At 44.8% G+C, this 41,147-nt stretch carries 41 protein-coding genes; 3 read left to right on the top strand and 38 right to left on the bottom strand.

The window, feature by feature from the left end:
- Positions 1-25: 25 nt before the first annotated feature.
- The 8 genes from IV64_RS11970 to IV64_RS11935 are packed head-to-tail and all read right to left on the bottom strand — an operon-like array spanning position 26 to position 6,753.
- The gene (locus tag IV64_RS11970; RefSeq protein ID WP_057707469.1) at positions 26-820 is read right to left on the bottom strand and encodes a glycosyltransferase family 2 protein; all 795 of its coding nucleotides are present in this window, start codon (positions 818-820) and stop codon (positions 26-28) included.
- A gap of 16 nt (positions 821-836) precedes the next feature.
- Complete coding sequence (locus IV64_RS11965; protein ID WP_057707468.1) at positions 837-2,003, bottom strand: hypothetical protein; 1,167 nt, start codon at positions 2,001-2,003, stop codon at positions 837-839.
- 43 nt (positions 2,004-2,046) lie between these two features.
- Positions 2,047-2,862: a glycosyltransferase gene (locus IV64_RS11960; protein WP_057707467.1), complete on the bottom strand. Its 816-nt coding sequence runs from the start codon at positions 2,860-2,862 to the stop codon at positions 2,047-2,049.
- 31 nt (positions 2,863-2,893) lie between these two features.
- On the bottom strand, positions 2,894-3,571 hold the full coding sequence (locus IV64_RS11955; RefSeq protein ID WP_057707466.1) for a sugar transferase: 678 nt from the start codon (positions 3,569-3,571) through the stop codon (positions 2,894-2,896).
- A complete protein-coding gene (locus IV64_RS11950) occupies positions 3,552-4,496 on the bottom strand; it encodes an NAD-dependent epimerase/dehydratase family protein (RefSeq protein ID WP_057707465.1) in 945 nt (314 codons plus the stop codon). Before IV64_RS11950 ends, IV64_RS11955 begins: the two co-directional genes overlap by 20 nt.
- Before the next feature lie 22 nt (positions 4,497-4,518).
- The gene (locus IV64_RS11945) at positions 4,519-5,292 is read right to left on the bottom strand and encodes a tyrosine-protein phosphatase (RefSeq protein ID WP_057707464.1); all 774 of its coding nucleotides are present in this window, start codon (positions 5,290-5,292) and stop codon (positions 4,519-4,521) included.
- Entirely contained in the window at positions 5,279-6,004 is a 726-nt protein-coding gene (locus tag IV64_RS11940) for a CpsD/CapB family tyrosine-protein kinase (protein ID WP_057707463.1), read from the bottom strand. Before IV64_RS11940 ends, IV64_RS11945 begins: the two co-directional genes overlap by 14 nt.
- A gap of 11 nt (positions 6,005-6,015) precedes the next feature.
- Positions 6,016-6,753 carry a YveK family protein gene (locus IV64_RS11935; RefSeq protein WP_057707462.1) on the bottom strand — a complete coding sequence of 246 codons (738 nt, stop codon included), beginning with the start codon at positions 6,751-6,753 and terminating at the stop codon, positions 6,016-6,018.
- A gap of 355 nt (positions 6,754-7,108) precedes the next feature.
- Here IV64_RS11935 and IV64_RS11930 point away from each other — a divergent pair, with 355 nt between their 5' ends.
- Entirely contained in the window at positions 7,109-7,699 is a 591-nt protein-coding gene (locus IV64_RS11930; protein ID WP_157061158.1) for a tyrosine-type recombinase/integrase, read from the top strand.
- A 564-nt stretch (positions 7,700-8,263) separates the two neighbouring features.
- Here the strand turns inward: IV64_RS11930 and IV64_RS11925 are convergent.
- The 4 genes from IV64_RS11925 to IV64_RS11910 form a co-directional block, all read right to left on the bottom strand.
- On the bottom strand, positions 8,264-9,442 hold the full coding sequence (locus tag IV64_RS11925) for an O-antigen ligase family protein (protein WP_237757340.1): 1,179 nt from the start codon (positions 9,440-9,442) through the stop codon (positions 8,264-8,266).
- A gap of 232 nt (positions 9,443-9,674) precedes the next feature.
- Positions 9,675-11,489 (bottom strand): excinuclease ABC subunit UvrC, encoded by a 1,815-nt coding sequence (gene uvrC, locus IV64_RS11920; protein ID WP_057707460.1) that lies wholly within the window; start codon positions 11,487-11,489, stop codon positions 9,675-9,677.
- Positions 11,490-11,680: 191 nt separating this feature from the next.
- Positions 11,681-12,421, bottom strand: coding sequence for an amino acid ABC transporter ATP-binding protein (locus IV64_RS11915; protein ID WP_057707459.1), 741 nt, complete (start codon positions 12,419-12,421; stop codon positions 11,681-11,683).
- Entirely contained in the window at positions 12,414-13,889 is a 1,476-nt protein-coding gene (locus tag IV64_RS11910; RefSeq protein ID WP_057707458.1) for an ABC transporter substrate-binding protein/permease, read from the bottom strand. Before IV64_RS11910 ends, IV64_RS11915 begins: the two co-directional genes overlap by 8 nt.
- Before the next feature lie 204 nt (positions 13,890-14,093).
- Here IV64_RS11910 and IV64_RS14570 point away from each other — a divergent pair, with 204 nt between their 5' ends.
- Positions 14,094-14,267, top strand: a complete 174-nt coding sequence (locus IV64_RS14570) for an SPJ_0845 family protein (protein ID WP_191982895.1) — start codon at positions 14,094-14,096, stop codon at positions 14,265-14,267.
- A gap of 241 nt (positions 14,268-14,508) precedes the next feature.
- On the opposite strand, the gene IV64_RS11905 is transcribed toward IV64_RS14570, so the two are convergent.
- From IV64_RS11905 to rpsO, 18 genes are all read right to left on the bottom strand, one after another.
- Complete coding sequence (locus IV64_RS11905; RefSeq protein WP_057707470.1) at positions 14,509-14,916, bottom strand: iron-sulfur cluster biosynthesis family protein; 408 nt, start codon at positions 14,914-14,916, stop codon at positions 14,509-14,511.
- Positions 14,917-15,022: 106 nt separating this feature from the next.
- Positions 15,023-16,162, bottom strand: a complete 1,140-nt coding sequence (locus tag IV64_RS11900; RefSeq protein WP_057707457.1) for an ABC transporter permease — start codon at positions 16,160-16,162, stop codon at positions 15,023-15,025.
- A complete protein-coding gene (locus IV64_RS11895) occupies positions 16,162-17,241 on the bottom strand; it encodes an ABC transporter permease (protein ID WP_057707456.1) in 1,080 nt (359 codons plus the stop codon). Before IV64_RS11895 ends, IV64_RS11900 begins: the two co-directional genes overlap by 1 nt.
- An 11-nt stretch (positions 17,242-17,252) precedes the next feature.
- Positions 17,253-18,203, bottom strand: coding sequence for an ABC transporter ATP-binding protein (locus IV64_RS11890; RefSeq protein WP_057707455.1), 951 nt, complete (start codon positions 18,201-18,203; stop codon positions 17,253-17,255).
- Positions 18,204-18,274: 71 nt separating this feature from the next.
- On the bottom strand, positions 18,275-19,408 hold the full coding sequence (locus tag IV64_RS11885) for a sensor histidine kinase (protein ID WP_057707454.1): 1,134 nt from the start codon (positions 19,406-19,408) through the stop codon (positions 18,275-18,277).
- The gene (locus IV64_RS11880; RefSeq protein ID WP_057707453.1) at positions 19,409-20,035 is read right to left on the bottom strand and encodes a response regulator transcription factor; all 627 of its coding nucleotides are present in this window, start codon (positions 20,033-20,035) and stop codon (positions 19,409-19,411) included.
- A gap of 119 nt (positions 20,036-20,154) precedes the next feature.
- Positions 20,155-20,565, bottom strand: coding sequence for a MerR family transcriptional regulator (locus IV64_RS11875; RefSeq protein ID WP_057707452.1), 411 nt, complete (start codon positions 20,563-20,565; stop codon positions 20,155-20,157).
- Positions 20,566-20,756: 191 nt separating this feature from the next.
- Positions 20,757-21,053, bottom strand: a complete 297-nt coding sequence (locus tag IV64_RS11870) for a nucleoside triphosphate pyrophosphohydrolase family protein (RefSeq protein ID WP_057707451.1) — start codon at positions 21,051-21,053, stop codon at positions 20,757-20,759.
- A 1-nt stretch (position 21,054) separates the two neighbouring features.
- Positions 21,055-21,648: a ribosome biogenesis GTP-binding protein YihA/YsxC gene (gene yihA / locus IV64_RS11865; protein WP_057707450.1), complete on the bottom strand. Its 594-nt coding sequence runs from the start codon at positions 21,646-21,648 to the stop codon at positions 21,055-21,057.
- A gap of 182 nt (positions 21,649-21,830) precedes the next feature.
- On the bottom strand, positions 21,831-23,096 hold the full coding sequence (clpX, locus tag IV64_RS11860) for an ATP-dependent Clp protease ATP-binding subunit ClpX (RefSeq protein WP_057707449.1): 1,266 nt from the start codon (positions 23,094-23,096) through the stop codon (positions 21,831-21,833).
- 200 nt (positions 23,097-23,296) lie between these two features.
- Positions 23,297-24,352, bottom strand: a complete 1,056-nt coding sequence (locus IV64_RS11855) for an acyltransferase family protein (protein WP_057707448.1) — start codon at positions 24,350-24,352, stop codon at positions 23,297-23,299.
- A gap of 98 nt (positions 24,353-24,450) precedes the next feature.
- Complete coding sequence (gene tig / locus IV64_RS11850) at positions 24,451-25,770, bottom strand: trigger factor (RefSeq protein ID WP_057707447.1); 1,320 nt, start codon at positions 25,768-25,770, stop codon at positions 24,451-24,453.
- Positions 25,771-25,974: 204 nt separating this feature from the next.
- The gene (gene tuf / locus IV64_RS11845) at positions 25,975-27,162 is read right to left on the bottom strand and encodes an elongation factor Tu (protein ID WP_057707446.1); all 1,188 of its coding nucleotides are present in this window, start codon (positions 27,160-27,162) and stop codon (positions 25,975-25,977) included.
- A 214-nt stretch (positions 27,163-27,376) separates the two neighbouring features.
- Positions 27,377-28,288, bottom strand: coding sequence for a hypothetical protein (locus IV64_RS11840; protein ID WP_057707445.1), 912 nt, complete (start codon positions 28,286-28,288; stop codon positions 27,377-27,379).
- Between the two features lie 61 nt (positions 28,289-28,349).
- A complete protein-coding gene (locus IV64_RS11835) occupies positions 28,350-30,071 on the bottom strand; it encodes a ribonuclease J (RefSeq protein WP_057707444.1) in 1,722 nt (573 codons plus the stop codon).
- Positions 30,072-30,089: 18 nt separating this feature from the next.
- Positions 30,090-30,962, bottom strand: coding sequence for a 4-hydroxy-tetrahydrodipicolinate synthase (gene dapA / locus IV64_RS11830; protein WP_057707443.1), 873 nt, complete (start codon positions 30,960-30,962; stop codon positions 30,090-30,092).
- A gap of 129 nt (positions 30,963-31,091) precedes the next feature.
- Positions 31,092-32,291, bottom strand: a complete 1,200-nt coding sequence (locus IV64_RS11825; RefSeq protein WP_057707442.1) for an MFS transporter — start codon at positions 32,289-32,291, stop codon at positions 31,092-31,094.
- Positions 32,292-32,432: 141 nt separating this feature from the next.
- Positions 32,433-32,702: a 30S ribosomal protein S15 gene (gene rpsO / locus IV64_RS11820; protein ID WP_057707441.1), complete on the bottom strand. Its 270-nt coding sequence runs from the start codon at positions 32,700-32,702 to the stop codon at positions 32,433-32,435.
- Positions 32,703-32,929: 227 nt separating this feature from the next.
- Between rpsO and rpsT the strand changes: the two genes are divergently transcribed.
- Positions 32,930-33,184 carry a 30S ribosomal protein S20 gene (rpsT, locus tag IV64_RS11815; protein WP_057707440.1) on the top strand — a complete coding sequence of 85 codons (255 nt, stop codon included), beginning with the start codon at positions 32,930-32,932 and terminating at the stop codon, positions 33,182-33,184.
- A gap of 120 nt (positions 33,185-33,304) precedes the next feature.
- Here the strand turns inward: rpsT and holA are convergent, their stop codons facing one another.
- From holA to IV64_RS11775, 8 genes are all read right to left on the bottom strand, one after another.
- Positions 33,305-34,345 (bottom strand): DNA polymerase III subunit delta, encoded by a 1,041-nt coding sequence (gene holA / locus IV64_RS11810; RefSeq protein ID WP_057707439.1) that lies wholly within the window; start codon positions 34,343-34,345, stop codon positions 33,305-33,307.
- A complete protein-coding gene (locus IV64_RS11805) occupies positions 34,311-36,599 on the bottom strand; it encodes a DNA internalization-related competence protein ComEC/Rec2 (protein ID WP_057707438.1) in 2,289 nt (762 codons plus the stop codon). Before IV64_RS11805 ends, holA begins: the two co-directional genes overlap by 35 nt.
- A 2-nt stretch (positions 36,600-36,601) precedes the next feature.
- The gene (locus tag IV64_RS11800; RefSeq protein WP_057707437.1) at positions 36,602-37,087 is read right to left on the bottom strand and encodes a ComE operon protein 2; all 486 of its coding nucleotides are present in this window, start codon (positions 37,085-37,087) and stop codon (positions 36,602-36,604) included.
- Positions 37,088-37,140: 53 nt separating this feature from the next.
- On the bottom strand, positions 37,141-37,854 hold the full coding sequence (locus IV64_RS11795) for a ComEA family DNA-binding protein (protein WP_057707436.1): 714 nt from the start codon (positions 37,852-37,854) through the stop codon (positions 37,141-37,143).
- Positions 37,855-37,937: 83 nt separating this feature from the next.
- Positions 37,938-38,972 (bottom strand): SepM family pheromone-processing serine protease, encoded by a 1,035-nt coding sequence (locus IV64_RS11790; RefSeq protein ID WP_057707435.1) that lies wholly within the window; start codon positions 38,970-38,972, stop codon positions 37,938-37,940.
- Between the two features lie 3 nt (positions 38,973-38,975).
- On the bottom strand, positions 38,976-39,455 hold the full coding sequence (gene coaD, locus IV64_RS11785; protein WP_057707434.1) for a pantetheine-phosphate adenylyltransferase: 480 nt from the start codon (positions 39,453-39,455) through the stop codon (positions 38,976-38,978).
- Positions 39,456-39,457: 2 nt separating this feature from the next.
- Positions 39,458-40,021 carry a 16S rRNA (guanine(966)-N(2))-methyltransferase RsmD gene (gene rsmD, locus IV64_RS11780; protein ID WP_057707433.1) on the bottom strand — a complete coding sequence of 188 codons (564 nt, stop codon included), beginning with the start codon at positions 40,019-40,021 and terminating at the stop codon, positions 39,458-39,460.
- A 15-nt stretch (positions 40,022-40,036) separates the two neighbouring features.
- Positions 40,037-40,336 (bottom strand): YlbG family protein, encoded by a 300-nt coding sequence (locus tag IV64_RS11775; protein WP_057707432.1) that lies wholly within the window; start codon positions 40,334-40,336, stop codon positions 40,037-40,039.
- Between the last annotated feature and the right edge of the window lie 811 nt (positions 40,337-41,147).

Below are 41,147 nucleotides of genomic sequence, written 5' to 3'. Positions count from 1 at the left end.
TTCATGGCCTTTTTGGTCCAATTATTTAAGTGGTGCACTTGAATTGTAAATCAGGCCTTTGTTTTACGAGCAATAACAACTCTGGATGACGCACCTGCATGTATTCCATAATCTGGTCATGAACAACAAATGAATCAAATCTTTTGGTTGTAAACGTACGTTTCATAATCCCGGTTGTCCTCATAAAATAATGATATTTTTCCAAAGTTGAAACAATCACACCATGTTTAGCTTGATCAATCAATTTGTAAGTTGTCGCCTTGTCTTCCATCAACATTCCAACCGGAAAAAGAATGCCATTATCTAAAAAAAGACTAGTACGATACATTTTACTAGTGGCACAGTAACCAATCTGGTTATCAGTAAATAATTGCTTTAGTGCTTGTCGGCTAGAATAAAATTGCCAATCATTTTGCGTGACAGGAACGACCTTTGGACTGTACCCACTTTTCTTTTCCTTTTTGACATGAAAAGTACTAATATCAGCCTGGTTTTTCGTAATCGCCAAAACAAGCTGTTCAACAAAGTCCGTTTCAATCCAGTCATCACTATCTATAAATGTTACCAATTGTCCGTTAGCATGCGCTAAGCCGACATTTCTTGCACTTGATAAGCCACCGTTCTTTTTATCAATGAGTGTAATTCTGGATTCTGTTCTAGAGATTCGTTCACAGATCATTCTTGAACGGTCCGTTGAACCATCGTTGATAAGTAATATCTCCATGTTAACGTAAGTTTGCTTCAAAACACTTCGAATACACCGCTCAACATATTGCTCAACGTTATATACAGGTATAATAACTGTCACTAGTTCCGACATCGGTATCCTCCTCATATTATGAAATAAAAGTGAAAGTAAATACATTTTGTAAAGCTGTAATCAGCGGTGAATACTGATTAAATGTGATAACATTAGCCACTAAGGCGATTATGGCTAGTCCCAATATTCCACTTCTCCATACAGCTGACTGTAACGTACCTGGTTGAGTCGTCAAACACAGGATTTGCAAAAATTGCGTACTCCCAATGATCAGTAATACGCAGAGCAAACGAAAATATACTGGCAACGTAATGGCAAAAGAAATCAACGTCAATGCACAAAGTAACAGCGAAAATAGGTTCCAATCGTTTCTATGAACTCTTGTGTTGACAATTGTGGCTATCGTCACGAGTATAGTAATCAAAAAGTAAAGTAATTTTGTAAGTCGCATAAACAAGCTCTGTGTGACGTAAGTAGCATAAGTTGAAAGCTGTCCGTCCGCATTTACATACTCATTTCCTTTAACCACAATTCGCATGAATTCAAATCGCACGTTTGGAATTAAGAATAGCAACCCCAACACGATTACAAGTGCTATTTTGATACTAAAATGTTTTTTCGTTTGCAAAAACAGCAATAATCTTAATCCAATAATGACCATCGTCGCCATGTGCAACGAAGCCCCTATGATATACAACATGATCGTTAATGGTGTCCTTTTCCCCTTCACCACATCACGATAAATCGCAATCGCAACTATTGCCCCACCCATCACATTGCGAACATTACTATAGGCAGAAGCGAATGGGAACATCCCTAAAACAACAGCTAGAATAAAGCAGCGTGTTGTGCTAGGAACATCGTAGCGTCTGAAAGTGTCCATAATAATATCAAACATTGCAAACGCAACGACAAAGCCAACCAATGCTGGGAGAAGTTGCTGGTTTTTGAATACCGATAGCCATTTAAAAATGAAATACGCGCCACTGAAAATACCATTCTGAGCAACAATATCTCGATAGCTGGGTTGCATATATTCAAACTGTTGCATAATTGTGTAGTACCTAGTCAAATCAACTTCATGTGTTGGAACAAAAAAATAACCAAGTAACGCAAAAAAAGCAGCGGCACCAGCAGCAAACCCCAAGTAGTGCGTTTTTACTGTAGCCATCCCACAGAAAGCGACAATGGCTCCACCAACCGGATAAATGATTAATAGGAGTAACATAAATACTAAAACCACCTACAGTACCTCCACTCTAGCAATCTGAAATTTCATTTGCAGTTCAATTTTTTTGTCGGACAAAGTTAGCATAAATATGCTGTAACAACTTACTAGGTAAAATTCGAACCCCGCATCTTAAGACTAGATTCCTCAGTAAAATAAATTTGCCAATAAAACGACTATCATATAGGAATCGCTGAAAACGGTATTCACATAAAATGTAGTTAAGTCCTTTTCGCCGCGTTACCATCGCATTTCCTATCCGTACACGAACAAGCACATCGGGTAGATTTGTAAAAGTTGCACCATTTTGTAGCATTCGCACCCACAAGTTATAGTCTTCAAAACCTGGAAAGGACCGATAATTGCCTGCCTTTAATACGGACTGCTTACGGAACATCACTGTCATATGGTTCATTGGATTACGTAACTGTGCAAACTGTGTGATTGTTGACATTGTCAGGGGAACCTGCCGTAAACGCTGGTTGGATTCATTTGGATCCATTTGAAATTCTGTGATGGCACCCCCAACTACATCGATATGGGGGTGGTCCTTCATAAACGCAACTTGGGTTTCCATTCGTTGTGATACTGCCAAGTCATCCGTATCCATTCGGGCAACTAATTCATTTGTGCAATAGTCTAGCCCCACGCGTAGGGCCGTTCCCAAGCCATGGTTTTTAGGCAAAGGTACTATTGTCAATAGATCCCGATACTGTTGAACCACCTGTTTTAACTTGGTGGAAATCGGCCCATCCAAGACTAAAACAATTTGGTCAGGGCAAACGGTTTGATTGCGTAAACTCTCAATACTCTGCCTAAAAAAGTCAGCGTTCTCCTTAGCATATAGTGACATCAAAACTGAATAAGCTGCCAATTAATCCGTTCCTCCTCCGTACGTTCAATCACTAACGCGCCCCATCACCCGTAAATACGATGCGGACAGTGCCGAACAACATCTTAATATCAAACCAGAGCGAATAGTGTTCAATATAATAGTTATCCAACTGACACTTGGCATCGGGGGTAATGTCGTAACCGCCATTAATCTGAGCATAACCCGTAATTCCAGGAATAATCCGCAAGCGTTTGGGAAATTCTGGGAATTCTTGGCTGAAACGTTCCGTCAAAGCCGGTCGTTCTGGCCGTGGCCCTACTAAGCTCATCTCACCCTTCAACACGTTCCAAAATTGTGGTAATTCATCCACGCGGGTTTTACGCATGAAGCGGCCAAGCGGCGTTATGCGAGGATCATTCTTTTGCGCCCAGACTGCGCCAGTCCGCGCTTCCGCATTCTGATACATTGACCGTAACTTAATAACCTCAAAGGGCTGCCCCATTAAACCGACCCGTTCTTGCTGATAAAATACTGGTCCCCGGGAAGTTAACTTCACAAGAATTGCGAAGACCAGAACGATTGGCGCACTCAGCACCGTACCCAGTAGTCCGACTACTAAATCAAACATCCGTTTTACCACCAACTTCCATCCCGTTACCGGTTGACCGATGGCCCGTAAAAATTGGTAATTTTCTTCTGACGACGTTCGTTCCAAGGCTTCTGACGGTTTAATTTCGACTTGCCGCATGACTAACTCCTTCCCAGTAAGCGGCTAATCCAGCTTTCAACGACCAATGGGTGGTATAACCAAGGTCAACTAACCGACTGATACTGGCAACCGAACGCTTAACTTCTCCACCCCGTCCCGGAGCTTCTTTAAGCTTTAATGACTGATCCGCAACCGCCTCGTAAATCTGAATAACTTTGTTTAAGCTGTTTTCATTACCATTAGCAATGTTGATGACCTCACGCCGAACATGGTGTGTCGTAATCAACCACAACGCTTCAATGACGTCCTCTACAAAGACAAAGTCACGGGTTTGCGTCCCGTCCCCATATCGAGTAAAGGTCTTATTATTTTTTAAACAATCCGTTAAGATGGATAGCACACCGGAATAGGGTGATTTCGGGTTCTGGCCGGGTCCATAGACGTTAAAGAAACGCACACAAACCGTCGGCAGGTCATATAACGCGCCATAGGCTAAAACAAAGCGTTCCGTTGCATACTTATCAATGGCATATGGTGACACCGGGTCAACTCGAGAATCCTCATGCTTAGGTAACTCCGGTAAATTGCCGTAAACTGCGGCTGACGACGTAAATAAGAACTGTTTGATTGGTAAGTTAGTTTTCCGAATATACTCCAGCATATTAAAGACCGCCGTATGATTGACCGCATGCGTTTCCGCTGGCCGTTCGATTGAATCAGCGACACTAGCAACCGCAGCTAGGTAATAAATGTAGTCGGGTTGTTCTTCTTGTAACAGTTGTTGCATAAATTTTTCGTTACGCACATCCTGTATGTAAATGGTGACCTGATCACGATGGTGAATATTATATATGGCTCCCATCGACAAATTATCAACGACCACCACATCAAATCCCTGGGTGACTAAAAAATCAACGAGATGGGAACCGATAAATCCCGCTCCTCCTGTTACTAAAGCTTTCATAATTAAAATACACTCCTCTTTATTAAAAACGCCAAAACCGATGCCACTTATGTGGTTTACGAATCAATGGTTTTTCCAACGGCTCGCCATTCAATAGTCGACGCGCGTTTGCTTGAAATACAACGGGATAAGTTGCATCTAATTTGGCCAAAACATCATAAGCTGCGGTCATAGCAAATTGCCGATTTGGTAAACTGTGCGCGTCTGACGCCACAACCTGCACTAATCCACTCTTCACTAATTCCACTGCCATTCGTTGGACTCGTTCCCCAAAAGTACCAACTAAACTAGTTGCAATTACCTGTGCTAATCCCCCTTGTTTCACTAACTCATAAAGTTTTTCTGGCGTTGCTAATAATTGAGCATTCCGTTCAGGATGAGCAATTACCGGTGTAATTCCCTCACATGCCAACTGAAAAATGACTTCTTTCAAATAACTAGGAACCGTTTCGTGCGGTAGTTCTAGCAATAAATAGTTACTAGAGGTATCTATACCTAACAAATCATCCAAATGCACCATGAGGTCACCATTTAGATGGACTTCTTGTCCTGCAAAAACCGTCAGCGGAATATGTTGTCGATCCAGTTGAACTTGGAACGCCTTTACTGCTTGTTGGACATCCGCCGCGTGATTCACGTAGTGGCGATCCAAATGATGGGGCGTTGCAAGAATGTAACCAATCCCATCGTTAACTGCCTGTTGCGCTAATTCAAGTGACGTCGCTACATCCGGTGAACCATCATCAATTCCAGGTAAAATATGACAATGTAAATCAACCAAACTATTTGTCTTCATCACTGTAATACCCATAACCACTTTCATAACCATAGTAACCATGATGCGACCCATCACGGACGTCATTAAAAACCGCACCCAATAAATGTGCATGCGATTTCTTTAACGTCACTACAGCATCACGAACCGCTACCTTTTGGGCAACATTTTGTCGAACCACCAGAACGGTTCCATCAACCTTGTGAGCTAACAACTGCGCATCCGTAACGGGCAGGATTGGCGGAGCATCTACGATAACTAGATCCAATTTACGTGTCGTTGTCTTCAAAAAATCCGCCATGAGTTGTCCATCCAATAGTTCCGCTGGATTCGGTGGCTTGGGACCACTCGTCATGACAAACAAATTATCCAAAACAGGATGGATTGCCTTATTCACATCGTCTAGCTGGCGACCCAACCATGAACTCAGTCCCTGATGATTGCTGAGATTAAACGTTTTGTGTACCGTTGGGCGACGCATATCAGCATCAACTAATAGGACCCGCACGCCCTCTTTAGCATACTCAACGGCCAAATTAGCACTAACCGTTGACTTACCCTCACCAAGCATGGCTGACGTGACCATCATCGTACGCAGTGGCCGATCAGACGCAGCAAAATTAATATTAGTACGGATTGTTTTGATTTGCTCAGTCACGACCGCCATCGGTTCATTAATCGTGGTTAGGTTAATCGCCGCCGTCGTCGTGTTATTAACCTGACGTTTAAACATATAATTCCTCCTCAAACACGCTTAGCTGACCGCCGTAACCCATCTTCTGCCACCGCCTGGTTTGTTGTCGTATGTCGTTGATGACTAACCATCCCTAAGTTGGTCAAACCAAGATCATCCGTTAAGAATGTCAGTTCATGAACTCGCCGGTCAGTTAATGTCCGTAGTAGCGCATAAAGTAGCCCTAATAAGACTCCTGCTAACAAACCAATCATCACATCCAGCGCCTTTTTAGGTGCAACCGGATGTTTAGGCATTTCTGCGGGTGCAACTAACGTCACGTTATTAACCCGAATAATTTTCTTAACCTGACGCTTAAAGCTACGGGCAACTTGGTTGGCAATAATGGCACTAGCTAACGCATCGGTATCCCGAACACTAATGGAAAAGACCTGCGAATTGGCAGTTGTAACCACATTGACCTCCCGTTTCAGTGTCGCGAGTGAGCGCTTAATGTGATAGTTCTTCTTTAATTGTTTACGCGCAGGACTTAAAACCACTTGATTCGTAATCAAATCCTTATACGTCGTAATCATCTGTACATCCGCCTGTTGCCCAGCGTATTCCGTTGCTGCATTGGTATTTTTACGGTTAACAAGAATCTGCACATCAGATTCATATTTAGGTGTCACAATTAAAAAAACGACCCCCGCAGCAATAATGACCCCCGCAAGGGTAAAACCGACGATGGCCCGCCAATATTTACGCAACAACCGCAAAAGAAAATCAAAGTTCACTGCTTGATCCACCGTTCACCCTCCTTTTAATTAAATTTAAAACTTATGCCAGTGTAACGTCACGATTTTGAAAAGAAAAAGGCCATTATATTTTCGTGCAATCGAGTTTTATACATAATCCTTTATAGTTTGAATAATTCATGCGTAAATATGCGCATTTTATACAAATATTTTTATATTATGTTGACAATTATTGACATAATGCTATATTTGATTACAGATTACGTCAAAAACGGCACTATTTTTTTCAAAATAATGCCGTTTATTTTGTTTCCAGGATTATACATAATAAAACTTTATATTTATTAATTAATGTCGTTTATAATTGGGGAATAATCAACATGATTAGCATTTACTCTAAAGGAGCGTGGCACTAATTTACTATAATGTGGAACCCCTACGAACAACTACGGAAATTAATGAATTTTTACATTGGGCACAAACCGGCACCCATAGCGAAAGAAACACCCTACTTATTCTAATCGGGTTAAATACCGGTTTACGCATGAGTGACATTTTAAATCTCAAAATCAGCCAAGTACGGCGTCACAACGTCGTCAGATTAACCGAAAAGAAAACTCAAAAAAGACGTGTCATCCTATTGACCAACCTGCGCCTTAGAATTGATAACTATATTGAAGGTTTACCTGATGATGAATATCTATTTACTAACCGCCGGCATCAACAACTGAGTGTAAACGCGGTTTATAAATTCTTTCAGACCATTGCTCGTAAAATGCACCGCAATGACATTGGTACCCATACCCTTCGAAAAACCTTTGGCTACCACTACTACCAACGTACACACGATATCGGTACCCTCATGATGATCTTCAATCATTCCAGCGAAGCCATTACCAAGCGCTACATTGGCCTCAATCAAGATATTATCTTGCAACAAATGGCAACTTTTTCCTTGGGACTAGATATTTTAGTAGATACTAGCCAACCCCACTGATTCTGTCCGGCGGGCGCTGAAGAACAACCATTTTCCATCGATAATTGCTAGTAGGACAGCGATTGAACCTAATTCAAAACCTTTAGTCCAAAATAAAGCACTCGCAAATAACTAGCCATCAAGCAGTTATTCACGAGTGTTTTTTGTTACCTAAATTTAGGGATGGATTACTGTTGTGTCAATATTTAGACTAATACAAATTGACTACCTGTGAGTTAGTCAGGTCGTCCGAATCACAATAGTAAGTCTGTTTTTAGCGCAGTCGGGTAATCTTAGGGTGCTGTGTCGGCAAGATTGGCAGGCGTTTCTTATCTGCCAATCTTGCGGGGCAATTCAAAGACGTGGGTTATCGGCTTTGAATTGAGGTCGCAGACCGCACTGTGGCTGCGACCGTCCCTCATAGCACCCTAGGACTACCCGACGGAGCGGATAATTTAGGCATAACTACCACTACTGTTACGGTGTTAATAGCAGTTTTAGATTTTTCAACCTTTAATTAATACAAATTAGCTACGTTTAAGCTGGTCCGGTTATCCGGAAATAATATCAATTGATACTTTTAGTTTATGGGTCAACGTTAACCGCAATTGCCTGCTGGACATACCAATAATGGGCCATGACAAGTAAGACGATCATTAACACTTGTGGCGATGATAGCACGAAATCACTAACACCATACGCTAAAACAACGGCTAAGATTAATGCAAAGTAACGGCGGTCTGGTAACGTGGACTTCCAATGCCGGGTCAGCCGCCAACCATTCGCAACAATTAAGCTAATCAGGCCGAGTCCACCTAACAAACCAAAGGAAGCTAAAACCATAATAAAAATATCATGTGCGTGGGGCACGTAATGACCGGTTAAATTTAAATACTGGGGCGCAAAACCAAAGTATGAAACGCCCAGCCAAGGCGCTTTTGCAAAAACTTGCAGGCTATCATGCCAAATCGTTAATCGTGATGTCCAGCCGGTCGCCCAAGAATAACTACGTGGCAGCCACGCGAGTACAAACCAGCTAATACTGCCGATCAATCCAGTTAGCCATAAGCTACGGCGCCAATTCAGATAAAAGCTAGTTCCTAAAACCATTAGTAGCATTAATAGTAAACCAGTCCGTGATTGTGTCTGATAAATTCCAAGCATGAGTAACGCGATAACGCCCCGGCTGCGCCAAGTACTTGAGCTAGGCCGTAAACTCATTTGGACTAATACAACGGCTAAAGCAATCAATAGTAGGCAACAGGCATCGTTCGGATTGTCGGCCGATCCGAATAACCGGTCGGCGTTAGCCCGATACCCCCACAGCAGATCACCAGTTAAAAATTTTAACCACAGCGGTAACAGTTGCCAGTGATTAAGCCAGTGAAAGATATTCCCGCTGACCGTCAAATAGCCCCCAAAGCAAACCAAGTAATGGCAAATTTGCGGCCAGGATAAAAGCTGGGCAGATTGCCGGCACAGTAACCATAGATTTAATAAAACAATTAGCAGTAAGCCTGATAAAGCGGCTGGTTGCCGCCAAGGTGCTCGTAAAAGGTTCACGCTAGTAATCCCGATTAGCCATAAAATAAACAGTAAGACGTGGTCGTGGCGAATTGCCCTTGGTTGCCTAAATAAGGTTAGCCACTGCCAACGGCTTAAATAAATAAACCAGGCAATTCCAATCGGCGGCAAAATCGCCAGTAACGTTAGACCGATTGAAAATTGCCGGGATGTGAGGGACTTAGTCATGGTGATACGCAAGCTTTCTCTTAAGGTTTACTGGCTAAGAGCGCCAGTTATAAAACTTTATCAGTTATTATGCCACGCCTCGTTGTCGTACGTGCACCGCGCTTCAAAGATTTAGGACTTCTTACTAAAGTTAAGTGAATCATTACCAATTGCAAAAGATTCCCATTAAAAAGAGCATTACCAAACAGCCCGACAAGGCCGCTTGGTAATGCTCAATGCGTCTATTAATCCTAATTTTATTCGTTTATGTGGCACCTTTCTGATAATGTTTCGGTGTCACGCCAGCCCCTGCCAGCGAAAACTTGATGGTTTGCGCCACGTTTTTCGCAATGCCGAGTTTTTGAATATCTTCAATTGGTGCAGCAGCAATCTTCGTCATCGAACCAAATTTACGCAATAACTTATTCCGCGTTTTTGGTCCAACCCCCGGAATCTCATCCAAGCGCGAACTGAGCGAATGCTTCGTATGGACCTGCCGGTGGAACGTAATCGCAAAGCGGTGAACTTCATCTTGAATCCGTTGCAACAAGTAAAAACCTTGGCTCTTCGGGTCGAGGTTCAGATGCGCATCCCCGGCAGACTTCAATAAGTCGGCCGTTTTATGGTGCTCATTTTTGACCATCGCCGCAACCGGCGTATCAATTCCCAACTCATTTTCCAGCACGTCCTTCGCAGCATCCAGCTGAATATCGCCCCCATCCATTAAGATCAGGTCGGGTAAGTTTGCGTGTTCCTTTAACAACCGGGTATACCGTCGCCGAATTACTTCACGCGTTGACGCCGCTTCATCAGCGTGGTCGACCGTCCGCAACTTATACTTCCGGTACAGCTTTTTATTAGGCTGCCCGTCCGTAAAGACAACCATGGCGGAGACTAAGTCGGCCCCCTGAATATGTGAGTGGTCAAATGCTTCGATCTTGTGGCCTTCCGGAATACCAAGCGCATCAGTAATTTCCTTCATGGCACCCGTCGTTTTTCGTTCATCCAATTCCAATAGCCGGAACTTTTCTTCTAAAATAATCCGGGCATTTTTATGTGCCATGTCTAATAAATCGCGCTTTTGCCCCCGTTGTGGCGTGCGGACGGGAATGCCTAAAATATCACTTAACACGTCCTTATCCAAGCCACTTGGCACTAAAACTTCGCGTGGCAAAACGTTATTCTTACGATTATAAAACTGCAAAATAAAACTGGTCATTTCTTCCGGCGCCGTTGAAACAACTGGGAATAGGCGCTTTTCACGCTTCATTAACCGAGCTTGCCGGATAAAGAAGACCTGAATCGATAACCAACCCTTATCCATGTAAAAGTTGAATAGGTCCCGCGGCGTGTTGTCATTTGAAATGATTTTTTGCTTTTCAACGGTCATTTCAATATACGTCAACTGGTCGCGTAATTCTCCGGCCCGTTCAAACTCTAATTCCGCCGATGCCTTTTCCATGCGCTTCGTCAGTTGCTTTTTAACCCGTTCAACGTGACCATTTAAAAATGACTTGATTCGCTGAACTTGCGCATCGTACTGTTCTTCGGGAACCGTCTTGAAGCACGCCCCCAAACACTGGCCCATATGGTAGTACAAGCATGGCCGTCCTTGGTAGCCGTTGCAGCGTCGTAACGGGTAAACCTTTTGAATAAAGTTAACCGTCTCCTGAGCAGCGTAAACGTTAGGATAGGGACCAAAGTAATAGCCCCCGTCTTTACGAACATCGCTCACGATCAAAATTTGGGGATCACGTTCATTAGTAATCTTAATGTACGGATACCCGGTCCCCTTTTTAAGCTTGATGTTGAAATACGGCTGATGCTTTTGAATCAGCGTAATTTCTAACAAGAAGGCTTCCTTATCGGTCGACGTCACGATAAATTCAAAATCCGCAATTTCTGAAACTAAGCGCGCGGTCTTCCCAGTGTGGCTACTCTTAAAGTATGACCGCACCCGGTTTTTTAAATTCTTAGCTTTACCCACGTAAATAATCTGACTATTTAGATTTTTCATCAGGTAACAGCCAGGTAAATCTGGCAGTAGTGCTAGCTTATGTTCAATGTGTGCTGAAGCCATAACGCGCCGTCCTCTCACTTTAATTTAGCATTACTAGTATACCGCCTGAACATAGACGGCTCAAACAATCCGCCCGTTTTTATAAAAATGTTGATTTTTAATAAGCATAAAAAAACGCGGCCGCACCACACGAATATCTCCGTGAAATGCAACCGCGTAAACACCTATAGAAATAGGCTTGGGTTGTTAAATTACATTAAAATCTTTGATAAGAAGTCCTTAGCACGGTCCGTTTCTGGATGTGCAAAGAATTGATCTGGAGTGTTGTTTTCTTGGATGTAACCGTCCGCCATAAACCAGATGCGGTCAGCAACTTCCTTGGCAAAGCCCATTTCGTGGGTCACAACGACCATCGTCATCCCATCTTTAGCCAGTTCCTGCATAATGTTCAGCACTTCGCCAACCATTTCAGGGTCTAACGCCGACGTTGGTTCGTCAAACAACATCACTTTAGGGTCCATTGCTAACGCACGGGCAATGGCAACCCGTTGTGCTTGCCCACCGGACAAACTACTTGGAAATGAGTCGGCATGATCATCTAAACCGACCCGTTTTAATAATTCATGAGCCCGCTTGGTGGCAGCCGCATCGTCGACACTCTTAACTTTCATTGGTGCCAACTTGATATTTTCCAAGACCGTCATATTCGGGAATAAATTAAAGCCTTGGAACACCATGCCCATTTTTTCCCGTAACTTGTTCACACTTTTTTGATCCAAAGTCGTTAAGTCTTGGCCTTCAAAAGCGACTTTCCCAGCTGTAGGCGTTTCAAGCAAGTTCAAGCACCGAATAAAGGTACTCTTCCCACCACCGGAAGGCCCAATCACAACGATCACCTGTCCGGGTTCAACTTTTTCCGTAATATCTTTTAAAACTTTATTGTCACCAAAGCTTTTGGCGAGCGATTCAACTTCAATCACTGGTTTAGTCATGCTGCATCTTCCTTTCGAAGTAGTTCAAGATCCGTGATGCCGTGAAGGTTAAGATGAAGTATAACACCATAATCACAACGATTGGCGCTACCCCACGGTAAGTATCAGACCGGACAATGTTACTTTGATAAATCAATTCAGTAACCCCGATGATTGACACGATTGAACTGTCCTTAATCAAGGTAATAAATTCGTTACCCAGTGACGGCCAAATATTCTTCAATGCTTGTGGTAAGACCACGTAGCGCATCGTCGCGCCATTTGACATCCCTAAACTCCGGGCTGCTTCGGTTTGACCAATATTAACGGAATTGATCCCACCACGAATGTATTCAGCCACGTACGCCCCTGAGTTCAATGAAATCGCAATGATCCCAGAAGTTAACGCTGGTAAGTTGACGAAGAGTCCTAAGCCAAAGTAAACGAACATTACTTGAACCATCATTGGCGTCCCACGGATGAATTCAACGTAGGCCGTTGATACCCACCGCAATGCTGTCTTGAAGATGTTTCCTTTGGCGGTCCGTGCAAGGGCTAATAAAATCCCAATGATGAAACCAAAGAAGACGGAACATACGGTAATAATCAAGGTGTATTCAACCCCGGTTGCGAATGCTTGCCAGTAGTGACCCATTGACGTGTTAACCGTGTTGGTCTTCAGATACTTCCCGGCTGCCGGTAAGTATTGCTTTTTAACGAGGTTTTCCTTCTTAATCTGATCAACCGTCTTGTTGACCTTGTTTACTAAGCTAGTTGAACCCTTCCGGAACGCAATTGCAGAACTCGTTGCGTCGGAACTCATATCGAAATCACTTGGAATTGCAGCTAAGTTTTTATTGTTAGAAGTATAGGCTTCAGCGGATGGCTTTTCCATCGCAACCCCGTCTAACTTGTGGCTTTGTAAAGCTAAAATCAAGTCAGATTGGGAGGTCATCCCTTTACTTGCCGTATTCTTAGTTTGCTTCTTAACGGCGTTATATTGGGTCGTCCCGGTTTGGGCGCCTAACGTACCACCTTTGAAAGAATCCTTGTTCTTGTACTTGGCTTTGTCGGCCTTATTGATAACAATGTCATAACCACCCTGATAATAAACGTGGGTGAAAGCGACGTTCTTCCGACGTGCAGGCGTTGGGTTCATCCCGGAAATAATCATATCGATCTTCCCAGTCTGAAGGGCAACTAATAAGGAATCAAAGGACATGGACTTAATCTTTAACTTAACCCCTAAATCCTTGGCAACCTTTTTCCCAATCTGAACATCCATCCCGACAACGGTACTCTTACCGTTAACCGTCGCTTGAAATTCATACGGCGGGTAATCGGGCGAAGTCCCCATAACGAGGACCCCCTTCTTTTGAATCTTCTCTAATGAATTATCCGCCGCCTGGGCATGTTGGGTGGACAGAGGAACCACCGTCATGAACAGGGCAACAATAATAGCTAGTAACAACCCAAATCTTTTTTTCATAAGCGTTCTCCTTTGCTTTAATTTACAAGAGTAAAGTATAGACGCATATGATTATTTATGCAAGTATTTTTGATAAATTCTTTATTTTATACATAAATTAACCATTTATACAGCTTTTAGGGGCCTTTTTATGCACAAAAGACGAATAACTGACAAACAAACCAAAATTTGCTATGATTAGCGGTAAGCGAAAGGAATGATTGTATGAGTTTAAAAGTACAACGTCAAGATAACCTCGACAAACTGTTCGACAAGTTTGCGATTGGTCCCGATGACAAAGACAAATTAACGACTAAAGCCGTTCAAGAAACCATCGACGAACACGCCAAGCGTACGACTACTAAGCCCAACGCCAAAAAAGACGCCGACAACAAATAAATTGATCGTAACGAGCTGAAGACCTGACTAGGTCTTGGGCTCGTTTTTCATTAACACCCACACGACCGCATGTCATCAGTGGCAACCGGATTAACTCACAAGTAGTTAATTTGTATTAGTCTAAATACTGATACAACAGTAATCGATCCCTAAATTTAACTTTCACTCTTTAGTTATCGATATAAAAACAACCTTCAGAAATTTTCTCTGAAGGTTGTTTTATTGATTGATTTAATTGTTATTAGCAGATTTTAGTTCCGAGTGTTTCCATCTTTTCACGCCGTTCAGCTTCCGTCTCTGGGGTAACGTTCCGCCAGTCGACAACGGATAATGCACCGTCTAACATGCCACTATCATCTTTCAGCGCTAAAGCGTTGTGCCAACGTGAGATGTTCAAACCGTTACCTAAAAAGTCTTCGTCTGCGGGCGCCGTTGCCATATCATAGCCCGCGTTGTTTTCAAGGACTGTCGTATAAGCGGGATCAGCATCTTTCAAGATAACCAACTGAAACTTATTGCCAATCGCACAGCTTCCACCCAGGCTCGAATATTTATTAGAACCATCATCAACGGTTAAAATTACCCGACTCCCCGCTGGAATTTTGTCAGCCAAATACGTTTGTGCGTCATCTTTAATGTTAATCTTCATCATACAGCACCCTTTCTCGCTCATCCAATAGATTGTACACAACTTGTTTACAGTTATCACTATAGCGCAGACCGAGACTGAATGCAATCGGAATGCTTACAAATAGTTAGTCAAAGATTTCTTGTCGTTGACGACGCATGAACCCAAAGATGGCCAAACTAAAACATAGGAGGCTAAATAATCCGACCATTGCCAAACTCTCCCAAAACTTCCCAGTTACCGTTCCCAACTGAAGTTGGGTCAAGGCTTGCAACAACCAATATTGTGGCGTAATCATGGCGACACGTTGCATCACTGTCGGCATGACTGAAATTGGAATCAAAGCCCCTGACAATAGACTCGACAGCGTGATCAATAAAACTTGCAGCCCATTCGCCAACCCTGAACTATTAGCTAAGACCCCAACTGCCAAGGACCAAAGGACTGCTAAAATACCAAACCAAAGCAGAACTCCCATAAGTGTCAAAACTGACATACCAATCGAGATTTTAAAAATACCCACCATCACAATCACCGTTAAGACCACCTCAACCAGCATTGCTAACAGCCCAAACAACGCCGTTCCGCCAAAGTAACTTGCGGGACTAATGGGCGTTAACATCGTTCGTTGATAAATCTTGTTACGGCGCTCTAACTGTAAACTCCGCGTTCCAAACGTGTTAGCTTGGTACAGCATCATCATGAGTAGGAAGCCAATGATTTGGAGCGTCAAAGTATGTGAAGCCACGTGCTGATCAATTTGCCTAAATTTAAGTTGGGGCGTATGCGTCTCTAAGTACGTCCCAACTTGTTTAATTGGCACCGATCTGGTTGCCAACCCGCGTACTTGTAAGGTATCCGTTACAGATGCCGTTACTGAATCCCGCAAATTATTAATGAGCGTTCCTTGCTGCAAAGCTCGCAAAGTTAGCGCCGGCCGTTCGCCCTTATCCATCCGTTGCTGATAATCAGTTGGAATAGTCACAATCGCCATCACATTTTGTTGTGACAACGCCTTTGCTTCTTGCTCATGGGTCAACATTTTCACAGTCGTTCGCCGACGCATCCCTTGGACTAATAAATGACTAGTTGCTGTCCGGTCATGATCAACAACGCCTAGCGTTAAATTATCCTGGCTGGTCCCCGTCGAGGTGTATAAATACAAGACAACGCTTAAAAATGGCACGGCTAACAAGAACAACACTTGCCAAGGATGATTTTTCCAAATAATGATTCGCTCTTTAACTAACCATAAAATTGCTCGCATTAGAACACCTCCCGACGACGAATAATCCAGTTTACGAGGATCAACAGTCCAAACGCCAAGCCAAAGTTTAACGCGGCTCCTGACCAATCCAGTGAACTGGTCGTCCACAACGCTGAACGCATGGGACCCATAATCCAACCTAGGGGTGAAAATTGCATCATCGTACTAGACGTTGGAAAATAGCCTCCACCCAAAAAGGCGACTAACTGAATAACAATTTGCACGATGCCACTACCGACCCGGCTATTAATTGTATCCATCAATAACCCGATAATTAAGAAAAGGGCCATCAGTCCGCTGAAATTGATCAAGGTAAATCCAAGTGCCCGCGACCATGGCATCTTAAATAGACCAGTTGTGATTCCCATCAAAACCCCAATGACAAGCATCCCGAATAGCAAATGACCACCCACCGTTGCATTGAGCAACTTTCCACGGGTCACAGGTGTCAGTAGCTCCCTAGCTAACGTTTTTTGCCGCCGAGCCTTGCCAAACATATCAAGCCCAACTTCTGAAAAGTACAGCATAAACATCCCCATCATCGCTAACGCGTAGTATTGGAAAGACGTTGCGGACTGGTGGGCTTGCACGTGGTTAACCTTCACCAATTTCTTCGTTGATACGGTTGCTAGCTTGCCGCGATAATGGATTGCTGTCTGGACCAAACCCATTTGTCGAAAAATTGCTGCTAAACTACTTTTTAACAGGATCGTTTGATAATCGTTGAGTCCCTTTGACGTCTGAACCGTCGCGGTCGTCCCAAATTGAACGATCGCCGTATTCGACTGTGTGCGGACCACGTGTTTGGCTCGTGCTAAATCACGTTGACTTTTAAAGTCCAGGTGTGCGATATCTGCATGTTTAACCATTTTATCGAATAATTGTGCTTGTTGTGAGTGGTCTACCACGTACTGGACGTGAACGGGTGCAACTTTAGAATCTAATTGGGTCGCAAACGTTCCTTGTAATACGAGACCTAAGATGACCATCAAACTAACTGGTAAAATTAAAAAATAGACGTAATTCGACCGGTTGCGTAAATCTTGTACAAATACTCGTTTGATAATAGTTCCAATCATGACGTCACCCCCTAATCCCTTAAGTTTCGACCCGTCAAATTCAAGAAGACCGTTTCTAAGTCAATCTGCGGTTGGTCCACCTGATCAACAGTGACCCCTTGATCAATGAGCGTCATCAAGACTTGATTTAGCGGGTTACTTTCGACTGCCGTTACGAGCTGTAGCTCCTGTCCCTGAACCGTAGCTTGTTGAACCCCCGCAATGGCAAGTAGTGGGGCCACGTTAACCAACTTAGGCTCAGCAACCGTAATTGAGACTTGTTTAGTTGTCGTTACCAAGTTAACTAATTCGGCTTCAGTTCCTTGAACAATCACTTTGCCATGATCAATAATCACAATTTTATCGGCCAGTCGTTCTACTTCTTCCATATAATGACTGGTATAGACAACCGTCATCCCTTGCGAGCGCATCTTTTCAATTGCCGTTAAGATATAATTACGAGACTGCGGGTCGATTCCAACGGTCGGTTCATCCATAAAGATTAGTTCCGGCTGGTGGACAAGCGCCATGGCAATGTTCAACCGGCGCTGCATCCCACCAGAAAAAGTTGCTGGCCGCTGATTCTGGTGCTCACTGAGACCTACGACCGCAAGCGCACGGTCAACGCCGTTTTTTAGCGCCGGCCCACGTAATCCGTACAGGCCACCAAAGTAACGAACGTTTTCCGCGGCCGATAGATCGTCAAACAGGGCTAAATCTTGCGGAACGACCCCAAAACGGCGCCGAATTGCCGTATTCGTTGGCGTCAATGGCTCACCAAATAACGTCACACTACCACTGGTTTTATTTAATAATCCGGTAATCATACTGATCGTGGTCGTTTTACCAGCACCATTTGGCCCTAACAGTCCTAAAATTTTACCCGGTGCAATGTCAAAGCTAACATCATCTACCGCTACCTTGGTGCCAAAACGTTTCGTTAAGCCTTTGACAACTAAACCATCTGTTAAACTTGCCGTCATAGTTAGACCCCCTCTAATTGATAAATCCATTGTATAAAAAAATGGAATTGCCACCCAGTGCAATTCCTCATTTATGCCCCATGAGATTCCTCATGACTTTCACGTGGTAAATTGGTCGTCACCGTGAAACCAGTTTGACCATCGACCAATAGTTGGCCACCCAAATTTGCCGTTCGCTCCGCCATCCCTGCCAAACCGAGCCCCAGTTGATAGTTAGGCGCAGCTTGCCCGTCGTTTTGAACCGTTAGTCGAATAAACGTTGGGTAGACGCGCACCGTAACGACCACGTTGCTCGCTTGACTATATTTTAACGTATTGGTTAGGCTCTCTTGCAAGTTAGCCGCAAACACCCGCCACTGCAATGCTGTGATAACGGTTAATTCACCACTATACAAAAATTGCGCCTTGAAATGATACTGATCGGCAAATTGCTGGAGCTGGCCCTTTAACCGGTCAACATTCACAGTCTCCTGCGCAAGTTGTTCCGTATGCAAAATCTGGCGAATATCGGTAATCCCCTGACGGACAATTGCCGTCGCGTGATCTAACAAAGCTTCACCCTGTTTAGGATCAGTTCGGTAACTGATTTTGGCAGCTTGCAGTTGCATCAAACTCCCGGTCAGTTGGTGCCCTAATTGGTCATGGATTTCATGAACAAGCCGTTGCCGTTCAACTGCGGCAGCCTGACTTTCACGTACATTCGCATTATCGACACCTTGTTGGAAGAGCGTGGCGTAGTGATTACGCTCCCGCCGTAAATGCTCAGTCGTTTTTAACAATTGCAGGTGCCGCTGTTCCTGTCGTTGAAACGCCCAAGTTAGGGCAACTAGAAATAAACACCAGCCCCCGTACCAACCCGCTAATGGTAACTGACTGAGCCGCCAACTTCCCACTAGTAGCGCACTGCCGAACGCAACCAACGTCCACCATTCAAACGATTCGGCTGCGACGCCATTCCAAATAACTAATGGCAATGTAAACCATATAACAGGATCTCTCGGTGCAACCACTACCACCAAAATGAGCTGTCCAAGCGTCAACCACCAGCGCGTTTGAGGTAAGCTGACCATTATAAAAAAAGCACTGAGCAGGACTAATAGGTTAGCAATTGCAATGGTCAGTTGCAACTCTGACTGTGCTATGACGGCGTAGCCAACCAGAGCAACTAGCCCCCCAACGTTAAGAATAAATCGCATTAATGACATTTAGCCTTGCCCCCCGGTCAAATAATAGATGGCTAATTGTGTCCGGTGGTTTAACGCCAACTTATGTAAAATTGTCGACAAGTTATTATTAACGGTCCCCTCACTCAAAAAGAGCGTCTGCGCAATTTCTTTATTAGTAAGTCCTTGAGCAACTAATTGCGTGATTTCTTGCTCCCGCGCCGTCAAAGCCGATAAATCAGCAGTGGGCTTTTTTGTCACCAATTGTGCAGCCGCCTTTGTCATCACGGGCTTAGATAAAATACTCTGATTATTCGCAACGGCTTTAATGCCCGCAATAATTTGATCCGCCGGGGTGGTCTTCAATAAGTAACCCGCCGCCCCATTTTGAATGCCGGTAATAATATCGTCATCTTCATCAAAAGTCGTCAAAATCAATACTTTGACACCTATATTTTGAGCGAGCGTCTTAGTCGCCGTTACGCCGCTCATCCCCGGCATTCGTACGTCCATCAGTACCACATCAACGGGATGCTGATCACAATATGCAATCGCCGCCGGAGCATTATCAAAGACTTTTGTGACCGTCAAATCCGGATCACTGTCCAAAATAATTTGTAGTCCGCTCGTAATCAGCGGGCTATCATCGACCAAAATCGTTTTAATCATGGCTATCCCTCACTTGTAACCCTAGTCTGTCGGTCTTCTTCTAAAAGTAGCATGTTTTTACGCTTTTTACAAAAAAACGTATTTGAGAATCGGCTTCCCAAATACGCTTGCTTTTATTGCTATGAGTCTCGTTCAGACTGATGTTGTGCTTCTAACGCCCGTAGTTCGGCTTCCGTCGACGCCATGTGGTCGTCAAAATGGGCTAGCTTATAGTTTAAATGGTCGATAGCGGCTTGTAAGTCATCGCGCTTTTCTTCCATGACGGCTAACTGTTCCTGTAGTAAGGCCCGTTGTTCCTTAGTATTATCTTCCTGCGCATCGAACAGTTGGATGTAGCGTCGTAAATTTTCAATACTCATCCCCGCCGAGCGCATCTGCGTCACGAACCGAATCCGGCGTAAGATGCGATTATCAATATCCCGATTACCAACTTCGGTTCGATCAATCGCCGGAATTAGCCCTTCCTTTTCATAATAACGAATTGCCGCGGACGAAACACCCGTTTGTTGACTAGCTTCTTTAATGTTCATTCAAAATTCCTCCTAGATAAACCATGTGCTTAATTCATATGATTACTGTAACCCTTAAAGTTCACTTGAAGGCAAGGTTTTAATCATCCTTTTTTAGAACTAGCTGGCAACTTGGAATACCGATCAAAAAGAAGCACTCACCACAACCCAGTTAGGTTATGGCAAGCGCTTCTTTGATTGTTAACTAGCGATTACTTGGCCGGTTTACCATTCGGATACTTATGGTTTAGCTTAGTAATGTTTTGCTTAGCAACTTCATCAAATGGAATGTCTGCCCATTCGGCAACTTGTGACAAGTACCACAGGACGTCACCCATCTGCTTTGTTAATTGATCCTTATTCAACCGATCGCCATGGAAAGTGTACTTCTTAACTAAGTCCACTACTTGACCGGTTTCGGAGGCCAACCCCAACGACAAGTTCGTTAAAACTTGTTCGTTACCGTACAACGTCCGATTTGCTAACGATTGATATTCATTAAATTCCAAACTAGTGGCCTCCTACAGTATGTGCTTCAATCCATTGCCAAACGGCATCCTTACCCGCTTTAGTTTTTGCTGAAAAGGCAATAAAGTCGTCGTCGGCTTGGAAATTAAGCGTTTTTTTAATCAAACTCTCTTGCTTGTTCCACTTGCCCCGTGGAATCTTATCACTCTTAGTGGCGACCACTAACAGCGGCATCTTATAATACCGCATCCATTCATACATTGCGACGTCATCCTTAGTTGGTGCGTGGCGCGCATCGACCAGAATCACCACTCCTCGAAGCGTATCACGGCTAGTCAGGTAGGTTTCAATCATCTGGCCCCACTTTTCGCGGTCCTTCTTAGAAACCTTCGCATAGCCGTAGCCCGGTACGTCGACAAAGTACAGCTGTTCTTCAACTTTATAAAAGTTCAAGGTTTGGGTCTTGCCAGGCTGACTCGACGTCCGCGCATAGCTATTGCGGTTGATCAACACGTTAATCAGTGATGATTTCCCCACGTTAGAGCGCCCCGCTAATGCAACCTCCGGAAAACCGGTCGTTGGGTACTGACTTGGCGCTACTGCGCTCATAACAAGTTCAACGTTATGCACTTCCATCAAAATAACTCCCTTATCTGATAATCTGGTCCTATTCTAACACACTTCTAGTAAGCGTCGCTGGTCATCCGCTCAAATTCAACGCTAGTCAAATTAGGCGCTAAACAGCAGTCAGGACCGCGAATGCTAACGCACTGCGGTCCTGAACAATTATTTTAATCTGTGTTAAAAAATCAACGAATTTATGAGGCCTTTTGATCTTCTAAGACCAATTCAGGCTCAGCGTGATTTTCAACCGTATCCCGGGTGATAATCACTTTTTTGACGTCTTCACGACTTGGAATATCAAACATGATATCACGCATCGTGTCTTCAATGATTGAACGTAGCCCCCGAGCACCAGTATTACGTGCTAAGGCTTCTTGCGCAATTGCACGTAAGGCGTCCTTCTTGAAGTCAAGTTCCGCATTATCCAACGCGATTAAACGTTGATACTGCTTAACAAGCGCGTTCTTGGGTTCAGTTAAGATGCGGACCAAATCGTCTTCCGTTAACCGTTCTAGGGCGGTCAAAATTGGTAACCGACCGATAAATTCAGGAATTAACCCAAATTGTAAAAGATCTTCGGGAACAACTTGTTGCATCAAACTCTTAGAATCATCTAAGACGGCGTTCTTACCATCGGTATCAGTCCCAAAGCCAATGGTCTTATCGCCTAAGCGCCGTTTAACGATCTCTTCGATACCATCAAACGCACCACCAACGATAAACAGGATGTTGGTCGTATCTATCTGGATGAATTCTTGTTGCGGATGCTTACGGCCACCCTGTGGTGGAACGTTAGCAATCGTGCCTTCCAAGATCTTCAAGAGGGCTTGTTGGACCCCTTCACCAGAAACGTCGCGAGTAATCGAAACATTTTCGCTCTTCTTAGCAATCTTATCAATTTCATCAATATAGATAATGCCTTTTTCGGCACGTTCAACGTCGTAGTCCGCATTTTGTAATAGCTTTAATAAAATGTTTTCAACGTCTTCACCAACGTAACCAGCTTCGGTCAACGTGGTCGCATCCGCAATGGCGAATGGCACGTCTAGAATCCGTGCTAAGCTTTGGGCTAAGAAAGTCTTCCCAGAACCAGTTGGTCCAACTAAACTGATGTTACTCTTTTGTAACTCAGGACCATCATCATTCTGACCTTCGTCGTCAGTCATCGCTTTAACACGCTTGTAGTGGTTATAAACCGCAACGGATAACGTCCGCTTGGCTTCATTTTGACCGATAACATATTGGTCCAATTCGTCTACAATTTCCTTTGGCGTTGGAATATCTGTTAATTCGTGTGAGCGTTCTTCACTAAACTCTTCATCGATAATTTCCTTGCATAAATCGATACATTCATTACAGATATAAACGCCGGGGCCAGCCACAATCTTTTTAACTTGATCTTGTGATTTACCACAAAATGAGCAGTTAACAGGACCGTTTGTCTCGGTATTTTCAAACATTCATTCTCACCTCATCGATGTGTACTTACATGGATTAATCATAACAGAAAACCGGGGCCAAAACCAGCGTTGCCCCGATTGCTTCGTTCATTACTATAACATGGTCCCCTGAAAATCAGAAACGATTTGTTCATAAAGTTACCGATATAAGCGAACCAACCTTTGCCGGAGTGATTCCCAGACTAACGCTCAAAATGCTTTTAAGCACGTCGCAGGACAAGATGCTTCCACCCACGGTTAAAGCCTTGGTCAAACAACCACCCTAATATAACGGTTAAAATTAATACGCCACTAAAATAAAGAACTGGTTGCTTTGCTAACCAAGTATTTTGCAACCAGATCATCGGCAACCGTTGCAAAACGTAAATGGCAAATAAGGCCGGTCCACCAAGATAGGCCAACACGCGGTTATGGATAGAAAAGCTCATGGCTAGTAAGACAAAACAAAACGCAAACAGGATAGCCGCAATTTGATAGCTAACGTCACGGCGTAGACCAATACTGTTTGCGCACAGTACGTAACTCGCGGCAAACCCTAGCACGGTTATTAACCCCACTGATAAATACGTGATCCAGTTACGGCAGATTCTATTTTCCAACCGAATTTTATAGTAGCCGTAGACCACCCCCGCCACGTAGCAAAAGACGGTACAGAAATAGTACTCCGGTAAAAAGGCACTAGCAATGACGATGTATAGCACACTACCCAAAGCCATTATCCCAATTGCGCCCCAGCAGTTTTGCGGCAAGAGCCGCCAAGCGACGTACGAGATTAAGTACATGAGCAAGATGGTGAAGACGTACCATGCGCTGTTGCCAATCGTCGTGAGTCCTAAATAACTTCCCAAAAGGTGCCATGACGAATAGTGCTTCCCCCGTAACCACGCTACAATGGCGTACAACGTGATTGCAACGGCAAACTTCCCCCATAAAAATAAAAATCGGTGCTTCGGAAACGTTTTTAAATACTGGGGACCCCGTTTTTGGTACTGGATACTTAGACCGTAACCCGAAAAGAACAGAAACGTCGTTACAATGAGTTGCCCTTTAACGGCCATCCAAAGCCGGGTCACCCTAGCAAATTCACTCGGCATTTGAATAAACGTCATAAAATGACCAAATAGCACCAGTAAGATAAATAGACCGTTAATGGTCGTGGTGGTACCCCGATCCAAGTCAGTCGCCGTCGGGCCGGCCGTACGATACCGTAGTGAGCCAGCGAACCAAATAACAATTAATAATAAAATAACATCCATATTACCCTCTACTTCGCAATGTCCACAAAAAAAGGCCTGAGCACTTTGTAAGCACCCAGACCTTTCGTGACAAACAATCACGATCTAATTTTTAAAAATTAGTCTTTGCTGTCTTCTTTTTTATCGTCAGCCTTGGCATTTTGCTTTGCTGAGTCGCTGATCAAATCAACGGCTTGGCGAATGGCAATGTCATGTGACAACATGTCATCAGTTAAGGCACCGCGAACGGCACTTTCTTCCATGTTGTATTGGCCAGCTAAGTCTTTAACTTCGGCATCAAGTTCATCCTTAGAAGGCTTGATGTTTTCAGCTTCGACAACTGCTTCTAAGACCAAGTTAGTCTTTACACGGTGGTCTGCATCAGCAGCAAATTGCTTGTGCAAGTCATCTTCAGAAGTACCAGTTAACTTGTAGTAAGTCTTAGGATCGATACCTTGTTGTTGCATGTTAGCCAAGTATTGGTCCATTTGACGATGAATATCGTCTTCCTTCATGGCATCAGGAATAGCTTGGATTTCAGCATTGTCAACGGCTTGGTTTAAAGCTTCGTCTTCAATAGCGTCATGGGCAGCCTTTTCCTTTTGGTCCTTAAGTTCGTCCTTGATCTTAGCTTTTAATTCTTCAAGGGTGTCAACGTCTTCGTCAACGTCCTTTGCAAATTCGTCGTCTAATTCAGGGAGTTCCTTAGTCTTAACTTCGTGAACCGTAACCTTGAAAGTAGCTTCCTTGTCTTGTAAGTCTTCAGCTTGGTAATCCTTAGGGAAGGTTACCTTAACTTCAGTTTCTTCGCCAGCTTTAACACCAACTAATTGGTCTTCAAAGCCAGGGATGAATGAGTTTGAGCCCAATTCAAGGGAGTAGTTTTCTGATTCGCCGCCTTCAAATGGTTCGCCATCGACGAAACCTTTGAAGTCAATAACAACCGTGTCGCCCTTAGCAGCTGGTTGGTCTTCTTTAAGAACTAATTCAGCTTGCTTTTCGCGACGTGATTCTAATTCGGCATCAACGTCTTTAGCGTAAACACGAGTGTTCTGACGCGTTACACTAAGGCCCTTGTATTCGCCAAGTTTAACTTCAGGCTTAACCGTAACAACGGCTTTTAATACCCAAGGCTGACCCTTTTCCATGCTGTCAACATCGATCTTAGGTTGATCAACTGGTTCGATTTCAGTATCTTTAATGGCTTGTTCATATGCTTCTGGGAGCACGATGTTCAATGCATCTTGGTAAAGTGCTTCTTCACCATACATTTGATTAAAGATTTGACGTGGAACCTTACCCTTACGGAATCCAGGAACGTTTAAATTCTTTTTAGTCTGTTGGAAGGCTTTGTCAATACCTTCTTTGATCTTATCAGCACCAATTTCGAACGTTAATTCGCCTTGGTTGCCTTCCTTCTTTTCCCACTTTGCAGCCATTGTATTCCCTCCGAAACATTAATATTTTCAACAATTCATGTCAATTGCATACTTGTCAATTTTAACCTATCAATTCCATAAAGTAAACCAAATCAGCTAAAAAAGCGTATGCTTAGGCGTTTTATTGTGAACTTTCTTAAAAAAAGAGACTCGGAAGCAAGCTTCCAAGTCTCTTAAAGTGAATCAATGAAAATCAGTTAGAGATTAGTCATCAATTTCAGAAACGACACCGGCACCAACAGTATGGCCACCTTCACGAACAGTGAACTTAGTTCCCTTTTCGATAGCGGCTGGTTGGATTAATTCAACAGTGAACGTTACGTTGTCACCAGGCATAACCATTTCAACGCCATCTGGCAATTCGATAACACCAGTGATATCAGTGGTGTGGAAGTAGAATTGTGGACGGTAGTTTGAGAAGAATGGCGTATGACGGCCACCTTCTTCTTTGCTCAAGATATAAACTTCACCCTTGAACTTCTTATGGGTTTGGATCGAACCTGGCTTAGCTAAAACTTGGCCACGAACAACTTGTTCACGGTTAACACCACGTAATAACGCACCAATGTTGTCTCCGGCTTCACCTAAGTCAAGCGTCTTACGGAACATTTCAAGACCAGTAACAGTTGACTTCAAAACGTCTTCATGTAAACCGACGATTTCAACTTCGTCACCGACTTTAACAGTCCCACGGTCAATACGGCCAGAAGCAACGGTACCACGACCAGTGATTGAGAAAACATCTTCAACTGGCATCAAGAATGGCTTTTCAGTATCACGAACTGGAGTTGGGATATATTCATCAACAACATCCATTAAGTGTAAGATAACCTTTTCTTGTTCTGGGTCGCCTTCAAGAGCTTTAAGAGCTGAACCACGGATAACAGGAATATCGTCACCAGGGAAATCGTATTCTGAAAGTAATTCACGAACTTCCATTTCAACCAAGTCAACTAATTCGTCATCGTCAACAAGATCAGTCTTGTTTAAGAAGACAACGATGTAGTCAACACCAACTTGGCGAGCCAAAAGGATATGTTCACGCGTTTGTGGCATAGGACCATCAGTTGCGGCAACAACCAAGATAGCACCGTCCATTTGAGCGGCACCAGTGATCATGTTCTTAACGTAGTCAGCATGTCCTGGGGCATCGATATGAGCGTAATGACGCTTTTCAGTTTCATATTCAACGTGGGCAGTGTTGATAGTAATACCACGTTCACGTTCTTCAGGTGCAGCATCGATTGAGGCGAAGTCTTGTTCTTTAGCTAAGCCCTTTGAAGCCAATACCTTAGTGATTGCAGCAGTCAACGTAGTTTTCCCATGGTCAACGTGGCCAATAGTACCAATGTTTACATGGGGTTTTGTTCTTTCATAATGTTCTTTTGCCATTAATGAAACCTCCTGTGATTTTCGCAAGAATTGTGTCAGGACAAAAAATGTCCCGACAATTCTTTAGTTAATATTATACTACATCCCAGTAAAAAGGCCAAATCACGCACCCATCACTAGGAATCCTTAAACATTATATATAGACGGCTAGGATTTGTAAACAGATATTATCCAAAAAAATGAATTTTTGTAAGCAAAAGCTTATTGCTTACACTTATTTTTGCAAATCTTGGATCATTTGCTGGATTTTTTGTTGTACCGCAACGATTCGTGAAGTTTGTGGATTATTATTTTCAGAAAGTTGGCCCGTTTGTAACCCAACAAAAACCTTGACCCATACTTCCGCATCCAAAATAACCCGCTCAATTTGCGGATAGAGAAACATCAACTGTAAAGATAACAGCGCCTGAAGCCCCGCGTATAGTGTCGGGTCATCTTGCCCAATCATTTCCGTTAAGACTTGTTGTACCGCTAGACTAGTTGCATCTTCCCCCATTGCGGGTAAGGTTGCCGGCACAACCGTGACCCGTTGTTCATCAAACGTTTGCATCGTTACTTCGTCAGGCACCCCCATTGCGCAGAGCGTATAGAGCACTTCTACCCGTGAAAGTTGATGCAAAAACGGATCGACTAATAAAAACTTAGCCGCAGTTAAATATTTCCCGTAAGTTAAATGTTTAGCAGCCTGTAATCGTTCTGTCTGCGCACCGACTGGTTGATCGGATAAATGATAAAACTGGCGCATCGTCGTGTCCAAAGTGGTTGCCATGGTCTGCTCAGCTTGATTTTCTGCGGCTTGAATTCGATTCTGAGCACCGTGCGTCCAAGAACTCACCTGACGAGCATTGAGCAGGATATGTGCCGGAATAAACTGATGACTCTTCAGTAGTGCCGTCAAGTACAGGTCAGCTGCTTGATCCGTTTTAAGATACGTCTGTTCAAATTCCGCCGCGGTGGTGCTAGCTGCCAAAAATTGCTCATCGGCAACTAAGGCCGTCACCAACTGGTAATTGTTGTCCGCCGTCTGTTCAGCTTGATAGACCGTTTCCCATAAGCTCGCTGCCTCTGACCATTTTTCAGTTGCGGTTGCTTTTTCCGCCGCGGTACGGGTTTCTGCTAATGACACTCGTAAGCCCCCTATCAATTTTTTCCTAGCAAAAAAGCCGGGAACTAACCCGACCTTTTAACTAAGCTTGTTTTTCGGTTCCAGTTTCCGCTGTTTTTGCTTTTTTATGCCGCCGATGATGCTGGTTAACTTCCATGATAACCGGCAAAATCACGGGATGGCGCTTCGTTTGATCCCACAAGTAGTGGTTCAACTTTTCACGAACTGCTTGCTTTAAATGGCCCCAATCAAACTCTTTGTTGTCCAAGTTAGATTGAACCGTTTCTTTAACCAGTTCAGCGCTTTCTTGCATGAGGTCTTTGCTCGTTTTAACGTATACAAAGCCCCGGGAAGTGATTTTTGGCGTTGAAATAATTTTCTTCTTCTTCCGGTCAATTGTCACAACCGCAACAAAAATCCCGTCTTCAGATAAGATCTTCCGATCCCGTAAAACGATGTTTCCGATGTCACCGACACCGATCCCATCAATCATGGTATCGCCAACTTCAATTGAGCCGGACAAATGCATATTGTCGCCATCGTACGTGAGTTGGTCACCCTTAGCAGCAATAAAAATGTGGTCTTCAGGAATGCCGACTTCTTTTGCAAACGCCGCGTGTGCGTCCAATAAGCGGTATTCACCTTGAATTGGAATAAAGTACTCTGGCTTCATCAAATTCATCATCATTTGTAAATCGCGCTTTGTAGCGTGACCAGACGAATTCATTTCATCCGCAATGGCTTTGACGTCGGCACCGGCCCGGTAAATCATATCCCGGGTCTTAGCGACGACCGTTTCCATTGAGTGTGACGGCGTCGTCGTAATGAAGACTAAGTCGCCCTTTTCAATATTAACTTTGCCCTCTTGCTTGTTGGACATCCGTTGTAATGCCTTGATGGGTTCACCCATTCGGCCCGTTTGTAAAATGACTACTTGGTTTGGTTCAAGGCTGTCAATCGACTTAAGTGGAACCACGACGTCTTCAGGCATCCGTAACTTGCCTAACTTAATCGCCGTGTTAATAATGCTTTCCACGTCACCTGGCATTAGCGCCACTTTGCGCCCAGCCTTGGCCGCTGCGTCTAACACTTGCTGAATACGCAAAATGTTTGATGCAACTGAAGCTACAATAATCCGACCGGGATGATACTTGAAAGTCTCTAACACGTAAGAGGCAATTTCACGTTCACTAACTGGTTGGTCAAAGTTTTCAGCATTGGCTGAATCACTTAATAGCGCCAATACGTGCTTAGAACCAATTTCAGCTAAGCGTGCAAAATCGGTCTGATAGTCACCCTCTGCGGTCGGGTCAAACTTGAAGTCACCCGTGTAAACAATCGAACCCGCATCAGTTTGTAAGACAATTCCCATTGAATCAGGGATCGAATGCGTTGTCCGGAAGAACGAAGCCGTGACATTGCCAAAATCAATTTCGGTCTTTTCGTTAACAATGTGAAAGTCGTTAAACTTCTTTGCCTTCGGATCCTTTTGTAATTGGATCTTGGCCAATTCAATCGTTAATTCTGAACCAAAAACGGGCACGTTAAACTCATTTAAGAAGTATGGTAACGCCCCAATTGCATCCGCATGGCCATGAGTCAAGAAGACCCCGACGATTCGGTCAGCATTTTCCCGCAAATAACTGAAGTCAGGGATCACAATATCGATTCCTAATAGTTCATTTTCCGGGTATTTCAAACCGCAGTCTAAGATGTAAATGTCATCATCAATTTCCACGGCGTACATATTTTTTCCATTTTCACGAACCCCACCAAAGGGGGTAATTTGTATTTTAGAGCTCAATTATTTCACCTTGATTCATTAAATATTTAAAGTCATATACAACTGTTTACTTTGTTCAGCGTTTAAAGGTAAGATCGGTAACCGTGGATCACCCACGGGTTGGCCAAGATGGTTCAGGGCCGCTTTTACTGGCGATGGTGATGGTGCACTAAAGAGTGCGCTCATTTTGGGTGTCAGATCCCGTTGGTAACGAGCTGCAGTCGCGATATCACCCTTGGCAACGGCTTGATACATCGCCGTCATTTCATCACCGTATAAGTGACTAGCCACGGAAATCACGCCGGCCCCACCAATTTCTTTAGCAGCCAGGCTCTGCGCATCTTCACCGGTGTAAACTAAAAAGTCTGCCGGTGCATTTTCAACAATCGCGCCAAATTCTTCCATCGAAGCACATTGCTTAATCCCGATGATATTTGGATTTTGCGCCAGTGTTAAAACGGTCTTGACTTCCATCTTGACGATGACCCGTCCCGGGATATTATAAATAATCACTGGAAGGCCACCCTGGTCTGCAACCGCCGTAAAGTGAGCAATCATTCCGGCCTGGTCTGGCTTGTTGTAGTAAGGCACAACGACTAAAGCCGCGTCGATGCCTTCAATTTGACTGACTCTTTTAGTGAATGCAATCGTTGCCGCGGTACTATTAGAACCCGTCCCAGCAACAATTGGCACCCGTCCGGCAACAATTTTAGCCGTCTTTTTTAGTAAGTCCAACTTTTCAGTTTCAGATAAAGTTGGGGCCTCACCAGTGGTTCCGCCAACGATTAGTCCCTGAGTCCCGTGTGCGAGTAAGTGCTCAATTAAACTCTTTAGCCGGTCATCGTCTAATTGTTGTTGGTCATCAAACGGGGTCACCATGGCAGTCATTAAGTCAACGTTTTCAAAATTCATGAATTAAAAACTCCTCTATATATTAAGTTTTACAAGTACCTACGTACCTGAACCGATTAAGTAACTCTCCCCAGTTTACCACATTTTTATATAAAGCAATAGTTGAACCATTTCCGTACGCCCCATTGCCTACTCGTGCTCCCGGTGACGTAAAAAATAACGCCCCCATAACCCTAAAGCAACCAGTTCTAACACCGCCGTCACTAAGAAAATCGGTTGGTAGCCCCAAGCATTGGCTACTAGCACTGCTAAGCCCGGACCTAAAACATTTCCACAAGCTTGGGCTGACTGGTTCAAGCTAAAGATTCGTCCAAAGGTTTCCCGCGGCACCCGTTCGACCGTAATCACTTGAATGGCTGGTAGTAAGGCGGCATCAGCGACACCCAAAATTAAGCGACAGGCAATCAGTTGACCAACGTTATGTACAAAACTCGTCAGGGCTAAATCAACGATTGCTAAGCCGAAAAAGATTAGTAGGCACCGCTCAGCCCCTAGTCGGTCTATCAAACGACCGACCCGGCCAGCCATTAAAATCGTCGCAATTCCCGGTGTGGCCGCAACGATTCCGGTCATTAGAACGACTAACTGTGACTGTGGCACTAGTTGCGCGACAAATAGACTTAGTAAGGGCGTCACGGCGTTCGTGGTTGCCTGAATCACTAGTAACGATGTAAATAAGGCCGTCAAAAATGGCACACCCAATTGACGTAACACTGGTCCTAATGGTGGCAACGCGGTGGGACTGATTACGGTGACTCGTTCTTCAACCCCAATCCAAGTCATGACAAAAACAAGTCCCATTAGTGCACTCGTCACAAAAAAGGCCCCCCGATAACCCACCGTGCTGGCAAGCACACTACCCAGCAACGGTCCCATTAATGTCCCACTAATACTGCCAGTCACAAGTTTACTGAGCATTTGTCCGCGCTTAGCGGGTGGTGCCGTTAACGAAATCAGCGCATTAGCATTATTAATATAGCCCGAAAACGCCCCTTGGAGTGCCCGCAAAACCAATAGTGTCGTCACATTTGGTGCAAGGCCCACGCCTAAAATCGTAAAGGTCATCACACCGGACGCCCGTAGACACATCAGTTTGCGCCCCTTCTGATCCGCCAGTCGTCCCCATAACGGTGCGACTAGTGCTTTGCACGCATAGGTAATGGCAAACGCCGCGGCCCCCAATACATTTAGTTGCGCCGTGGTAAACGACCCCAGCGTTTGAATATACAACACAATGAAGGGCAACGTCATTGCATTGCCCAAATCAGTAACTAAACTACCAAACCAAAGAATCCGAAAATTCCGTGTTAATGAACGAGTTATTTGCATCCCTGTTCCCTACTTTCTGCTAATTCTCGTTCAGTATAGCGAACAACCGTTTGGTCTTGATGTAGTTTATGTAATTTTTTAGTAATGGTTAAAAATGTAAAAAAAAAGAACCACCCGAAGGCAGTTCTCTCGATTTCAATATTAACGACGAAGCCCAAGACTTTGGATCAAGTCACGGTAACGGTTAACGTCTTCTTTACGAAGATATGCTAACAAGTTACGACGATGACCGATTTTCTTCATTAACCCACGTTGTGAGTGGAAGTCCTTCTTGTGAACACGTAAATGTTCGTTTAATTCGTTGATGTCTTCAGTTAAAACTGCAACTTGAACTTCAACTGAACCAGTGTCGCCTTCGTGACGGCCAAACTTATTAATAAGTTCCGTCTTCTTTTCGCGTGAAATTGCCATGTGTATCAACCACCTTTCAAATAATTGCCCTAAACTGAGTAAGTCGTTGGTGGTGCGCGATAAACTAAGTAAAGGGTTGCTGAACACTTAAGATAGTTTAGCAAACTAGTCCCCAAAAATCAACCCCAAACGCATATCAAGATAAATTACTTTACACATAACTGTTGCATTCAAGCCGGGGCTTATGTATAATAGCATTTGTTGAAAAAATGATGGAGGTGAATCTGATGCCAATTATCAAATCCGCTATTGAACGCGTGAAAACAAACAATAAAGCAAATGTCCGGAACACTGCACAAATGAGTGCAATGCGGACTGCTGTTAAAAAATTCGAAAATGCTAAAACTGCCGGTGCCGACAACGTCGATGATTTATACATCGCCGCTGTAAGTGCTGTTGACAAGGCTGCTACCAAGGGTCTTATCAAGCGCAACAAAGCTGCACGTGACAAGTCACGTATGGCCGCACGTTACGCTAAGTAATGTCATTTAACTCCCGAGCATCGCGACGGAGTTTTTTTGTACCCTTAATTAATAAAAAAGCTGATTTAGAAGTGAAAAAACTTCTGAACCAGCTTTTTTGTTATTTTTACCCAATTTCAGCTATCGTGTCACCACCGCACGCCGATCATTAACGAATTGGACCATAAAAAGTTCAAATAAGAGTTCAGGGTCCCGCTGCGTCGTCTTCATTTGGACCTCCGTCTGCAGTAAACCTAAATAAGCAGCCCGTAACGCCGGTTGGTCAAAATGTCGTACCATTTGCATCGCTAGCTTAACCCGATACGGATGGACCTTTAGCGTGCTGGCCAAGCTCCCCTGACTATATCCAGCCCGAGCTAAGATTTTCACTTGTAGTAGCAAACGAAACTGTCCGAGTAAAATCGCATTAATTTTTAGCGGTGCTTCTTGAGAAGCGACCAGCTCATGGTACAACTCCACCGCAGCCTTCGTTTGATATCGTAAAACGTCGTTGACTAAGTCAAAAACGTTTTGCGTCAATGACTTGGTCACCAACGCTTCAACCGCAGCTAACTCGATACGCTGTGACTGGGCCGCATAAATCATTAGTTTGGGTAGCTGCCCCATAATCAATCCCAGTTGGCCGTCCGTGCGGTTAAACAATTCTTGTAAGGCGTCCGCATCAATTGAAATTTGTTTGGCCTTTAATGCGTCTTGAACGTATTCCTGCGTTTCTCGTTCGGAGACTTGATTGACGTCAATTATCGTGGCGTTCTTCTTCAACGTCTTAACAAGTTTCTTACGCGCGTCTAGTTTTTCATACGGTGCCATCAAGACTAAAATCGTACTCGGTTCGGGATGCTCAAAATAACGTTGTAACGACTCCAAGTCGTGATCAACCTTTGTCTTTTTCATTTCGCCAGTTAAGAAATACGGATGGTTCACAAATACTAGCCGCCGTTCACCAAAGAACGGTGCCGACATCGCATCGTCCAATGCGACCGCGACCGGCGTCGTCTCCATATCATAACTGCCGACATTCATCGTGCGCTCTTCCGTAGGGATCAACTGTAACAACGCTTGTTTTAGTTGATCCGCAAGGTAATCTACAGTCCCTAAAACCACGTAAATGGACGCTAAATTTCGCTTATAAATTGCTTTCAGGGCTTGTTGTGCGTTGATATAAATTACCTTCTTTCAAAAATGTTTGCCAGCTTCCCGGCTGTCCACCACCAAACTGGTACGTGATCATTCCTTGCAGCGCCGTTGAATAGGTTTGAATCCGTTGTGTGCGCAGCGTATCCAACGTTTCCTGGTTTGGATGCCCGTACCGGTTATGCCGACCAACCGACAAGATCCCCATTTTGACGCCTAATTGTCGCAACGCTTGGGGATCAGAAGCCGTTTTACTACCATGGTGTCCCAATTTTAACACGTCCACGTGCATTTGCGGATAGCGAGTTGCGATGGCGCGCTCACCCGCCCGGTCCAAATCACCGCTGAACATGAAGCGTCGTTGCCCAAAGACTCCCGTTAACACCAGTGAATCTTCATTTTCCGCTTTACCCGGATGAAACGGATGGACTGCGGTTAAACCATCTTCAAATTGCATCCCCGCCAACGCTTCCACAACTTGTGGCGGTCGGAGCGCTGGTTTCAATAATTGCTGAAACTTAGGTAATTTTGCCATTCCAGCCGGTACAACAACGCGCCTAACCGGCATTAGGGCTAAGAGCGCGCCAAGATCACCGATATGATCAACGTCTTTATGGGATAAATAAACCGTATCAAGGTGCGTAATTCCTAACCGGTGCAAATAATTAACGGTGATCGTTTCGACTCGCGGTCGGCTAACGGTTCCATCCGCCTGCCAACTAGGCACTGGAAATTTCAACCGGCCGCCCGTATCAATTAGACTCACGCTCCGATTGAACGGCTGCCGAATCAAGATGGAATCGCCCTGACCAACGTCAATAAACTGAACGGCACCCCGCAACGGAAAGTGAAGACTCAATATACAGCTTCCATAGGCCACTAGCAACCGCGTAAATCCACGTTTACAAGGGGTTCTCAAGGCCCATAAACTTAGCAAGCCGAGCCCCCATGCCCATAACGCGGATGGTTGCCCAATAATCAGTAACCCCGGTAGACCGGCGACCGCGTCAATGAACCGTTGAAACCCAGCCAGTAGTCCATCACACCACAGCGCCAATCCAGGCAGTATCAATCCCAGACTAGCCCCCATCATCGTAACTGGTAGTAACACCCAACTAAATAACGGGGCCACGAGCAAGTTAACGGCGATTGTCAACAAATGCCACTGCGCAGTTGCAACTAATAACACGGGCAAGCTGATCACCTGAACCCAGCCTGCTAGGCGCCACACCGACTGCTTTGGTCCAACCATTAGCAACAATGCTAGCCCATAGCTCAGCTGACCGCCCAACTGTAACAAGACCAACGGATTATGAATAATTCCAATAATGAGTGCCCAGCTCCAGCCCACCAGCGCCGCCTGACGCTGATGCGTTAAATGTTGCCAAATGATGGGTAACCCAGCCGTCACCACTGCGCGTTGTAAACTGTCGGCCCCACCACCCAAAACAAGGTAAGCCGGTAACCAGCTTAATAACCACCAATCAATGGTTGGCAGGCTCAGTCGCAACCGAATCAATCCCCACCGTAAAAGGCTTAAAAATAAGACGACGTGCATTCCCGATAAACTAAATAGGTGCAATAAGCCTAACTGTTGGACACCAGCCATCGCCGTGTGGAAATTAGCCGGACGCATGCCAATCAACAGACTCGTCGCGTACAACCGTAACGTTGGCGGCAGTCGCTGACAAGCCCGGGCAAAACCAGCCCGCCACTGATGGATTTTATCGACAACGCTGATTAGACCGGTCCGGGGTGCTACCGTCATGCCACCCAGATTGGTGACCGTATATTGCCGATAAATCCCTTGTCCCCGGTAATAGTTCGGTGCGTTGAACTGGCCCGGATTCGTTGGCGGTGCCACGGCTGATAACGTTCCGGTCACTCGCCAGTTAGTCCGCTGCTTGAGCTGTTCCAACTGATGCTTCTGGGCCGCAGACGCTAACTTGCCATAAACAATTAGTTTGCCATAACGCACCGAAGTGCCTACTAATTGATACTGACCACCCCGAGCATTAACGGCATCCGGTTGAACGGCCAGCTGAAGCGTAGCAGTTCGTGGCCGTTCCCGACTGATTTGCGCAAATTGTTGATTGCGCCACGCTAACCAGCCCCCAATACCAACCAACAAAACCAACGTCAGTATTAAGCAACGCCGGTCTTTTAAGAAAACGATTCGTAGCAACCAGAGTCCTAATAACACCGCTGCAATCCATTGCTGCCCAACTAACCAACTACTTAACAGGCCAACGGCAATTGCGGCGAAAAACGGTGCACGCATTCTTAGTGGTTGCTAAGTAAAATCTGATCTAACCCAAGCTTATCAAGGTCGGCTTGATCAAATTTAACTTGTTGTAGCGCAACGTTCTTTCGTTTGATCAGTGACATTGCATAGTCGTCGTTGTGATAGTTGCGTAAGTAATGAATCTTTTGAATCCCAGCCTGTAGTAACATTTTTGTACACTGCAAACATGGAAAGTCGGTCACGTAAATCTCAGCACCATCCGTGGCCGCGCCAAATTTTGCACACTGCAAGATTGCATTCATTTCTGCATGGATCGTGCGCATACAATGACCATCAACTAAGTAACAGCCCTCGTCAATACAATGAACGTCCCCGGAAACGGAACCGTTATATCCGCCCGCAATAATTCGTTTGTCGCGTACGATCGTTGCGCCGACCGAGAGTCGCTCGCAGGTACTTCGTGTCGATAATAAAACCGCTTGCATCATGAAATATTGATCCCATGGAATTCGTTGATCCTTCATTCTGATTGCCTCACTTTCAATGACAGTAGTATACCAAATTGTGCAGCTAGGTACTAGACGGTGAGTTGGTCCTTAAACTTTGCAATCGTTTTTGCCCCAAAACCCGAAATATTTTTTAAATCATCAATGCTCTTAAACGGCCCGTGCTGCTGCCGATAATCAATGATTTTTTGCGCCTTTTTTTGTCCAATCCCTTTAATGGACTGAAAAGCCGTCACGTCAGCTGAGTTGATGTTAATGGGGCCCTGACTCGTTTGACTGGTCATGTGCGCTTTAGACGGTACCGTGCTTGAAGAAGTTGCCGGCCCAGTTGACCCCGGGTTCGGTAATGCCACGTGTGATTCGCCTTTTACAGGAACGTAAATCACCTGCTGGTCCGTCACTTTAGCCGCTAAATTCACCTGTTGCTGGTCCGCTTGTGGCTGCAATCCCTGTGCCAACGCAATCACGTCGGCCACCCGCATCGTTGCCTGTACCTGATAAACCCCGGGCTTTTTAACGGCCCCCTTCACATCGACGTATAGCGGTCCTGATGAACGGGACTGACCACTGCTCATTAATGTGCTTTTAGGAGACCCAGACCGTTCCTTTGCCGCTATTCCTGACTGGCTACTGCTGGTACTCGTGAGTGCCACCGGTGACGCTGCCACGGGTGCACGCAACTGGCTCACTGTCCACCAACCACCTATGACGAATAGAATGCTGACGATGCCCGTCACTGCTAACCGTGGGTGCACCTTGATCCATTGCCAAATTTCTTCCTTCATCGCAACTACCCCCTGTTACTTATTAGTTACGCTAACCGGAAGTTAAACCCACGAAAAAAAGATTGGACTCTCGTCACAATCTTTTAGTGCGTTTCTAAATAATGAACGGCCTGTTTAAACGACGTTACCGGTACAACCCGCATTTTTGGGGCATACTTTTTGGCCGTCGCCTTTGCCATCTGGTAGTTGGTCTGATGATCGGCTTCCAAGGCTAAAATGGTCTTCGTTGGTTTGACGTATGGCGCAAAGAAAATGGTTGCACCTGCTTCTTTAGCCGCAATAATCTTCTTATCGATCCCACCAATTTCACCAACGGAACCGTCCGGATTGATTGTCCCCGTCCCAGCAATTTTTTGTCCGTGCCGTAAATTATGGTCGGTCAGTTGCTGGTAAATTTGCAAGCTGAACATTAAGCCCGCGGACGGGCCACCAATTTCGCCCGGATCAACTTTGACTGGAATCTTGGTCGTCACTTTAACGTTATCGGTCAATCCAATCCCGATTCCCGCACGGTGCGTACTCAACTTAATTAATGGGGCTGTCGCCCGTTTCATCTTGCCGGCATGTTGATACGTAACGGTGATAGATTTGCCCACACCGCGACTCGCAATGTATCGCTGGTATCCCTGCGCATTCGCAAAGTGCTTCCCATTCACCTTCGTGATGGTATCGCCAACTTTAATCTTGTTTTTAAACTTAGAATTCGACTGCACAGTTAGGACGTAAATCCCTTGATAAGTTTTATGGTAAGTCTGATGCGCCGCCCCATACGCAGTCGCAATCGCTTCATTGATCGCACTTTGCATGTAAAAAGTTTGAACCCGGTCATAAGTAGCACTATCCTGCCCACCGTTTACTTCTTCATCGCTGACGACGTCGTAGTGCGGGTTGAGCTGCGCATAGAGCCACGTAATTGGTCGCGCTGGTGCAAGGCCAACCGACGTTAGCATAAACTTACCCTTCCGTTTATCGGGATGCTGTTTCACCGTCACAAAAGCTTTCAAATTATCGGCACTGCCAGGACCTTCTACGTAATAGGGCAAGGGAATCCAAAACAGTCCTAAAATAACGACAACGGCCACTAGCCAGCCCCAATAGTGCTTGAAAAATTTTCTCATAGGCTACGCCTTAAAACGTTGGTGCAATTTTTGGGCAACCGCCGTTGGGACGTATTCGGAAATATCGGCGCCCATCTTTGCGATTTCCTTGATCAAACTAGAGGAGAAGTACGCATACGGCGGCCGTGCAATCAGACAAACCGTCTCAATTTGGTCATTGAGTGATTTGTTCATCCACGCGATATCGCGTTCATAACCAAAATCCTGCTCATTGCGCAGGCCCCGGATCAGGACAGTCGCATCGACCTTAGTCATAAAATCAACGGTTAATCCGGCCGCTGCTTGGACCGTGACATTTGGCAAATCACGTACCTCGGCCTGGATCATTGCAACTTTCTCATCCTTAGTGAACAGTGGTTGTTTACTCGTATTGACCATCACCGCGACGATCAAGTGATCGACTAACCGACTCGCCCGCTGAATCAAGTCTAAATGGCCGCGGGTCACCGGATCAAAGCTTCCCGGGAATACTGCCGTAATCATACTTACGCCTCCGCTTCTACTTTTTGGTAAATCGTAATGATTGTAATACCATAATCTTGACGCCGAATCAGTTTAAACCCAGCCAACGTCTCTGGTAGTTGGGCATTGGCATCCGTTTCACAGACGATCCGACACCCTTCGTTCAATAAGCCTAATTCGTCACAACGGGTAATGTCTTTTACAATTTGTTGCTTGGCATAGGGTGGATCTAAAAAGACTAGGTCAAACCGGTCTTGTTGTGTTGCTAATCGGTCTAAGACCCGTTGAGCATCTCCTTTGATCACTTCAAAGCGGTCCGCCGCCTTAGTGACCGTAATGTTATCTTTAATCGTTTTAATGGCCTGGTATTGACGATCAATCAATACGGCATGGTCAACCCCACGTGAAACGGCTTCAATACTCAAGCCACCACTTCCCGCAAATAGGTCCAACGACTGGCCACCATCAAAGTACGGGCCAATAATATTAAAGACCGCCTCTTTGACCTTATCAGTCGTCGGTCTAGTCTGCATTCCCGGCACTGCCTTCAGTCGCCGGCCACCAAAATCTCCTGCTACGATTCGCATTATTCTTTCACCAACTTAATCTTCATCATCGATTGGGAACGCGTTTGATTCCGGCTTAAAGAAGCCTTTATCCACCCGTTCACCAAAATTCATTGCCACGTCGGGCCGGTATGACGGTTCGACTTTACGGACAAAGTTTAACTTATTAATTTTTGCTGTCATTGCTGGGACCTCCGCTTCGTCCATGTATAAAACGACGTAGCGTCCCTTGCGTGATTGGTACTGAATAATACCAAAACGCTTTAATTGCCGTACCTGCTTCATTGAATGCATGTACACAATCAACGCGCGGCGCGGCTTAATGGTAAATTCCATCGAACGGTCACCTCTTCTACTTTGAGTTGCTGTTTAAATGTTAGGCTAGATTAGCGATTTCGTCAACTAAGAGTATGAGCATAACTCACAATTATTCCGTCCCCATTGCACATCTATCACTCTCGGCATTCAGATGACAACTAAAGATTGAATTTGCTAAAAACTAGTTCAATCGTTGCCACAGCACTGCATATCATCAGAAGATTTTCGGCGCTCCGCCGGCAGAATCAGTGGGCCATGGGGTCGGCTGCAGACAAACAACGGTCTTCCGCCTCGCTTGAAAGCCTCAAAGGACAAGTCTTTCAAGTCGCCCCGCACTGTAACCTGGTTCTACCGTCTACGCTAAAATTGGTCTAAAACAAACCGGTTAAATTTGTCAGCACCCTCAACATAGCTAGAAGTTTTCTATGATAAATCTTGCTTTCATCGGATGATCGGAGGTTGCCACTGATGGCATCGGTCGTGAAGGTGGTGTTGACGCGACGCTTTTTGCCGGGTCTACACCACGGACGGTCCGGGACAATTGCGTCTTTTGCAGTTGTTCTGGGCGAGGGGCTAGACCGCTCCCCAGGCTAGCCCCGGTCCCACGACTGCATGTCGTCAGTGGCAACCGGAATAGCTTACAAGTACTAATTTTTATTGGTTTAGATACTGATATAGCAGTACTTAATCCTTAAACTTAACTTTTAACCTTTAGATGGTAAAAAAAGAACCGTCACAATCTGTGACGATTCTTCATTCAGTACTAATTAGTTTGGCTCTAGAATATTGGGTGTTGATGGAAATCCATCAACACCCAATTTTTGTGTAA

The organism is Lactiplantibacillus xiangfangensis (assembly GCF_001438845.1).
Lineage (GTDB): Bacteria > Bacillota > Bacilli > Lactobacillales > Lactobacillaceae > Lactiplantibacillus > Lactiplantibacillus xiangfangensis.
The sequence above is the reverse complement of the archived record's forward strand: the minus strand, read 5'-3'. Positions and strand labels throughout refer to the sequence as shown.

Excerpts from the sequence above, each read along its gene's own strand:
- IV64_RS11970 (WP_057707469.1), bottom strand. The coding sequence starts at position 820 with ATGTCGGAACTAGTGACAGTTATTATACCTGTATATAACGTTGAGCAA.
- IV64_RS11955 (WP_057707466.1), bottom strand. The coding sequence starts at position 3,571 with ATGCGGCAAGTCGAAATTAAACCGTCAGAAGCCTTGGAACGAACGTCG.
- IV64_RS11950 (WP_057707465.1), bottom strand. The coding sequence starts at position 4,496 with ATGAAAGCTTTAGTAACAGGAGGAGCGGGATTTATCGGTTCCCATCTC.
- IV64_RS11945 (WP_057707464.1), bottom strand. The coding sequence starts at position 5,292 with ATGAAGACAAATAGTTTGGTTGATTTACATTGTCATATTTTACCTGGA.
- IV64_RS11940 (WP_057707463.1), bottom strand. The coding sequence starts at position 6,004 with ATGTTTAAACGTCAGGTTAATAACACGACGACGGCGGCGATTAACCTA.
- uvrC (WP_057707460.1), bottom strand. The coding sequence starts at position 11,489 with ATGGCTTCAGCACACATTGAACATAAGCTAGCACTACTGCCAGATTTA.
- IV64_RS11915 (WP_057707459.1), bottom strand. The coding sequence starts at position 12,421 with ATGACTAAACCAGTGATTGAAGTTGAATCGCTCGCCAAAAGCTTTGGT.
- IV64_RS11910 (WP_057707458.1), bottom strand. The coding sequence starts at position 13,889 with ATGAAAAAAAGATTTGGGTTGTTACTAGCTATTATTGTTGCCCTGTTC.
- IV64_RS14570 (WP_191982895.1), top strand. The coding sequence starts at position 14,094 with ATGAGTTTAAAAGTACAACGTCAAGATAACCTCGACAAACTGTTCGAC.
- IV64_RS11905 (WP_057707470.1), bottom strand. The coding sequence starts at position 14,916 with ATGAAGATTAACATTAAAGATGACGCACAAACGTATTTGGCTGACAAA.
- IV64_RS11900 (WP_057707457.1), bottom strand. The coding sequence starts at position 16,162 with ATGCGAGCAATTTTATGGTTAGTTAAAGAGCGAATCATTATTTGGAAA.
- IV64_RS11895 (WP_057707456.1), bottom strand. The coding sequence starts at position 17,241 with ATGATTGGAACTATTATCAAACGAGTATTTGTACAAGATTTACGCAAC.
- IV64_RS11890 (WP_057707455.1), bottom strand. The coding sequence starts at position 18,203 with ATGACGGCAAGTTTAACAGATGGTTTAGTTGTCAAAGGCTTAACGAAA.
- IV64_RS11885 (WP_057707454.1), bottom strand. The coding sequence starts at position 19,408 with ATGTCATTAATGCGATTTATTCTTAACGTTGGGGGGCTAGTTGCTCTG.
- IV64_RS11880 (WP_057707453.1), bottom strand. The coding sequence starts at position 20,035 with ATGATTAAAACGATTTTGGTCGATGATAGCCCGCTGATTACGAGCGGA.
- IV64_RS11875 (WP_057707452.1), bottom strand. The coding sequence starts at position 20,565 with ATGAACATTAAAGAAGCTAGTCAACAAACGGGTGTTTCGTCCGCGGCA.
- yihA (WP_057707450.1), bottom strand. The coding sequence starts at position 21,648 with ATGGAAGTGCATAACGTTGAACTTGTTATGAGCGCAGTAGCGCCAAGT.
- clpX (WP_057707449.1), bottom strand. The coding sequence starts at position 23,096 with ATGTTTGAAAATACCGAGACAAACGGTCCTGTTAACTGCTCATTTTGT.
- IV64_RS11855 (WP_057707448.1), bottom strand. The coding sequence starts at position 24,352 with ATGGATGTTATTTTATTATTAATTGTTATTTGGTTCGCTGGCTCACTA.
- tig (WP_057707447.1), bottom strand. The coding sequence starts at position 25,770 with ATGGCTGCAAAGTGGGAAAAGAAGGAAGGCAACCAAGGCGAATTAACG.
- tuf (WP_057707446.1), bottom strand. The coding sequence starts at position 27,162 with ATGGCAAAAGAACATTATGAAAGAACAAAACCCCATGTAAACATTGGT.
- dapA (WP_057707443.1), bottom strand. The coding sequence starts at position 30,962 with ATGAATTTTGAAAACGTTGACTTAATGACTGCCATGGTGACCCCGTTT.
- IV64_RS11825 (WP_057707442.1), bottom strand. The coding sequence starts at position 32,291 with ATGCAAATAACTCGTTCATTAACACGGAATTTTCGGATTCTTTGGTTT.
- rpsO (WP_057707441.1), bottom strand. The coding sequence starts at position 32,702 with ATGGCAATTTCACGCGAAAAGAAGACGGAACTTATTAATAAGTTTGGC.
- rpsT (WP_057707440.1), top strand. The coding sequence starts at position 32,930 with ATGCCAATTATCAAATCCGCTATTGAACGCGTGAAAACAAACAATAAA.
- IV64_RS11805 (WP_057707438.1), bottom strand. The coding sequence starts at position 36,599 with ATGCGTGCACCGTTTTTCGCCGCAATTGCCGTTGGCCTGTTAAGTAGT.
- IV64_RS11800 (WP_057707437.1), bottom strand. The coding sequence starts at position 37,087 with ATGAAGGATCAACGAATTCCATGGGATCAATATTTCATGATGCAAGCG.
- IV64_RS11795 (WP_057707436.1), bottom strand. The coding sequence starts at position 37,854 with ATGAAGGAAGAAATTTGGCAATGGATCAAGGTGCACCCACGGTTAGCA.
- IV64_RS11790 (WP_057707435.1), bottom strand. The coding sequence starts at position 38,972 with ATGAGAAAATTTTTCAAGCACTATTGGGGCTGGCTAGTGGCCGTTGTC.
- coaD (WP_057707434.1), bottom strand. The coding sequence starts at position 39,455 with ATGATTACGGCAGTATTCCCGGGAAGCTTTGATCCGGTGACCCGCGGC.
- rsmD (WP_057707433.1), bottom strand. The coding sequence starts at position 40,021 with ATGCGAATCGTAGCAGGAGATTTTGGTGGCCGGCGACTGAAGGCAGTG.
- IV64_RS11775 (WP_057707432.1), bottom strand. The coding sequence starts at position 40,336 with ATGGAATTTACCATTAAGCCGCGCCGCGCGTTGATTGTGTACATGCAT.